Consider the following 57,671-nt stretch of genomic DNA (forward strand, 5'->3'; position numbering starts at 1 on the left):
GTGTCGACGTGCAGCAGGGAGAAGGGCAGCGGGGCGGGGGCGAAGGCCTTCAGCGCCAGATGGAGCATGACGATGGAGTCCTTGCCGCCGGAGAACAGGATCACCGGCCGCTCGAACTCGCCCGCGACCTCACGGAAGATGTGCACCGCCTCGGACTCGACGGCGTCGAGGTGGGAGAGCCCGTAGGCGTCCCCGGTGTGGACGGCGGGCAGCGACGGGGCTGCGAACGGGGTGACCGTCGTGGCGGTCATGCCGCGCTCCTTTCGTTTGCGGTGGCCGGGGCTGTCTCGCTCACAGCAGCCCCCGGGCGGACAGCAGGGCGAGCAGCTCCTGCGCGGAATCGGTGACGGACTGGGTCTGGGAGTGGATCCTCAGGTCGGGTGCGGCGGGCTCCTCGTACGGGTCGTCGACGCCGGTCAGGCCGCTGATCTCGCCGGCCGCCTGGCGGGCGTACAGGCCCTTGACGTCGCGGCGGGAGCACACCGACAGCGGGGTGGCGACGTGCACCTCCAGGAAGTCGGTGCCGCTGTCGCGGTGCCAGGAGCGCACCAGGTCGCGGGACTCGGCGTACGGGGCGATGACCGGTACGAGGACCGTGATGCCGTTGCGGGCGAGGACCTGGGCGACGCGGCCGATGCGTTCGACGTTGCTGTGCCGGTCGGCGCGGGTGTAGCCGAGGCCGGCCGAGAAGGTCTGGCGCAGCTCGTCGCCGTCGAGGACCTCGACGCGCCGGCCGCGGGCGCGCAGCAGGTCGGCGGCGGCGTTCGCGATCGTGGTCTTGCCGGCGCTGGGCAGGCCGGTGAGCCAGAGCGTCGATCCGGGGTAGCAGGTGCAGTGGACGGCGGGGGCCGCGAGGTCGTGCCCGGGGGCGGCCGTCAGGACGGTCACATCAAGCTCCATTCTCGGACCGCGGCGGTCAGCAGGCGCTGGGCGCGCCGGAACTCGTCCGCGTGGAGGTGTTCGTCGGGGGTGTGGTCGAGCTTGGCGTCACCGGGGCCGTAGGCGACCATGGGGACGCCGCGCCAGGTGGTGGCCAGCGTGTTCATGTCGCTGCTGCCCTTCTTCATGAGGTAACGAGGCGTCACCTCGGCTGCGGCGAAGGCACGTTGGAACGCCTTGACGAGCGGGCTGGTGCGTCGCGTGGTCACTCCGGGGGTGGCCCGCAGGACGTCGAAACGGACGGGCTCGACGGCCAGCGCCCGCAGGGCGGCCACCGTCTCGTCCACGTCCAGACCCGGCGGGACGCGGACGTCGACCACGGCCTCGCCGGCCTGCGCGTCGCCCTGGTTGAGGGCCCGTACGCCGAGGACGGCGGTCAGCGCGTCGGGGTGGAGGGCGGCGACGGCCGCGGGGACGCCGGCCAGCACCTCGACCATGCGGTCGCCCGCGGTGCGGACGCCCTCGCCGGCCGTGTGCCCGGTGGGTTCCCGCACGCTGAAGCGGACCTTGACCAGGCCGTAGTAGCCGAGGGTGAGCGCCTCCGCGCCGCTGGGCTCGCCCACGATCACCGCGTCGGCGGGATAGGCGTCCCGGACGTGGAAGGCTCCGGCGCCGGTGATCTCCTCCTCCACCGCGCCGACCACGCGCAGTTCCACCCCCTCGGGCGGGTCGAAGTCGGCGAGCGTCTGGAGGTAGGTCACCAGGCTGCCCTTGGCGTCGACCGAGCCGCGCCCGGAGAGGATCTCGCCGTCCCACCGGACCGGCCAGCGGTGCGGGACGGTGTCGAGGTGGCCGAGCATCAGCAGTCGGCGGGGGCCCGCGCCCTTGGTGGCGACCAGGTTGTTCGCGGCGTCGATCTCGGCCTTGATCCCGTGCTCGGCGCACCATTCGGCGAGGAACTCGGCGATCTCCCGCTCGTCGCGGGAGACGGAGGACAGCTCCACGGTGCGGGCGAGCAGGTCGAGGTCGGCGGCGGGCGCCGGGGCCCGCCAGAACCAGGTGGCGCCCGCGGCGGACAGCGTGTGGGGGCCGGTGATCGCCGTGTCGGAGGTCCCCTTGAGGGCGATCTCGGCCGCGCGGACCTTCTGGCGCATGCGGCCCTTGGCGTAGCGCCGGCCCTCCCCCTCGGTGAGGTGGCGCAGGCTGCTGGCGGGGTCGGCCGGGTCGGTGAGCAGTCCGGCGGTGCCGGTGACCAGCCGCAGGTGGTCGGCGTCCAGGGCGAGGGCGGCCTCGGCGGCGAGCACGTCGGCGTCCACGTTGAGCGCGGTGCCGCCCTCGGCGTCGGCGACCGGCGGGGAGAGACAGACGACGTCGAAGGTGGACAGCAGACCGGTGAGCCGGGGGACGTCCACGGAGCTGACGGTGCCGGCCCGGTGGTCCCGGACCAGCCGGGTCCGGCCGTCCTCCTGGACCCGCATCGGGCCGTTGACGGTCGCCTTGACGAGGGCGCCGGTGCGGGCGACCGCGGCGAAGACGGACAGTCCGCGGCGGGTGAGCTCCTCCTCCACCAGGGGCAGGGTGACCTCTTCGTACGCGGCGACGATGTGCCGCATCTCCTCCGGGGGGCAGTAGCGGATCTCGTCGCCGTTGCGGGAGACCAGGGTGCGGATGTCGCGGCCGATGCGCCGGTAGTGCTCGGCGATTCCGGCCGCTCCCCCGGCGATGACGAGCAGCCGCGCGCCGCGCCGGCTGAGTTCGAGCAGTTCGTCGAAGACCTGGCTGTGCAGCAGTGTGGCGCTGCCCAGCTTGACCACGTAGAGCGCGGCCTCGCGTGAGCTGGCGACTTCCCCGAGGGCTGGCATGGACGGGACTCCTTCGGCTGGTGACGGTGGGCGGGACCCAGGGCGGGGTGGGAGCGGGGGCGGACCGGGTGGGGTACGGCGGGGATGGGCGGGCGGAGGTGGTGCCCGGCGAAGGGCAGGGGGCGTACGGGCGGAGGCGGGTGGTGTCCGGCCGGTGGCCGGCCGGCCCCGCGGGTCACCGGGGCGGCTCCCGGTGCCCGCGGACGGGGTTCAGCCGATGCCGCGGGTGTTGCCGCCGTCCGCGACCAGCACGCCGCCGGTGACGAAGGCGGCCTGCTCGCTGGCGAGGAACGCCACCAGGGCACCCAGGTCCTCGGCCCGGCCGATCCGGCCCAGCGGGATCCCGGCGGCGACCTCCGCGAGGCGTTCCTCGACCTCGTCCCCGTACTGCACGTCGAGGATCGGGGTGCGGTGGAAGCCGGGCGCCAGGACGTTCACGGTGACGCCGGCCGGCCCGAAGGCGTTCACGAGGCCCTTGGCGAAGCCGAGGACCCCCAGCCGGGCCACCGAGGACAGTCCGCTGCCCGGATGGGGCTGCCGTACGGACTCGGAGGTGATCATGACGATCCGGCCCCAGCCGGCCGCCCGCAGGTACGGCGCGGCGGCCAGCGAGAGCGACACGTGCGGCAGCAGGTTGCCGTTCACCGCCTGGCGGTACTCGGCGACCTCGAAGCTCTCCACGGGGCCGAAGGGCACCCCGCCGGAGTTGGTGACCACCACGTGCAGGGCGCCGAACTCCTCGGCGGTGCGCCGTACCCAGCCCGCCGCGGCGTCCTCGTCGCACAGGTCCACGACGGTGCTCAGCACCCGGCCGGGCCCGCAGGCGTCGACCTCCTCGTGGGCGCGCGCCAGTCGCTCGGGGTCGCGGCCGCAGAGGGACACGTCGGCGCCCTCCCCGGCCAGCACCCGGGCCACCGCGAGGCCGATGCCGCTGCTGGAGGCGGCGACCAGTGCCGCCCGGCCCGCCAGGCCCAGGTTCACGCGGCCTCACCCCGCGAGGGCGATCCGGTGCCGTGCGCGGCCGGCCGGGCGGCCGGTCCGGAGTCCCGGGCGGACCCCGCCGTCCGGTCGGTCCGGGCGGACCGGAGCGGGCGGACCGGGGTGAGCGGGTAGCCGTAGCGGCTCAGCAGGGGCGCCGCCGCGGCCGTGGCCGCCGCGATGTCCGTGCCGGGCAGCTCGGTCCGCCAGCGCTCGTCGGGCCGGATCTGGGTGACACCGCGGCGCAGCCGGTCCGGGTTGCCCGTGACGGTGTGGTTGGCACCGAGCGGGATCCGGCCGGCGGCGTCCACCGGGGACTCGTCGTCCAGGCCCGCGAAGCGCAGGACGCGGGTCGTCACTCCCCGCGGGTCGCGGGCCAGGTCCTCGTGACGGACCCTCAGGTAGCGTCCGCCGGCCGTGCGGCCGACCAGTTCCGAGGCGAGGTTGAAGGCGGTCCAGTACCCGCTGCTGCGCGCGGGGGACATCGGGTCGATGTAGTCCTTGGCGCTGCGGTAGGACAGGGCGGTGGCCCGCGGGTCCCGCACGATGTGCAGCACCCGGACGTCCAGGTCCCTGCGGCCCAGGAGGGCGGCGGCCTCCGCGGGGTACTTGGAGCCGTCCACGATCAGCCGGTCGCCGCCGAGGGCGGCCACCTGCCGGTAGACGGACGCCGAGTGGTCGAGGAGTTCGGTCACGCCGGGGGCGGTGGGCCTTTCACCGCGGGCCTCGGCCAGCCGCGCCGGGGTGTGCCGGGTGCGGAGCAGTGCCTGCTGCAGGGTGGCCATCCGGTGCGCGAGGGCCTCCTCCGACCCCTCCGGGAGTTCCGCGAGGACCCCGGACCAGAGCGGGCACTCGCGGACCGGCAGGCCGCACCCGCAGCTGGAGTTGGTGCCGGCGCCGAGGACGCCGTTGCGCCAGAGGTAGTAGAGCTCGCCGACGTGCCGGACGCCGGGAAGCTCGTTGAGGACGTTGCCGAGCAGGGTGCTGCCGCTGCGCATCCATCCGGTGATGTAGAGGACGCGCGGGGAGGGGCCTGTCATGGTGGTGGGGGTCCCTTCTGGGTGCGGCCGTCGCGGTCGCCCGCGAGGGCGCGTCAGGCGCGGTCAGTCGCGGGTCAGCAGCAGGAAGTGCTGCGGCAGGTGGACGGCGAGGCCGATGCGGCTGCTCGCCTCGATGACGTCGGTGCCGTCCGGGCCGGCGCCGCGGAGCAGCGACAGCGAGGCGACGCCCGGGACGAGGAGGGTGACGGCGGCCCGGAAGTCGCCGAGCAGGACCTGGCCGCGCGGGATCATGCGGGTGCGCGAGACGGTGATGCCTGCCGCGCCCAGCTGCCCGAGCACGCCGGTCCGGACGAGCTCCCAGTAGGTGAAGGGGTGGACGACGATCCCGTCGCACGAGCCGCCGGTCTCCTCGACCTCGGCCGCGGCCTCGGTGATGGCGGCGTACACGTCGTCGCCGAGGGTGCCCCGGCGGATCTCCGGGAGGTTCAGCAGCCCGCCGATCGTCTTGTCGGCGCTCCCGTGCAGCAGCGTCTCGTTCTCCACGACGGAGAGCCGGACGAGCACCCGGTAGTCGACGAAGGAGGCCAGCAGGGCCGGCTCGTCGAGGAGTCCGGCGGGCAGCGGCACGCGCACCTTCAGGTCGGTGAGCTCGGCCTGCTCCAGCCGGGGCGCGAACGCGCCCTCGGGGGTGGACTGGTACGAGGTGCCGGCGGCGGCCAGGCGGGCGGCCGGCGGCTCGTGCACGAAGGTCACCGGCGCGTCGGCGACGGAGGCGGTCTTCAGCAGGTGGCGGACGGCGTAGCGCGGCCGGGTCGCGAACAGCGGGAAGACGGCCGGGAGATGGGCGCGGAAGGGGACCGTGTGGTCCTGCTGCGCGCCGGCGGTGCGGACCGACCAGGCGAACTCCTCGCCCGGGCTGCGGGTGGCCAGGGCCGGGTCGGCGAGCTGTATCTGGACTCCCTGCTGCACTGCGGAATCGGCGGTGGCTGCCAGCATGATGTCTCCCCAGGATTTCGGTGAAATGTTCGGTGGCCATTCACATTAGGCAGCCGCGGCAAATCGGGGGGAGTAAACCGATGGCGGGTGTTTATGGCTCGAATAAGACGGGGTGATTCCCCTTCTTGAGCGCCGCACATCAGCGGCATGACGATGTCACATCGGGTCCGTGACCACATCCATGGCGCGGCCGAAAGCCGCGGTCCTAGGCTGAGCCGCAGACTTCACGGAACGTCCTTCGACGATGTGGGTGGGAGAATGCATCACGACTTGCAGATAAACAGACTGAGGACTCTGGTGGCCGTGGTCGAGCTCGGCGGCTTCCGGAGGGCGGCGGAGTCACTGCACATCACCCAGCCCGCCGTCAGCCAGCAGATACGACAGCTGAGCGGCCTCATACGGAGCCCGGTGTTCGCCTCGACCGGGCGCAACCTGCGGCTCAGCCCGCGTGGCGAGGAACTCCTGCGCTACGCCCGCCGCATGGTGGCGCTCAACGACGAGGCGGTCGACCGGTTCATCCCGCAGTCCGGCCAGATCATGCTGTCGATCGGCGTGACGAGCCAGCTCGGCGAGGTGCTGCCGGAGTTCCTCCGACTGCTGAACCGGGGCATGCCGCACGCCCAGCTGAGCGTACGGACCGGGTCGAGCGAGGAGCTCGCGGTCCAGCTGACCAGTGGCCAGCTGGACGCGGCGCTGCTGCTCCAGGCCGATCCGCCGGCGGCCGGCACCGACAACCGGGAGCTGGGCCGGATGCGGATGGCCTGGTTCGGCCGGCCGGCCCACGGCGAACGCGACGCCCTGCCGCTGGCGCTCTTCCCCGAGCCCTGCACCCTGCGCGGCCGGGTCCGCGAGGCGCTCGACGCCTCGGACGTCGAGTGGCGGGTCGCGTACGAGAGCAGCGAGCTGATCGGGCTGCGCTCGGCCGCCAAGGCGGGTCTCGGCATGACCTGCCTGATCGCGAACGGGGACGAGCTGTGGGGGCTGACCCCGACGGTGCGTCCCGGGCTGCCGGCGCCGCCGGAGCCGCTGCCGGTGACGATGGCGCTGGCGTCCGGCGCCGTGCCGGACGAGTTCACCGGGATCGCCGAGAAGGCGTTCCGGCAGGCCCTGCGGGGCTACCCCCTGGTCTCGGCGGACGCCGGGACCGAGCACGGCACCGAGGCCGGGTCCCGCACCCCGCCGCGGGCCGACGGTCCGGCCGACGACCACTCCCCCGCCCTGGCGACGGCCGCCGCCTGACGGCCCACTCCCGTCCTTCCCCGCTTCCACCCCCTGGCCGCTTCCGTCCCATAAGCATCGGCCTCGGTTCCGATCCAGATCCTTCATTGGAGCCCGCCGAAACACCGGAATTGCGCGACTACAGTAATTCCCGATTCACCAACCCGCCGGAAGAATTGAGGAAATCGCCATGCAGGAAACTCTTGTCGCTCCCGAGTGCCCCGAGTGCGACGCCGAGGTGTCGCTGGGTGCGGATGCCCGGGTCAGCGAAATCGTCGAGTGCCCGGAATGCCGGCTGGAACTCGAAATCGAGTCCGTCGAGCCGCCGCGGCTGACCCTGGCCCCCGAGGTCGAGGAGGACTGGGGCGAGTAAGGGCCGGCCATCCCGACCAGTAGACGACAAGGAGATGTCCCTGATGAGCTCTGCGGCAGCGCGCTTCGGTGTCCTCGCCTCCCGGGTGCGGTTCGAGGAGAAGAACATCCTGACCGCGCTGGAGAGGCGCGGCGTCGCATGTGAACAGATCGACCCCCGCACTCTGTCGGTCCGGGCCGGAACGCCCTGGGACGGCCCGCAGATCGTGCTCAACCGCGAGGTGGGCCACTACCGGGCCCTGTACGCGGCGTCCGCGCTGGAGTCGGCGGGCGTGACCGTGCTCAACTCCGCGGCGGCCACGGCCGTCTGCGGGGACAAGTGGCAGACCTCGGCGGCCCTGGTCGCCGGGGGCCTGCCGACCCCGGACACCACGCTCGCCCTGACTCCGGAGGCGGCGCTCAAGGCGCTCGAGGAACTGGGCTACCCCGCGGTGATCAAGCCCCTGGTGGGCTCGTGGGGGCGGCTGGTGACCCGGGTCACCGACCGCGCGATGGCCGAGGCCGTCCTGGAACACCTCGCCGCCCTGCCCTCCCCGCAGTCGCACATCGTCTACGTCCAGCGCGAGATCGCCAAGGCGGACCGGGACATCCGGGTCCTCGTCGTGGGCGACCGGGCGGTCGGGGCGACGTACCGCAGGAGCGAGGACTGGCGGACCAACGTGGCCCGCGGCGCGGTCAGCGAACGCTGCCCGCTGGAGCCCGATCTCAGCGCCCTCGCGGTGGCGGCGGCACGCACCGTCGGCGCCTCGATCGCCGGGGTCGACCTCCTGGAGGAGCCGGGCGGCCGGCTCACCGTCCTGGAGGTCAACGACCGGGTCGAGTTCAAGGGCCTGCAGTCGACGTACGGAACGGACCTCGATGTGGCGGAGACCGTCGCCGCCCTCCTGACAGCGAAGGCAGAGGCAGAGTCATGATCCGCGCAGCAGTGCTGGGAGCGGCCGGCTACATCGGCGGGGAGCTGCTCCGGCTGCTCGTCAACCACCCGCAGGTCGACCTGGTCGCCGCCACCTCCCGCACTCTCCAGGGACGCCAGATCGACGGCGTCCACCCCAATCTGCGTCACCGCACCAAGCTGACGTTCTCCTCGGAGGAGCAACTCCCGCGCTGCGACGTGCTGTTCCTGGCGACCCCGCACCGCGAGACGATGCGCCGGATGCCGGAGTTCCTGGAGAAGGCCGGGGTCGTCATCGACCTGTCGGGCGACTTCCGGCTGCGGGACACCGACGCCTACGAGGACTACTACGGCACCCCGCACGAGGCACCGGGACTCATCCCCTCCTTCGTGCAGGGGCTGCCGGAGCACCACCGCGCGGCGCTGCGCACCGCGGACCGGATATCCGTACCCGGCTGCATGGCCGCCGCCGGCATCCTCTCGCTGGTCCCGCTGGCCGACGCCGGGCTCATCACGGGCGACATCACGGTGGACGCCCGGACCGGCTCCAGCGGCTCGGGGGCGAAGGCGGGCGCGGAGAACCTGCACGCCGAACGCAGCGGCGCCCTGCGGGTGTTCGCCCCGACCCGGCACCGGCACGAGGCGGAGATCGCCCAGGCAACCGGGCACACGGTGCGGATGTCCGCGACCGGTGTGGAGGCCGTCCGCGGCGTCCAGCTGCTCAGCCGGGCGACCCTCGCCGACGGGGTCGACGAGCGGGCCATCCGCTCCGCCTACCGGTCGCGCTACGCCGACGAGCCGTTCATGCGGATCGTCGCCGCCCGCCGCGGTCTCCACCGCTTCCCGGACGCCAAGATCCTCTCCGGCTCCAACTTCTGCGACATCGGCTTCGCCCTGGACCGCGGCGCCTCCACGGTCACGGTGATCGCGGCGCTGGACAACCTCGTCAAGGGCGGCGCGGGCAACGCGGTGCAGTGCATGAACGTGCGCTTCGGGGAGCCCGAGGAGCGCGGTCTCGAATTCACCGGCCTGCACCCCAACTGACCCTCTCCGACGACCGAGACGGCCGCCTCCCGACGAGGCCGCCCCGCACCACGGACCGCCTCCGTGGCGCCCCGCACCACCGGCCGCCTCCGAACGAGGCCGCCCGCACGTCCCACGGCCCCGCACCTGCAGCCGCCCACGTACCAGCCGAAAGGACCCAGCCATGAGCAGCCCGCCTCTGCTGCGGGGCGCCCCCGCCCGCACCGACATCACCGGCTCCGACGTCACCGGCCTCGACGCGCACGGCCCCGACGCGGCGGAGCTGGCCGGGATCACCGGCCGGATCAGGGAGCACATCGTCGCCATGTGCGCCGGCCCCGAGGGCGGCCACCTGGGCGGATCGATGTCGCTCGTCGAGATCCTCTCCGTCCTCTACTTCCGGGTGATGCGGCACGACCCGCAGTTCCCCGGCCTGCCCGAGCGCGACGTCCTGCTGCTCAGCAAGGGCCACGGCGGTATCGCCCTGTTCGCGACGCTGTGCGAGGCCGGCTACTTCCCGGCCGAGGCCCTCGACGACTACGCCCGGCCCGGCAGCCACCTCATGGCCCACCCGCACCCCGAGATCCCCGGGGTCGAGATCGCCTCCGGCTCGCTCGGCCACGGCCTCGCCCTCGGCGTCGGCTACGCGCTGGCCAACCGGCTCGACGGCTCCGACCGGCGCGGCTTCGTGGTGATGGGCGACGGCGAGCTCCAGGAGGGCTCCGTCTGGGAGGCCGCCTCGGTCGCCTCCGCGCACCGGCTGAACAGCCTCACCGCGATCATCGACCGCAACGGGCTCCAGATCACCGGCGGCACCGAGACCGTCAACTCGCTGGAGCCGCTGGCCGACCGCTGGAAGGCCTTCGGCTGGCGGGTCCTGGAGGTCGACGGCCACGACGCCGAGGCCCTCACCCAGGCACTGACCCTGCCGGCCGACCCGCAGTCCCCCACCGTGATCATCGCCCACACCGTCAAGGGCAAGGGCGTCCCCTTCGTGGAGGGCCAGGCGCGCAGCCACTACGCGCGGCTCAGCGGCCGCCAGCACCTGCGGGCGCTCAACGCGGTCCGCGCCTCGACGGGCGGTGACCACCGATGAGCACGGCACTCGCCCCCGCACCGGCCCGCGCCGCCCGCGAGGTCTACCGCGACACCGTGGCCGAACTGCTGCCCGGCGAGCCGCGACTGGTCGTCCTGGACAGCGACACCGGCCTGTTCGGCGGGGTGGACTTCGGCACCGCCGCCGACCGCTACCTCAACCTCGGGATCGCCGAGCACACGCTCATGGGCACGGCCGCCGGCCTCGCCCGGGAGGGACGCATCCCGCTGGTCAACACCATGGCCGCGTTCGCCTCCTCCCGCGCGATCGAGGCCGTGAAGATCGACATCGCGATGGGCAACCTGCCGGTGCTGATCGCCGCCACCCACTCCGGGGTGTCGGCCGGGCACCTCGGGCCGACCCACCACGCCCTGGAGGACCTCGCGGTGATGCGGGCGCTGCCCCACATGACCGTGGTGGTCCCGGGCGACGCAGCCTCCACCGAGGAGCTGCTGCGCCAGGCGCTCACCCTGGGCGGCCCCGTCTACTTCCGGCTCGGCCGGGGTGCCACCCCCGACCTGCCCGCCGGCCCGTCGCTGCGGATCGGCAAGGCCCAGCAGCTGCGGCACGGCACCGACGTCACCCTGGCCGCGTGCGGGCCCTACCCGACGCTCGCCGCCCTGGAGGCCGCCGACCTGCTGGAGTGCGAGGGCATCACGGCGAACGTGCTGCAGCTGCACACCGTCAAGCCCCTGGACACCCCGGCCCTGCTCAGCTCGCTCGGGGTGCGCGACACGGTGATCACCGTGGAGGAGCACTGGAGCTCCGGCGGGTTCGGTTCGGCGGTCGCCGAGGCGCTCAGCGCCGTGCGTCCGGTGCGGGTGCACCGGATGGCGCTGCCGGACGAGTTCGTCCCCGTCGCCGGAAGCCAGCGCTACCTGCTCGAACGCGGCGGGGTGAGCGCGCGGGCGATCGCCGACCGCGCCCGGGCCTCGCTCGAATCCCGCTCGGGAGGAACCCGTTGACCACCGCCGACACCTACCGCGCCGAAGGCTGGTGGCGGGACGAGACGGTGCTGCACGACCTGCGCCGCTGGGCCCGTGAACGGCCGGACCGTACCGCCCTGGTCTGCTACCAGGGGGCCGCGTACTCGACCGTCGGCTACGCCGAACTGGCCCGCCGTGTCGACCGGCTCGCGGTCGGCCTGCTGCGCCTGGGGGTGCGCCGCGGCGACGTGGTGACCCTGCAGCTGCCCAACTCGTGGGAGCTGGTGGCGCTCTGTCTGGCCGCCGCCCGGGTCGGCGCGACCGCCGGCCCGGTGGTCCCGGTCATGCGCCGCCGCGAGGTGGAGTTCATGACCCGGCTCACCGAGAGCCCCGTCTACATCGGCGCCTCCGAGGTGCGCGGCTTCTCCTACGGGGAGATGAGCGCGGAGGTCGCCGGCGCCGTACCGACGCTGCGCCACCGGGTGCTGCTCGGCGCGAGCGCCGACGACCTGGCGGCCGGCGCCCTGGACTTCGCGACCGACCTGTACGGGCCGGAGCCGGAGCCGGAGCTGCTCGCCTCGCTGGACGCGATCGAGGCCGGTCCCGACGACGCCGCCCAGATCATGTTCACCTCCGGCACCACCGGCGAGCCCAAGGGGGTCGTGCACAGCCACAACACCCTGTACTCGATGAACCGCGCACAGGCCGACGTGCTCGGGCTGACCTCGGACGAGGTCACCGCGATGGGCTCGCCCACCACCCACCAGGCCGGCTTCACCTGGAACTTCGTGATGCCGCTGCTGCTCGGCGCGACCGCCGTGCAGGTGGACCGGTGGGACCCGCGGCAGATGCTGCGCGTCCTGCAGGAGCAGCGGGTGAGCTTCTTCATGGGCGCCCCGACGTTCCTCTCCGACCTGATCGACGCCCAGCGCGAGGACCCGCACGACCTGTCGGCCCTGCACAGCTTCGCCACCGGCAGCGCGCCGATAGCGCCGCTGCTCGTGGAGGACGCGCGCGAGGTGCTCGGCTGCCGGGTGTACGCGCTGTGGGGCATGACGGAGAACGGCTGCGTCACCGTCACCCGGCCCGAGCAGCCGGCGCTGCGGGCGGCCGAGAGCGACGGCACCACCGTGCCCGGCATGGAGGTGCGGGTCGTCGGCAGGAACGGCGAGCCGGTGGAGCCGGGCACGGCCGGGCTGCTCCAGGTGCGCGGCTCCGCCCAGTGCCTGGGCTACTTCCGTCGCCAGGAGGTCTACGACGCCTGTGTGACCGCGGACGGCTGGTTCGACACGGGCGACCTGGCCCGGGACGACGGCCACGGCGGGATACGGATCACGGGCCGGGTCAAGGACGTGATCATGCGGGGCGCCGAGAACATCCCCGTGGTGGAGGTCGAGGGCGCCCTGCTGCGCCACCGCTCGGTCAAGGACGTCGCGGTGGTCGGCTACCCGGACGCCCGGCTCGGCGAGCGTGCCTGCGCCTTCCTGGTCACCCAGGGCGTCGCCCCCGACCTGGAGGACGTCCGCACCCACCTGGCCGGCCTCGGCATGGCCCGTACGTACTGGCCCGAGCGGCTGGAACTGGTGCCGGCGCTGCCGCGCACCCCCTCCGGAAAGATCCAGAAATTCGCGCTGCGGGACCGGCTTCGGGCCCAGGAAGGACGCACGGCCTCATGAACCACGCCTTCACCGCCCAGCAGGAGGAACTGGCCAAGCGGACCGAGGAGTTCGCCGCCGAGAGGATCGCTCCGCACCGTCAGGAGAACGACCGGCGCGGAGAGTACCGCCCGGGTCTGATCGAGGACATGGCGGCGGCCGGCCTCTTCGCGCTGCGGGTGCCGCGGGAGTACGGCGGTCTCGGTCTGGACGCCGTGAGCGCCGGCATCGCCCTGGAGAAGCTCGCGGCGGCCGACCTGTCGGTCTGCTTCCCGGTGCTCAACGCCGCGCTGATCGGCGGGGTGCTCGCCTCGAACGGGGACGCGGGGCAGCTGGAGCGCTGGCTGCCGCCGATCGCCCGCGGCGAGGCGGTGGTGGCGCTCGCGCTGACCGAGGCCGGCCACGGCACGGACGCGGCGGGTATCGAGATGCGTGCCGAGCCCGACGGCGACGGCTGGGTGCTCACCGGCGAGAAGACCTCGATCATGGTGACCGCCTACGCCACGCACGCACTGGTCTTCGCCCGCACCGGCGGCGAGGGCGCGCACGGCATCAGCGCCTTCTACACGCGGCTGGACGGCGACCGGGTGCGCAAGGAGCGGCTGTCCGACCTCGGCTGCCGCTCCGGCGGACGCGGCCGGCTGGTCTTCGACGGCCTGCGGGTCGGACCGGAGGACCTGGTCGGGGAGCCCGGCGGCGGCTTCACCGCCGTGATGCGCGGCTTCGCGGTCTCCCGCGCGTACATCGCGCTGATGGCGATCGCGGTCGGCGACGCGGCCCTGGCCGAGGCGTACGCCCACGCGTCCGGGCGCACCGCGTTCGGTCAGCCCATCAGCCGTTTCCAGTCGGTGGTGTTCCCCCTGGTCGAGCACACCACGCTGCTGCACGCCGCCCGGCTCGTCTCCTTCGAGGCGCTGGGCAACGCGGACCGCGGCGAGGATCCCCGGATCCCGTCGAACATGGCCAAGTGGTGGGCGCCGAAGGCGGCCGTGGAGGCCGTGCACCAGGCGCTGCTGACCATGGGCCACCTCGGGTGGAGCGAGGACGGTCCGGTCGCGCAGCGGCTGCGGGACGTCATCGGCCTCCAGCTCGCGGACGGCACCGCGGCGGCCACCAAGCTGACCGTGGCGCGGCTGCTCCTCGGCAAGGAGTACGCGCCGTGACGGCCCCGGTCGCCGAGAGTCCGGCGGGCGCCTTACGGTCGGCGGACGCCGTGCGGTCCGTGGCGGCGCTGCTGTCAGCGGGCAGCGGCCGGCGTGCGGAGCCCCTGGCGGTAGGTCTGCATCTTGGAACGGGTGCCGCAGACGGCCATGGAGCACCAGCGGCCGCTGCGGTTGCGGGCCCGGTCGTAGAAGGCCCACTCGCACCGGTGCTCGTGACAGGCCTTCAGCCGCTGCCAGGAACCGTCGCCGCCCGCCTCCACGACGACGGCGAGGACGTCGCCGATCATGCCGCGGGTCCCGGTGCCGGCCGGACGCAGTCCGGGGGTGCCGGTCTCGTCGAAGGCCAGGACCAACGGGCAGTCGGCGGCGAGCCGTTCGACGGCGGCCCGCGCCGCGGGGTCGGGCTCCGCGCCGTTGTTCTCCCGCATGAGGGCGCGCAGCGCCTCCCGTACCTCGACCGTCTCCCGGCGGTCGGGCTCGGTGACGGCCCGGGCGCCCGTGGGGAATCCGTGCCGCTCCATCCACCCCGTCAGCCCCTCGACGGAGGCGAACTCGTCCGGCCCGAACTCGACGTTGACGCTGTTGACGAAGGACTGCACCAGGGCGAGCCGGCCGGGGGCCACCTCGCGGTCGCCGGGCTGTCGCACGCGCTTGGGTTCCGTCATCCCGCAGACCCTACCGGCCAACCACTTTCGCCGGTATCCCCCGCTCATGTTTCTCTCCCCGTGAAAGGAAACTCATGACCAGCACCAACGGCACGGCCGCCGCACGGCCGCCGCTCCTCCTGCTGTGCTCCGCACAGTTCATGCTCGTCCTCGACTTCGCCATCGTGAACGTGGCGCTCGGCGCCATGCAGCGCGACCTCGGCTTCACGGCCAGTGGTCTGCAGTGGGTCGTCGGCGCCTACGCGCTCTTCTACGGCGGCTTCCTGCTCCTGGGCGGCCGCGCCGGTGACGTCTTCGGCCGCAAGCGGATGTTCGTCGCGGGGCTCGGCATCTTCACCCTCGCGTCCCTGGTCGGCGGTATCGCCACCGAGCCGTGGCTGCTCATCCTGGCGCGCGCGGTCCAGGGCCTGTCGGCCGCGGCCGTCTCCCCCGCCGTCCTCGCGATGATCGCCGGCGGCTTCCCCGAGGGACCCGAGCGCGTGAAGGCGATGGGCATCTTCGGCGCGGTCTCGTCGGCCGGCTTCACCGGCGGTGTCGTGGCCGGCGGTCTGCTCACCGAGTACCTGACCTGGCGTGCGGTCATGCTGGTCAACGTCCCCGTCGGCATCGTGCTCGTCGCCCTGGCCGCCCGCCGGCTCACCGCCGACCACCGCGCCACCCGCTCCTCGAAGCTGGACCTGCCCGGCGCGATCCTGGTCACCTCGGCGATGTGCGCCCTGACCTACGGCCTGACGATGGCCTCCGACCGCGGCTGGGACTCCACGCCGGTGCTCTCCTCGCTGATCGGCGGCGCGGTCCTGCTGCTCGCCTTCCTGGTCGTCCAGACCAAGGTCTCCGAGCCGCTCGTGCCGCTGTCGATCTTCCGTAACCGCGCGCTGTCCTCGGGCAACGGGATCGCGTTCCTGTCCGGTGGCGTGATGTCGGTGTCCACCTTCTTCATCACCATGTACATGCAGCAGGTGCTCGGCTACTCCGCACTCAAGGCGAGCATGGGCTTCTTCCCGCAGGCGTTCGTGGTCTTCATGGCGAGCCTCCCGGTCGTCAAGCTCACCCACAAGCTCGGCGCCCGCACCGTGCTGATCATCGGCGGTGTGCTGCTGGCCCTGGGCTCGGGCCTCCTCGCCCAGGTCACGGCGGACAGCTCCTACGCGCTCGGCGTGCTGCCGGGCGGCGTCCTGATCGGTCTCGGCGTCACGGTCATGATGATCTCCACCGCCATCGCCGGCACCAGCGGTGTCAGCGGCCCGCAGATGGGTCTGGCCTCCGGCCTCTTCAACTCCAGCCGCCAGCTGGGCGTCGGCCTCTGCCTCGCCCTCGGCGTGGCCGTCGCGGGTGTCGTCCACGGCACCGTCGCCAAGATCCCGGTGAGCGGGTTCCAGAACGCCTTCTGGTTCACCACCGCCATCTCCGCGGCCATCGTCGTGGTCTCGGTCCTCGGCCTGCGGCGCACGGCCGTCGCCTCGGCCGCGCACGCCGCTCCCGCCGCCGGCGGGGAGAAGAAGGCCCCGGTCGCCGCGACCGGCGCCACGGCCGCGGCCAAGTAGGTCCCCGCTGCCGATGCCGGCGGCCGGCCCCGGACGACGGGGCCGGCCGCCGCATCGCGATCGGGGCGTTCAGCGTTCACGAGCATGCGAGCATCACGAGAGGAGCAGGCGATGACACACGTACTCGTCGCGGGCGGGGGCATCGGCGGGCTCGCCGCCGCTCTCGCGCAGGCCCGGGCCGGCCACCGGGTGACGGTCCTGGAGGGCCGGCAGGAGTTCTCCGAGATCGGCGCGGGCATCCAGCTGGCGCCCAACGCCTTCCACGCCCTCGGCGCGCTGGGAGTGCGGGACCGGGTGGCCGAGCGGGCCGACTTCATCGACGAACTGCGGTTCCTGGACGGCACGTCGGGGGAGAACGTCGCCGCCATGGAGCTGACCGGGTCCTACCGGGCGCGGTTCGGCGGCCCGTACGCCGTGGTCCACCGCGGCGATCTGCACCGGGCCCTGCTCGACGGCTGCCGCGAGGCCGGTGTGCGGCTGCTGAGCGGCCACCGGGTGGCCGGCTACCGGCAGGCGCGGGACCGGGTGACGGCGCTGACCGCCGGCGGACGGCGCTTCGCCGCGGACGTGCTGCTCGGCGCCGACGGACTGCGGTCGGCCGTACGGGCGCAACTGGTCGGGGACGGCGGTCCGCGCATCTCGGGGCACACCATCTACCGGTCCGTGATCCCGATGGCCGAGGTCCCCGAGGAGCTGCGGTCGAAGTCCGTGACGCTCTGGGCCGGGCCGGGCTGGCACTTCGTGCACTACCCGATCGGCGGCGGCGCGTACCTCAACCTGGCCGCCACCCGCGACGACGGGGCCGCCGAGGAGATCACCGGCGCCCCGGCCGAACGCGCGCGGGTCCTGGACGAGTTCCCCGGACTGTGCGGGGAGGCCCGCCGGCTGCTGGAGCTGGGCCGGGACTGGCGGATCTGGGTGCTCTGCGACCGCGACCCGGTGGACGGCTGGACCGACGGCCGGGTGGCCCTGCTCGGCGACGCCGCGCACCCGATGCTCCAGTACGCGGCCCAGGGCGCCTGCATGGCCCTGGAGGACGCGGTGGTGCTGGGCGGGCTGCTGCGCTGCGAGCCGTGGGAGCTGCCGGCGCGGCTGACCGAGTACAACGTCCTGCGGCGCGGCCGGACCTCCCGGACGACCCTGACCGCGCGCCTGATGGGCGAGCGGCTCTACCACGCCGCGGGCGCCGGGCGGGAGGCGCGCAACGCCCTGCTCGCGGACCTCACCCCCGACGGGCTGCGCGACGCCGTGGACTGGCTGCACGGCTCGACCTCGTTCACCGACGCCCCGGAGGCGGCGCTCGCGGTGACCGAGGGGGTATGACCGTCGGCACGCCCGGACGGTGCCCCGCACCCCACGACGACCGCCGCTCCCCGAACGCCGGGGGGCGGCGGTCCTTGCCTTCAGCGGGTCACCGTGGCGTACCGTCCGGCCAACTCGGCTCCTATCCTCGCCAGTTCGCTCTGGACGGCGATGGGTTCGAGCACCTCGACGAGGGCTCCCCAGCCGGCCAGGTGCCGGGCCACGTCCAACGGCGTGGGCGCGGCGAGCCGGACCCGGGCCCGCCCGTCGGCGTGCGTGCCGTCCGGGTGGCAGTGGCGGCCGAAGCGGTCCCGCAGGACGGCCAGGTACCGCTCCTCGACCAGGACGGTCGCCCAGGTGCGCGAGCGCCGCTCCTCCACGTCGCCGACGACCTCCTGCCAGGCCGCGGAGAGCGTGAAGTCGTCCGGCCGCTCGGCCTGTTCGCCCGTCGGCTCGGCGGCGCCTATCCGGTCGACCCGGAAGGTGCGCCGGCCCCGCTCGGTGCCGGCGACGAGGTACCAGGTGTCGTCCTTGTCGACCAGACCCCACGGATCGACGGTCCGATCGGTCGTCTCGCGTACTCCGTTCGTGTACGTCAGTCTGACCCGGCGCCGGTGGATCACGGCGGCCTGCAGCCGGTCGACCATCTCGGGGCGGCGGCGGTCCCGCTCGCCCCACGGGGTGGGGTCGACCATGGTCGCGTCCGCGGCGGCCTCGGCGTCGGCGCGGAAGGTCTGCGGCAGGGCCCGCAGCAGCTTGCGCAGGGCCGCCTTGGCGTCACCGGAGACGGCCGCGGCAGGGCCCACGAGCAGGAACAACGCCTCGGCCTCGGTGGCCGAGAGTCCGCTGAGATCGGTGCGCGCCCCGCCGACGAGCGCCCACCCTCCCCCGCGGCCGGGCTGGGGGTAGACCGGGATGCCGGCGGCCGACATCGCCTCCAGATCGCGGCGGGCGGTGGCCACGGACACCTCGAGCTCAGTCGCCAGCTCGGCGGCGGTCACCCGGCCCCGTCGCTGCAGCAGCAGGAGGGCGGCGACGAGTCGGTCAGCGCGCATGTCCCCAGCTTCTCTCGTAAAGTGCTCACTTGGTGAGCGCTTTAGGGCGGAGGATGGTCACGGTTACGGAACGAAGGAAGGAACCACCCCATGCTGCGAGGACTTGCCACCGTCAACTTCTATGCGGACGATGTGGAAGCAGCCAAGACGTGGTACGCGGAACTGCTGGGCGTCGAGCCGTACTTCGAGCGCCCGGGCGACGGGAAGCCCGCCGCCTACTACGAGTTCAGGGTCGGTGACCACCAGACCGAACTCGGCCTGATCGACCGGCGTTACGCTCCCCCGGGGCTGCCGGAGACACCCGGCGGCGCGATCAGCCACTGGCACGTCGACGACGTGGAGGGCACCCTCGAACGTCTGCTGTCGATGGGCGCCACCCCGTACACGCCGCTGACCTTGTACGGCCCCGGCTTCGTGACCGCGTCCGTGACCGACCCCTTCGGCAACGTCCTGGGCATCATGTACAACGAGCACTACCTGGAGATGCTGGGCGCATGACCCCTCTCCTCTGACCCTCGTCGCGCCACCACGTGCCGCCCGGCGGCGCGTACGGCGGTGGCCCCCACGGGCGACGTGGGGGCCACTGTCCTGCGGGCGCGGCGGACCGGCCGGGGCGGCGGTCCGGCTCAGGCGGCCGCGGTCGTCCGGCCGACGAGGGCGGCCATCTTCTCCACGGTCGGCTCGTCGAAGAGGTCGACCAGCTCCAGTTCCACCCCGTGCTCCTCGCGGACCAGTTCGGTCAGCCGGGCGGCCCGCAGCGAGTCGCCGCCCAGGTCGAAGAAGTTGTCGAGCACGCCGACCCCGTCCAGCTCCAGCACCTTGGTCCACAGCGCGTGCAGCGACTCCTCCAGCGGGCCGGCCGGGGCCTGGTAGGCGGTGTCGACGTCCGGGCGCGAGCGCGGCGGCTCGGGCAGCGCGGCGCGGTCGATCTTGCCGTTGGTGCTGGTGGGCAGCCCGCCGACGACGTAGGCCGCGGGGACCATGAAGGACGGCAGCCGCCGGCCGAGGCCGCGGCGGATGTCGCGCACCGACGGCGTGGCGCCGGCGTCGGGCTCGATGTAGGCGGTCAGCTGCACGTCGCCCTGTCCGTCCTGGCGGGCCAGGACCGCGGCCTGCTGGACGCCGGGGAGCGTGGTCAGGACGACCTCGATCTCCCCGAGGTGGACGCGGTTGCCGCGCACCTTGACCTGGTTGTCGGTGCGGCCGACGATCTCGATGCTGCCGTCCGGCCAGTACCGGGCGAGGTCGCCGGTGCGGTACATGATCGGGTGCCGGGCCGGGTCGATGGGGTTGGTGATCCACTTCTCGGCGGTGGCCTCCGGGCGGCCGAGGTAGCCCGCGGACAGGCTGACGCCGGCGATGCAGAGCTCGCCGACCAGGCCGGGCGGGAGCGGGCGGAGGTCCTCGTCGAGCACGTAGATGGTGACGTTCGTGGTGGGGCGGCCGATCGGCGGCAGCCGGCGGGCGCGGCCCTCCTCGCCGAGCCGCTCGCCCAGCTCGCTGATGTCGCAGCTGGCGACGACGGTCGCCTCGGCGGAGCCGTAGAGGTTGATCAGCCGGAACGGCAGCCCGGCCGGCGGCCAGGACTGGATGCGCTCGCCGCAGACGCGGATGTTCTCCAGCGGGGTGTCCTCGGGCCACTCCAGGCGCCAGAGCCGCTCGGCCATCGGCTTCATCAGCAGGGTGGTGGTGATGCCCTCGCGCAGGAACCACTCCTGGAGGCGGTACTCGGAGGCGACCACGGAGACGTCGGGGATGTGCACGGTGCCGCCGACGGCGAGCACCGGGAAGCACTCGACCTCGATCATGCCGTAGCCGGGGGCGGCCAGCCAGGTGCCCTGGGAGGCGCTGCTCATGCCGCACAGCTCGCTCATGCTGTGGATCAGGTTGCGGGCGGCGCCGAAGCGGACCATGACGGCCTTGGGGGCGCCGGTGGAGCCGGAGGTGTAGCAGATGTGGATCAGGTCGTCCGCACCGACGGGCTCGCTGACCTCGGTGACCGGCTCGGTGCGCCAGTCGTCGGTGTCCAGCGCGAGGACCGGGGCGAGGCCCTCGACCTTCGACTCGTGGGCGGCCAGGGTCAGCACGGCGGCGGCCGAGGCGTCCTCGATCATGTAGCGGATGCGGTCGGCCGGGAAGTCGCTGTCCAGCAGGATCGCCGCACAGGCGAGTTTGAAGCAGGCGAGCTGGGCGATCAGGCTCTCGGCGCTGCGCGGGAAGCAGACGCCGATCCGGTCGCCGGGCCGCACGCCGCGGGCGGTCAGCCGGTGGGCGAGCTGGTTGGCCTGCTCGTCGAGCTCGCGGTAGGTCAGCCGGGCACCGGGCAGGATCACGGCGAGCGCGTCGGGGGTGCGCCGGGCGTGCTCGGCGACCCGCTCGTGGAAGAAGGGCTCGGGGACCGGGCCCGCGGTGTCGTTCCACTCGACCAGGGTGCGGTGGGTCTCCTCCTCGGTGAGCAGGGCGATGTCGCGGACGGTCCCCTCGGGGGCGGCGGCCAGCGCGGTGAGGACCCGCTCCAGGTGGCGGGCGTACTGGAGGGCGGCCTGGTCGTCGAACTCGGCGCTGTCCAGGTGGAGTTCGACGGTGTCGCCGGCCGGGTCCACGGTCAGCGTCAGGGCGGCGGGGGCCGGTCCCGCGGGCGTCCCGGCGAGGACGACGGCGGCGTGCGCCGGGCGTCCGGAGGGGGCCTGCGAGCCGTCGGCCGCGGCGGCGGCCGCGGCCTCGACGAGTCCGGCGGCCGTGGTGTCGGCGGCCACCCGTATCGCGACGGACTCGTAGGCGTCCGGCTGTCGTTGCCGGCCGACCAGGAGTTCCGTCTCCCCCGTGTAGCGGTGCACGAGCGCGGCCAGCGCGGCCGTCGCGTACGCCTCGGGGCGGGCCGCGGCGGGCGCGGGCAGGGTGAGCGTGTGCCGGTGCGGCGCGGCGGTCCGCGCACCGTCGAGCACGCGGGCCAGGGGCAGGGTCGAGCTCGTGTTGACTGCCACGGTGGTGGTTCCTCTCGGGATGGTCACGACGTCGGATGGCGGGCGCGGGGGCGCGGGCCGGAGGCGGTGCGGGCCGGGGGCGCCGGGGCGGTGCGGGTGCTGCGAAGGGTGGGGGTGGCGCGAAGGACGGGGCCGGGGACACCGGGCGGGGGGCGCCGCGCACGGAGGGGGTGCGCACGGCGGTGGGGGGCCCGGTGGTGGGGGGTCCCCGGGAGACCGGGGCGGGGCGGACGGGTCGCCGTCAGGCGGCGGCCCGGTCCTGCGCGGTGCGGCGGACGGCGACCGCGTCGGCGAGTTCCTCCAGCATCCGTGCGGTCTGCGCCCAGTCCACACAGGCGTCGGTGACGCTCTGCCCGTAGGTGAGCAGGTCCGTGCGGCCGATCTGGAGGTCCTGCCGCCCGGCGGCGAGGAAGCTCTCGATCATGACGCCGGCGACCCCCTGCTCGCCGGCGGCGATCCGGGCGGCGATGTCGGAGACGACCAGCGGCTGACGCTCGTGGTCCTTGTTGCTGTTGCCGTGGCTCGCGTCGACGACCAGCCGCTCGGACAGCCCGGCGCCGGCGAGCTGGGCCAGCACCGCGGCGACCGGCTCGGCCCCGTAGTTGGGGCCCTGGCTGCCGCCGCGGAGCACCACGTGCCCGTCGGGGTTGCCGTCGGTGCTGACCACCGTCGCGCGGCCGTCGTCGCCGATGCCCGGGTAGACGTGCGGGTGGGAGGCGGAGACGATCGCGTCGACGGCGTCCTCGACGCTGCCGCCGGTGGCGTTCTTGAAGCCGATCGGCATGCCGAGGCCGCTGGTGACCTGGCGGTGCACCTGGCTCTGGACGGTACGGGCGCCGATGCAGCCCCAGGAGACCGCGTCGGACAGGTAGTGCGGAACCAGCGGGTCGAGGAACTCACAGGCGACCGGCAGTCCGGTGCCGGCGATCTGGGCCATCAGGCCGCGCGCGAGGCGCAGCCCGCTGGGCAGGTCCTGCGAACCGTCGAGGCGGGGGTCGCTGAGCAGGCCCTTCCAGCCGATCCGGGTACGGGGCTTCTCGACGTACACCCGCATCACCACGAGCAGGCGGTCCTGGAACTCGGCGGCGAGCGCGGACAGCCGCTCGGCGTAGGTGAGGGCCGCGTCCGGGTCGTGCACGGAGCACGGGCCCGAGATGACCAGCAGGCGGTCGTCCTGGCCGGAGAGGATCTTCGCGATCTCCCGACGTGATCTCTGGACGGTCTTGCGGGCGAGCGGCGGGAGCGGGATCTCCTCGCGGAGCTCGGCAGGGGTGGGCAGCCGGGCGGCGGGCGCGCCGGTGAACGTCGCGGCGGGCGCGGTGGCCGGGGTGCGGACGAAGCTCATCTGGATGGTCCCTTCGTGGGCGGAGGTGGCGTACGGGTGGTGCGGGCGGGTCAGATCCCGTCCGCGGTGAGCACCGCGGCGGAGAAGGTGAAGCCCATGCCGGTGCCGATCACGAGGATCCGGTCGCCGGGGCTCAGCAGGTCGTTGCGCAACAGGTGGTCGAGGCCGTACAGCTGGTCGCAGGGGCCGAGGTGACCGATGGTCAGGCCCAGTTCGTGCAGCGAGTTCCGCGGCGCGATGTCGAGGTGCCGTACGAAGCTCTCGCGGTGGAGGGTCCGGCCGACGAAGGGCGTCACCAGCCAGTCGACGCCGTCCGGGGCGACGTCCGCCTCGTCGAGGGCGCGGGCCACGACGCTGCGGGTGCGCTCCACCGACCGGGTCTGCACGTCGCGCAGCGACACCTCGCCGGTGGCGAGGAACTCGCGGGTCCGGCGGCGCATGTCCGGCTGCTCGCCGGGCGCGGTGCGGAAGGGCTCGGCGCCGCGGGACAGGCCCTCCAGCACGGTGTCGGTCTCGCTGACCAGGGAGCGCAGGCGCAGCCGGCCGGTGTCGCGGGCGACCACGGCGGCGGCGGCGCCGTCGCCGAAGACCATGCCGGGCGAGGTGTACCAGCGGTTGGCGGGCTCCGCGAAGCGGTCCGCGAGGGTGATCAGGGCGGAGGGCACGTCGGGGCGGGCGATCAGGGTGGAGGCGGCGAGGTCGAGGGAGGCGAGGGAGCCGTTGGACCAGGCGGCGACGGTCATCGGCATGCTGTTGAGGGTGGGGCCGAGCAGTTCGCGGGCGATCCAGCAGGCGGCGGGCCACATGTCGATGCCCTGGAAGTGGCCGTGGCTGTGCAGGACGAGGGAGTCGGGGTCGACCCGCGCGCCTCGCTCGCCGGCTTCCTTGACGGCCTGGCGGCCGGCGGTGACCGCCATCTCCGGGGGTGCCTCGGTGGAGCGGGAGTAGCTGATCATGCCGGTGCTGGCGGCGGCGTCGGCCGAGTAGGAGCCGTCGGCCACCGCCTCGTCCACCGGCACGGTTGCACCGAGGGTGCCTCCGGTGCCGGCGATCCAGATGTTGTCGAAGCGCATCGGGCAGGTCCTTTCCTGGGTGGGGGCGGGAGGGGCGGAGGCGGTGCGGGCTCGTACTGCCGTTACCAGTAATGACGTTATGCAGGTATCGCAGTGGGGACAACGGCGTCCCGATAAAGCTCCGTTACCTCTCCGAGCAGCGCGGCGATGAGGCCGGCGAGCAGCTCACCGCCGTTCCGGGTCAGCACCGAGGCGGGGTGGAACTGCACCGAGGCGAAGCCCGGGCCGCGCAGCGCGTGCACCTCACCGCTCTCCTCCCGGAAGACCCGGACCTGCCCCGGGCGGGCCGGGCAGTCGATCAGATCGCGGGCGGAGTGGGCGGCGAACGTGTTGTAGAAGCCGACCGGTTCGGTGCGGCCGAAGCAGTCGACGTGGCGCTGGAGTCCCTGGGTCGGCATCGGGTGGCGCACGAGCGGAAGCCCGAGCAGCGTGCTCAGCACCTGGTGGCCGAGGCAGACGGAGAGGAACGGGATGCCCCGGTCGAGGAGTTCGGCGGTCACCTCACGCATCCGGGCGATCTTCGGGTCGTTCGCGTCCCGCGGGTCGCCGGGCCCGGGCCCGACGATGACGAGGTCGTGCGCGTCGAGCCGGAAGTCCTCGTCGTGACGCTTCACGACGATCCGCAGCCCCTGGGCCTCCAGCAGGTGACGGGCCATCGCGGTGAAGGTGTCCTCCGCGTCGATCACCAGCACCCGCCGGCCGGCGAGCGCCGGCACCGCGCGGCTGCGGTCCGCCGGCGGCCGGAACCAGAACTCGGCCAGCGGCTCGTTCCGCGCGGCGAGCGCCCGCAGCACCTCCGGGTGCGCCGCGATCCCGGCCGCCTCGCCGGCCCCCGACGGGGCACCCTCAGGGGAGCGCAGCGCCTCGACGAGTCCGGCCGCCTTGGCCCGCGTCTCCGCCGCCTCGCCCGCCGGGTCGGAGTCCCGGACGAGGGTGGCGCCGACCGGGATACGGACCCGGCCGGCCGCGTCGACCTCCGCCGTGCGGATGAGGATCGCCGAGTCCATGCTGCGCTCGCCGTGCTCGTCACGGCCGATCAGCGCCGCCACCCCGGCGTAGTAGCCGCGTCCCTCGGGCTCGTGCCGGCTGATCACCTCGCAGGCGCTCTCCAGCGGGCCCCCCGTCACGGTGGGCGCGAACAGGGTCTCGCGGAGGATGTCCCGTACGTCCAGGGAGCTCTGCCCCTCGATGTGGTACTCGGTGTGGGCGAGCCGGGACATCTGCTTCAGCGCGGGGCCGGTGACCCGGCCGCCCAGGTCGCAGACCCGGCCCATCATCTTCAGCTCCTCGTCGAGCACCATGTAGAGCTCGTTGGCCTCCTTCGGGTCGGCGAGGAAGTCCAGCACGCCCGCCAGCTCGGGGCCGTCCGCCGGATAGCGGTAGGTGCCGCTGATCGGGTTCATCACGACCCGGCCCGCGTCCAGGCTGATGTGGCGCTCCGGGGAGGCACCCACGAAGGTGCGGTCCCCGGTGTGGATGACGAAGGTCCAGTAGCCGCCGGGGTCCCGTCCGGCCAGCCGGCGGAAGAAGGACAGCGCGGTCGCCGCCGACCAGTCGGCGACCTGCGCGGTGAAGGACCGCTTGATGACGAAGTTCGCCCCGGCGCCCCGCCCGATCTCCTCGGTGAGCACCCGGCGCACCCGCGCCGCGTACTCCTCGTCGTCGGCGTCGAACCGGGCGTCCTCCAGGGAGATCGGCACGTCCGGCAGGGCCGCGAGCACCTCGTCGAACGGCAGCACCGCCTGGTCGTCGACGCTCATCGTCAGCAGCGGCGCCCCGTCGTCCGGGCAGGCGTAGCCGCGCTCGCGGATCTGCCGGTACGGCAGCAGCGCCAGGACCTCGTGGCGCGGGCCGCTGCCGGCCGCCGGCGCGGCCGGCAGCGGGATGTCCGCGATCAGCTCGCGCGCGGTGGTCCGGCCGACGACCAGGTCGATCCGGTCGGCCCCGGTGGCGCCCGGCCGGTGCAGCAGGGCGAAGGGCGGCGGCTCGGCGCCGAGCACCCGGTCGAGCAGCGGGTGGACGCTCATCGCGCACCTCCGTCCAAGGCGGCGAGGACCGCACGGGTGGAGACGGTCACGGAGCAGCGGGAGGAGACGTACTCCAGCGTCTCGCGGTGCCGGGCGGCGGAGAAGTCGGCGATCGCGTCGCCGACCACGAAGGTCTGGATGTCGTGGGAGAACCCCTCGTGGGCCGTCATCAGGATCCCCACGTGGGCGTAGACGCCGCAGATGACCAGCTGGTCGCGGCCCGTGCGGCGGAGCAGGGCGAGCAGGTCCGTACGGCAGAAGGCACTCGGCCGCCACTTGGTGAACACCTGGTCGCCGGGGGCCGGCGCGATCCGCTCGGGAATGGCCCGGTGGTCGGGGTCGGCGGTCATCCCCGCACCCCAGAAGTCCTTGAGCAGGCCGCGCTGTTCGTCCGTCATGCCGCCGGGCTGGGCCGTGTAGACGACCGGCGCCCCGGCCTCCGCGAACGCGCCGCGCAGGGCCTCGGTGTGGTCCATCAGGTCCGTCAGGGGCTGGCGGCCCTCGTCCGGACCGCCGTGGCCGAAGGGGCTGAGGAAGTAGTTCTGCAGGTCGTGGACGAGCAGCACCGCGCGGTCGGGGTCGACCGTCCAGGGTGCGGTGTTGCTCGGCAGCTCGTCCTCGGCCGGCATGGGATAGGAGTCGATCAGAGGGATCGCCATCGTGGCTCCAGGGATAAGGGAAGAAGGAGGGCAAGGGAGCGGGGGTGGGAAAGGGACGCGGTCAGACGCCGAGCGCGGCGCCGCCGTCGACCGTCAGCCCGTGCAGGGTGATGTGCGCGGCCCGGTCGGAGAGCAGGAAGAGCACCGCGTGCGCGATGTCCTCGGGCTGGGCGAGCTTCCCGAGCGGGATGCCCACCCGGTACGTGGCGGGCGAGCCCTCGACGGAGGGGCCGGCCGCGTCGCCGTCCGCGTACATGGCGGTGAGCATCGGCGTCTCGGTGGAGCCGGGCGCGACCACGTTGCAGCGGATGCCGTACCGGGCCAGTTCGAGGCCCAGCGTCTTGGTGAAGCTGGTGGCGGCGGCCTTCGAGGCCGCGTAGGCCGCCATGTTCCAGCGCGGGATGCCCGCGGCGTTCGAGGCGACCGTGACGATCGCACCCGAGCGGCGCGGCACCATCCGGTTGGCGACCGCCCGGCTGACGTGGAAGACCCCGGTCGCGTTGACCGCGAAGGTGGTGTCCCAGTCCTCGTCGCTGAAGCCGGCGACCTCACCGGTGCGCAGCACCCCGGCGGCGTTCACCAGGTGGTCCAGCGGGCCGAGTTCGCGCTCGGCCCGGTCGACGGCGGCGTCCACCTCCCCGCTGGAGCGCACGTCCACGCCCAGGGCGAGCACGGCCGCGCCGTCCGTCCGCAGTTCCTTCTCCAGCGGCTCCAGGGCGGCCGGGTCGGCGTCCAGCAGGGCCACCCGCACACCGTCCGCGGCCAGGGCGCGGGCGACCGCCGCGCCGATCCCGCCCGCCGCCCCGGTGACCAGGGCCGTCTTCGCGTTCATCGCCTTTCCTTCCGGTCGGTGGGGAGGGGTGCCAGGCCCGCCCGGGCGAGCCGTCGCGTCGCGAGGAACTCGGTGCGTTGCCTCAGCCGGGCCGCGACGGCGTCGGCGTCGACCCCGAGGCAGCGCACGGTGAAGGAGCTGAGCGCCTCCAGGTAGTCGGCCTCCAGGACCTCCTCGTCCAGGCCGGTGGACCGGCCGTCCTCGATCAGCACCCGGCCGGCGACGACCACGGTGTCGACGTCCATGGAGCCGCCGAGGGCCAGGAAGCCCTCCAGCGGGCGGGGGTTGAGCAGATAGCGCCAGTCGTCGGCCTTCACCAGCAGCAGATCGGCCTGCTTGCCCGGTTCGAGGCTGCCGATCCGGTCGCCCTGGTCGAGCCCGCGGGCGGGCAGCCGGGTCGCCATCGCCAGCGCGTCGGTGGGCAGCACCTCGGTCGGGTCGGCGTACATCTCGTTGTAGATCTGCCAGGCCACCCGCATCGACTCGGCCATGCCGCCGATCGGCATCGCGGCGCCGTCGGTGGAGAGCGAGACGTCGAGGCCGGCCCGCCGGAACTCGGGGAACAGCCGGGTCTCGGTGAGGGACGCCTCCCCCGCGGGTCCGTACTTCGCGGGCGAGTGGCTGATGTGGGCGCCCGCGCCGATCAGCAGCGCCCGCTCTCCGGCGTCGGCGAACGCGCAGTGCACCGCCATGAAGCGCTCGGAGAGCAGACCGAGGTCGGCGAAGCGGCGGACCGGGGTCGAGCCGTGGTACGCGAGCATCACTTCCGCCTCGTTGCGCAGCGCGCCGACGTGTGCGGCGAACGGCACGTCGAAGCGGGCCACCAGCTCGGCGAACCCGGCACCGAGTTCGTCGGTCATGTTGGTGCCGTAGACGGCGGTGGGCCAGGCCCGCACGAGCCCGTCGGGATCGCCCGAGCAGTCGATCAGGAGCTTCTCGATCCGCTGGAGCTCGTCGTCGGCGTCGCGGGTGCGGCGGAATCGGGTGTCGCCGGGTGCGCACACCGCGTCCGAGGCCCAGGTGCTCACGGTGAGGCGCATGCCCAGGTCGCGGGCGGCGCGGGCGAGCGCCTCCGGTTTGTTGAGGGAGCCGACGTCGCCCAGGGCGGTGACCCCGGAGCGCAGCTGGGTCCACATCGAGTACCGGGCGATGGCCAGCGCCTCGTCGGGCGTGAGCCGGTCCACCTGGCCGTGGAAGGAGTCGAAGATGACGGAGATCTGCGGGACGTCGCCGCCCAGCGCCATGAACACCGGCTTGTCGTCCCGGTCGGAGGCGTCGCGCAGCGCGCCCTTGAAGGGGAAGCGCATCGCGAACATCTCGTGCCAGTGCGGGTTGACGAAGCCGGGCAGGATCATCCGGCCTCGGGCGTCCAGCGTGCGCAGTCCGGCGCGCTGTTCGGGCCGGATGGCGGCCTCGACCTCCGCGACGGTGCCGACGGCGGTCACCACGCCGTTCTCGGCGAGGACGGCGCCGTCGGGGACGACCCGGTCGCCGGCGTCCGCCGGGTACAGGCAGCCGCCCTTGATCAGCAGGGTGCTCATCACGCCACCTCCGCCTCTCGGGCCTGCCAGGCGTCGGTGAGGTGGCGGTGCCAGGCGTCGAGGGTGGGTGCGGCGGCGAGTTCGGCGAACTCGGCCGGCAGGCCCTGGCGGCGCCAGCGGGTGACGAGGCGCATCATCTCCAGCGAGCCGAGGCCGAGGTGGACGAGATGGGCGTCAGCGGGGACGGTGTCGGGCTGGACACCGAGCACGGCGGCGACTTCCCCACGGAGCTCGTCGGCGGAGAGAGGTGAGGTGCGGGGTGCGGTTCGTGCGGCACGTATGCCGGCCATGGCGGTTCACCCTTTCTGGGCGGAGGGGAGGGACGGGACGGGTGCGGTCGGGGCGGGTGCGGCCTCCTGGAGGGTCGGTACGGCGGGGGAAGCGGGCTCCGTCGCGGCCTCGGCCTCTGCGGCGAGCGTCCAGTGGCGGGAGACGGCGGGTTCGGCGGCGGCGGCCGCGAGCACCTTCTTGTCGATCTTTCCGAGCGGTGTCAGCGGCAGGTCCGCCACGAACTCGGCGCGGTCCGGGAGCTTGTAGTCGGCGAGTCCGCGCGCGTGCAGCGCGGCCTTGAGCTCGGCCAGCGTCGGCCTGGTGCCGTCGCGGCCGACGAGGAAGGCGTAGATCCGTTCGCCGAGGAACTCGTCCGGCACCGGCACCACGGCCGCCGCGGCGATCCCCGGGCAGGTGAGGAGATGGGCCTCCACCTCGCCCGCGGCGATCTTGTCGCCGCCGCGGATGACGACGTCCTTCAGCCGTCCCCGGACGATCAGCCGGCCCTCGGGCGTGAGGGAGGCGAGGTCACCGGTGCGGTAGAAGCCGTCCTCGGTGAACGCCCTGCCGTTGTGCTCGGGCGCCCGGTAGTAGCCCCGCAGGGTGTACGGGCCCCGGGTGACCAGCTCGCCGGTGACGCCGGCCGGGACGTCCGCCCCGCGTTCGTCGACGATCCGGACCTCGTCGGCCGGGGACACCGGCCGGCCCTGGGTGTGCAGGACCGCGTCCACGTCGTCGTCGGCGCGGGACATCGTCAGCAGCCCCTCGGCCATGCCGAAGACCTGCTGGAGGCGGCAGCCGAGCTCGGGGGTGATCCGGGCGGCCAGCTCCGGCTCCAGCCGGGCCCCGCCGATCTGGAGGACCTTCAGGCTGGACAGGTCCGCGTCCGACCACTCCCGCTCGTCCAGCCAGAGCCGGGCGACGGTGGGCACCACCGAGGTGAGCGTGACGCCCTCCCGCTCGATCAGCCGGAAGCAGTCGTCCGCGGTGGGGTCCGGGGCGAGGACGACCGTTCCGCCCGCCGAGAGGGTGCCGACCACTCCGGGGCAGCCCCAGGTGAAGTTGAACTCCACCGGCAGGGCGGCCAGATAGACGTCCTCGGTCGTCAGGCCGGCCAGGGAGGCCACCGTACGGGTCTGGTACGCGTAGTCGTCGTGGGTGCGCGGGATCAGCTTGGGCAGCGCGGTCGTGCCGCCCGACAGCAGGAAGAAGGCCACGTCCGAGGGGTCGTTGGCGGGCAGCTCCACCGGGTCGGCGTCGACCGACTCCAGCGGGACCACCGCGGGCGAGGTGGTCTCGCCCTGGGCGTAGATCCGGCGCAGGGCGGGCAGTTCGGCGGCCATCTCCAGGGCCAGCGCGGTGTGGTCGAAGCCGCGGAAGACGCCGGGGACGACGTAGCCGGAGGCGCCGGACAGCTCGCACAGGTGCCGGATCTCGTTGGAGCGGTGCGAGGTGAGCGAGAACACCGGCTTCGCGCCGGCCCGGAACAGGGCGAACGCCACCTCGACGAACTCGGGCACGTTGGGCAGCTGGAGCACGATCCGGTCACCGGGCTCCACGCCCTGGCGGACGAAGCCGGCGGCCGTGCGGTCCACCCGGTCGGCCAGTTCGGTGTAGCCGATCCGGCGGTCGCCGGCGACGATCGCGGTGGCGTCTCCGTACCGTTCGGCCCAGAGCCGCGGCAGCGCGCCCAGGTCGGTGCCGTTCCACAGCCCCTCACGCCGGTAGCGCTCGGCCGTCTCGGCCGGCCAGGGGGTGCATCCTTCGAGCATCACAGGTCTTCCTCCTGTCGTGCGGTGCCGGGCAGATAGGGCGCGGTGATCTCCACGACCGCGCAGGCGACCTCCATGCCGGGGCCGGCCGCGAGCAGCAGGACGCGGTCCCCGGGGGCGACCTCGCCCCGTGTCCAGAGGCGTTCGAGGCCGATGAAGGGGTCGGCGGCTCCGACGTGCCCGATGTGACGGGTGAAGTCCCAGGTGCCGTCGGCGGCCTCGATCTCCAGCGGATCGAGGTAGATGGTGTGCAGGGCGCCGTCGGCGTAGTTGGTGTGACAGATCCGGGCCACCTTCTCCAGGCCGGTGTCCGCCTCCTCGAGGACGCGGTCGACCGCCTCGGCGACCACGTCGCCGAGGTGGGTCCTCGGCGGCGCCGCGCCCGCGGCCCACTGCCGGCGCCAGTGGTCGCTGCGTTCCTCGAAGTTGAGCGAGCGGCCCACGGTGATGCCGGGCGGGAACAGCTCCTCCCCGCCGCGGTGCAGCTCCTCCATCGACGGCGCGGAGACCGAGCCGACCGACAGCAATCGGGCGAATCCCTCCCGCCGGGACAGCACGGCGGCGGCACCGCCGTCCGCGAGCAGGAACAGCCGGGAGGAGTTCCAGCGGTCCACCACGGGAGCGGAGAAGTTGTCGGCCGCGGTGAGCAGGACGGCGTCCTTGCCGTCGTCGGCGGCGAGCCGGTGGGCGGCCATCTCCAGAGCCGTCAGCATGCCGAGGCAGCCGGGGCCCACCTGTGCCGCGCCGATCGGGCGGTCCAGGGTGCGGTGCAGGACGTAGTGCGGGGCGGACCAGCCGTCGGGGCCCTGGTGGTAGGTGGCGCAGTGCAGCAGCGCGCCGTAGTCGTCGGGGGTGAGGCCGGTGCGGCCGGCCCGCCGCAGGGCGGTGCGGGCGGCCCGTACCGCGATCTCGGGTGCCGGCAGGTCCCCGGCCACCCGGACGGCGAGCATCCCCGAGGCCGCGCGGTCGGCCTCCGCGTACCAGCCCTTCGCCACGGCGTCGGCGGTGGTGACCTCCTCGGGCAGCCAGCTCCCGACGCCGGCGAGGTGCAGCTCGGTGGCCACCCTCATCGCGTACCGCCCGCCGGCACGAGGAACCGGGCGACGCTGTCGAGCTTCTCGCAGGTCTCCTCGAACTCGCGCTCCGGGGTGGAGTGCCCGACGATGCCGGCACCGGCCCGCAGCCAGGTGCGCCCGTCCTTGCGGTAGGCGCTGCGCAGCACGAGGGCCGCGTCCATCGCGCCGGTGTGGTCGACCGTCAGGACGGCGCCGCTGTAGAGGCCGCGGGACTCGGGCTCGTGGCGGCGGATCGAGTCGTACGCGGCCGACTTCGGCACTCCGGACGCGGTGACGGCGGGGAAGACCGCGCCGAAGGCGTCCCAGGCCGCGCGCCCGGGGGCGAGCTGTCCGGCGACGCGGGAGGCGAGGTGCTGGACGCTGCCGCGCTCGCGGATCGCCATGAACTCGGGGACCTCGACGGAGCCCTCGACGCACACGTCGACCAGCTCGTCGGCGCCGACCTTGACGGAGATGGCGTGCTCGTAGACCTCCTTGGGGGATCCGAACAGGTCGGCGCGCAGGTTCTCGTCGGTGAGCAGGTCGCCGGTCAGGGCGCGGGTGCCGGCCAGCGGCTGGCTGACGACCCGGCCGTCCTCGGAGACCTGGACGACGATCTCCGGGCTGAAGCCGATGGCCTCGGTGCCGCCCAGGTTGAGCATGAAGGAGCGGGCCGGGTTGTTGCCGCGGCGGCCGGCCACGTAGGTGCCGGTCAGGTCGACCTCGTCGTCGACCTCGACGACGCGGGACAGGATCACCTTGTGCAGTTCGCCGGCGTTGATCTCGTCCACCGCGAGGCGCACCGCCTCGCGGTACTGCGGGCCGCCGGTGGCGTGCACGTCCAGCGGGCGGGGCTGTCCGGCGGAGGCCGGGGAGGCGCTGGCGACGGTGGTGAGCAGGGCGTCCAGAGTGGCCTGGTCGGCGGCGCGCAGCAGCGCGTGGCCGGCCTCGAAGCGGACCTCGGCGCGCGGCACGACGAGGTGCATGAGCCGCCCGTCGCCGATGCCGTCGAGGTTGCCGTCCTTGGCGTACGACAGCTCGAAGGTGGCCCAGCCGTAGGCCCGCCAGTACGGGACGGTGACGGTGTCGAGCAGCTCGGAGACCAGGTTCAGCGGCTGGTCGTTCCACGGGCGGAAGGCGTCCGGGACGTCCTCCTGGGTCAGCCGGGCTCCGGTGCGGTCCAGCGTCAGCTCGGCGCGCACGCCGCCGGCGTAGGCCCAGCTGCCGCCGTTCTCGTAGACGACGTACGACTCGTGGAGTCCGGAGTCCGCGAGACGGGCCGCGACGAGCAGCGGGTCCTCGGTGAGCTGGAGCTGGGTCTCGAAGTAGTGGCGCGGGGCGATGGGGCTCATCGGAAGGTTCCTCCTTCATAGCGGTTACCTTCAAAAACGATACGGAGGTAACAGCCTTCGCCCCAGGGTCCCTTGATTAGCCCTCCTGATCGAAGTGCGTACCCGGGCACGGCCGGATTCCGGATACGCGGAAGGGCCGCGCGGCGGGATGCCGCGCGGCCCTGGGAGGGTGCGCCGGGTGGGCCGGGTCCGTGGACCCGGCGGGGTCGGCTACTTCACGTTGACCGCGGCCCAGGCGGCGCCGACCGCCGCGTACTCGGGGCCGGTCGTGCCGTAGAGGTCACCGGCCGCCTTGAGGGTGGCCGTGCGGGCGCCCGCGTAGTCCGTCGAGGAGGTCATGTAGGTGGAGAGCGCCTTGTACCAGATCTTGTAGGCCTTGGTCCGGCCGATGCCGGTGACCGTGGAGCCGTTCGCCGTCGGGGAGTCGTACGCGACCCCGTTGACCGTCTTGGCGCCGCTGCCCTCGGAGAGCAGGTAGAAGAAGTGGTTCGCCGGGCCCGAGGAGTAGTGGACGTCCAGCCGGCCGACGTTCTTCGACCAGGAGTCGGCGGAGTTGCCGTCGCGGCTCGGCCGGTCCATGTAGCGCAGCGGGGTGCCGTTGCCGCGGATGTCGATCTTCTCGCCGATGAGGTAGTCGCCGACGTCCGAGGAGTTGGCGGCGTAGAACTCGACCGCGGTGCCCAGGATGTCGGAGGTGGCCTCGTTCAGGCCGCCCGACTCGCGGCTGTAGCGCAGCCCGGCGGTGGAGGCGGTCAGGCCGTGGCTCATCTCGTGGCCGGCCACGTCCAGGGAGGTGAGCGGCTTGAGGTTGCCGGTGCCGTCCCCGTAGGTCATGCAGAAGCACTGGTCGGACCAGAACGCGTTGACGTACGCGTCGCCGTAGTGGACGCGGGAGTAGGCGGCGACGCCGTCGCCCCGGATGCCGTTGCGGCCGAGCTCGTTCTTGTAGAAGTCCCAGGTGACCGCGGCGCCGTAGTGGGCGTCGGCGGCGGCGGTCTCGCGGTTCGTCGCCTGGCCGTTGCCCCAGACGTCGGTGCTGTTGGTGAAGAGGCTGCCGGTGCCGTTGGTGCCGCCGTTCAGGTCGTACGTCTTGTGACCACCGCGCGCGGTGTCGGTCAGCGTGAACGACGGGGCGGTGCCGAGGGTGACCTGGCCGCTGTACTGGGTGTTGCCGGTGCCGGTGTCGATGGCCTCGTAGGCGTACAGCTCCTTGCCGCTGATGGCGTCGGCGATCACGTGCCGCTCGCTGGGCGTGCCGTCGGCCCGGACACCGGTGACGACCGTCTCCCAGGCCAGCACGGGCTTGCCGGTCGCCGCCCAGACGACCTTGCGGGCGGCGGCCGCGGCCGGGGCCTTCGTCCCGGCAGAGGCGGCGGCGGAGGCGGCGGCCGACCGGCGGGCCGTGTCCGCGGGGACGGCGGCGCTCGTGGCGGGCACGGCTATCCGGGCGTCCGTCGCCTTCGTGGTGGAGCGGGCGCCGTCCTTCTTCTTGTGCACGACGAGGTCGCCGCCGAGGACGGGGAGACCCTCGTAGGTGCGCTCGTAGCGCGTGTGGACGGTGCCGTCCGCGTCCTTGACGACGTCGCGGACGACGAGCCCCTCCCGGTCGGACAGGCCGATCGCCCGGGCGGTGGTGGCGGCCTCGGCCTGGGCGCCCTGGAGGGCGGCGGTGCGCTGCGCGGCGGAGAGGACGAGCGCGGTGGCGCCGTCCTCGCGGTCGGTGGCGGCACCGGCCGATCCGCTCTGCACGCCGACGACGACCATGGCGGCCGAGGCGAGCAGGGCGGCGGCGCGTGCGGTGGCACGGGAGGAGGGGCGGTGGTGCGAGGACTGCAGGCGGGTCACGCGGGCTCCTTCGCTGAAGCAGTGGGGGGTGGCGCGGCTGGGAGCGTGCCAGCGAAAGATCCTCATTGACAGGTCTGCAACAAGAATTTGACCATCCCTTGTCCGGAGGGCGAAGCAGGGTGTCCGATATGCGATCGAATCCGCCTGCTTAGATACGCCAATGGGAAACCTTCTTTACGTCACCGACCTCGGCTACCAGGCGCGGGGGCGCCGCTACTTCACCCGTTCCGGCCGCAGAGGCCCCGGTGGTACTCGACGTGCTGCTCGTCGATGACGTGCTCCGGATGGAAGCGGAGCCTGCCGACGAACTCGGCGTCCCGAGTGCGCCGGACGGACCAGTCCTGGTCGATGTAGATGCCCAGCCGGTCGAACTGGGCATGATGGTTGGGGCAGAGACAGAGCAGGTTGGACAGCCTGTCCGGTCCGCCGTGCGGCTCCCCCACTCCCCGGATGTGTGCGGCCTCGCTGTAGTGACGGAACTGGGTCTCCAGCCGCAGACCGCACACCTGGCACTGGTGCCCGTGGAGCACCTTGACGTCCTCGGCCAGCCCACGGTCCCGATCGGGGCGGGACGAGGTCACGCTGCGCCGGCCGACCGGGCCGCCGGGGGCGCCCTCCTGGTCGTCCGCGCTCCGGCCGCTGGCCGTCGCGTACCCCGCGAGACCGACCCTCCCGAGGAGCGCCTCACGGTCGACGTCGGCCAGATACCGGGAGGACAGCAGGGCTATCGATTCGGCGCGGGTCAGAGCGCGCCGCAGATGCCGGGCCGCCTCCTGCGTAAAACCGGCCCTGGCTCCGGCGGCACGGAGCGCCGCAGGCGTCGGCCTGAGGTCGTGCGCACCGATGCCCCGCAGCTCCCACACCCCGCTGCTGCGCAGGTGCCAGAAGGGATACTCGGGCGTCGCCCCGGAGCCCGGGACGCCGAAGTCCTTCAAGAGGGAGCCCACTTCGCGCTGGAAGACGTCCCACGGTGCCAGTCGGTCCGCACCCGCCGCCACGCGGCCGATGGCCCACAGCAGACTCAGCGGCTCATGACGGTCGGGGCGCTGCTCCCGGATATGGGTGTTGAGGGTGCCGAGCGCGCGCATCAGCTGATCGCGTCCCAGCCTCGGCGATGCCGTCGAAGCGGGAGGGATCGCCTCGGCTCCGGCCGAGGGTACGAGCCCGGCACAGCGGAGTCGTTCGGTGGCCGGAACGAGGGTCAGGCTCCGCAGCGGCCGCGGGACACCCAGCTCGGTCAGCACGGGATAGGCGTCGACTTCGAACTCCTCGACGTCACCCAACGCGATGATGTGCTCCCAGGTGCTGCCCGTCTCCGCGTCCTCCCCCCACACGGCCGCCGCCAGCGCGCGGTTGTCGATGCACGCCAGGATCCGCGCGCGGGCGACGAACTTCTTGTCGGCGTAGAAGAGAACCTCGTCGCCAGACTGCCGGTCGCGCAGCGCGACAGCCTTGCGATTGCCCGTCTCGTTCGTCGGGGTGGATCCCCAGAGCCTCGCGACACCATCGGGAAAGATCCGCCTCAGCGTGGCGGCGTCGCGCCCCAGGACGTGCTCGTGCTCAGCCAACCGGATCCCGTCCCGGACCGAGTGCTGGAAATGCCGGGGACCACCCCGGTTGGCACCGCCGCGGGGTTGCAGAACCCACTGGACCGACGCGTCCCGCCCTCGCCCCTCCGGCCCCGCGTCATCGGTTCCCGCCTGCCCGTCCACCCTGCCGTTCGACTGCTCAACGTGATCGTTCCCCATGATGATCAGACTAGTGACGGCGTCTCTCGGGCCCTCGACGCCTGCCGGAACCGTTACGAAGAAGGGGCCGGAGGCACGAGCACGCGGCGCTTCCGGCGCATCACCGCCTCCCCGCCCGTGCTCTCTGAGGAGACGCTCGCGGCCGTGCGGCAGATGCCCAGGGGCCGGGGCTCCGCCGGCCTCACCTGCGAGGATGTCCGCATGGCATCGATCCTTTACGTCACCGACCTCGGCTACCAGGCGCGGGGGCGCCGCTACTGCGACGAGGACATCTGGCTGAGCGGGCGGCTGCGCGAGGAGTTCGGCGTCGCGCTCTGCCATCCGCTCGACGCCGCCGCGCTGATGGACCGCTTCGACGCCGTCGTCGTGCGCAACAGCGGGCCCGTCATCCACTACCAGGAGGCCTACGACGCCTTCCGCGCCGCCGCGCTGCGTGACGGCGTGCGGGTGTTCAACTCCCTCTCGGGCAAGGGCGACATGGCGGGGAAGGAGTACCTCCTCCAGCTGTCCAGGGAGGGATTTCCGGTCATTCCCACGGCGGGCCGGCGGGAGGAGTTCGGACGGCTGCCCGACGCCGAGACCTATGTCGTCAAGCCGATGCTCGGCGCGGACTCGGTCGGTCTCCGCTTCGTGGACCGGGCGGACCTCGCGGACGTGGACCCGGTCGGCATGCTGGTCCAGCCGCGCGTCCCGTTCGCGTACGAGGTGTCGTTCTACTTCGTCGGGCCCGACTTCCAGTACGCGCTGTACGCCCCCGACCCCGAGGCGCGCTGGCGGCTGGAGTCGTACGAACCGACCGCGGAGGACCTGGAGTTCGCGCAGCGGTTCGTCGACTGGAACGACCTGCCGTACGGCATCCAGCGCGTCGACGCCTGCCGCGCGCCGGGCGGGGAACTGCTGCTGGTGGAGCTGGAGGACCTGAACCCGTACCTCTCGCTCGACCTGGTCGGGCACGCGGAGCGGGAGGCGTTCGTCGCGGCGATGAAGGGCGCGTTGCGGAAGCTGGTGGGGTAGGGACGGCAGCGGGGTGGGGTCGCCGGGGGCCTCAGGGCGTCCCGGGCAGGGCCGGGCCCGGCGGCCGGCGCGGCCCGGGCCCGCGGTTCACCGTTCCGGCGCCCGCCCCGACGCCCGCCTCACCGCACCGCACCCCACCTCACCGCGCCCGCCCCACCCGGCCCGGCGGCTCACGCGCTGCGCTTGCGCGGGGTCGCCTTCTTCGTCGGCTGCTTCTTCGCGGTGGCCTTCGACGTGCTCTTCGCCGTCGACGTGCTCTTCGTGGCAGCCGTCTTCTTCGCCGCCGCCTTCTTGGCGGCCGTCTTCGCCGTCGACTTCCGTGCGGGCGCCGCCGTCTTCTTCGCCGCGGTCTTCGCCGTCGACTTCTTGGCGTCCGTCTCCTTCGGCGTCGACCGCGAGGACCGCGAGGCGGTCTTGCGCGCCTTCAGCTCCGTCACCGAGGCATCGGCCGGCGCCTCGCCCCGGGCCTCCTTCGCCGCCCGGACGCTGCTCTCCAGCGCCGCCATGAGGTCGATGACCTGGCCGCCGCCCTCCTTGTCGGGCTCCGGGGGCGCCACTCCCTCGCCGCCCTCCGCCTTGGCCGCGATCATCTGCTCGACCGCCTCGCGGTAGTCGTCGTGCAGGGAGCCGAGGTCGACCTCGCCCAGCGTGGCCATCAGCGCGTCGGCCAGGTCGAGTTCGGCCTCGCGCACCGCGACGGGCGCCTCCGGGGCGACCCCCTCGGGCGCGCGGATCTCGTCGGGCCAGAGCAGCCCGTGCATCGCGATGACGTCGTCCACCACCCGGAGCATCCCGAGCCGTTCCCGCCCGCGCAGGGCGTACTTCGCCACCGCCACCTTGTCGCTGCGCTTGAGCGCCTCGCGCAGCAGGGTGTACGGCTTGGCGGCCGGGACGCCGTTGGCCGAGAGGTAGTAGGCCGCGTCCATCTGGAGCGGGTCGATCTCCCCGGCCGGGACGAAGGACACGATCTCGATGGTCCGGGCCGTCGGCAGCGGCAGGGACGCCAGGTCCTCGTCGGTGATCGGGATCATCGTTCCGTCGGCGTCCTCGTAGGCCTTGCCGATCTCCGCCTGGGAGACCTCCTCGCCGTCCAGCTCGCACACCTTGCGGTAGCGGATCCGGCCGCCGTCCTCGGCGTGGATCTGGCGGAAGGACACGGACCGGCTCTCGGTGGCGTTGACCAGCTTGATCGGGATGCTGACCAGGCCGAAGGAAATGGCGCCGTTCCAGATGGATCGCACGTTTATTCCCTTTCTCCGTGGTTGAACGCGAGTGCCCGATTCGTGGGATTCTCATCGTATGACGCCGATCACGGAGGTGGAGGGGCGGCGGCTGTCGCTCAGCAACCTGCACAAGGTCCTCCACCCGGCCACCGGCACCACCAAGGGCGAGCTGCTGCACTACTACGCCACCGTGTCCGGCGCGATCCTTCCCCACCTGCGCGACCGGCCGGTGTCGTTCCTGCGCTACCCCGACGGACCGGACGGGCAGCTCTTCTTCACCAAGAACCCGCCGCCCGGCACGCCCGCCTGGGTGAAGACCACCCCGGTGCCGCGCTCCGAGGACCCCCGCGCCCGGCAGGTGATGATCCAGGACCTGCCCTCGCTGATGTGGGCGGCGAACCTCGTCGTGGAGTTCCACACGCCCCAGTGGCGGGCCGAGGCGCCCGCGGTCGCCGACCGGCTCGTCCTCGACCTCGATCCGGGACCGCCCGCGACCGTCGTGGAGTGCTGCCGCGTGGCGCTCTGGCTGCGTGAGCGGCTCGCGGCCGACGGGCTGGAGTCCTTCGCGAAGACCTCCGGGTCCAAGGGCCTGCACCTGCTGGTGCCACTGGAGCCCACGCCGTCCGAGCAGGTCTCGGCGTACGCGAAGCAGCTCGCCGTCCAGGCCGAGGCCGACCACCCCTCGCTCGTCCTGCACCGGATGAACCGCGCCCTGCGGACCGGCAAGGTCTTCGTCGACTTCAGCCAGAACGCCGCCGCCAAGACCACCGCGACGCCCTACACCCTGCGCGCCAGGGAGCGGCCGGCCGTCTCCGCGCCGGTGACCTGGGACGAGGTGTCGGCCTGCCGCGCCCCGGCCGAGCTGGTCCTGCTCATGGACGACATCGCGCCACGTCTGGAGCGGTACGGGGACCTCCTCGCGCCGCTCCTCGACCCCGACCGGGCCGGGGCCCTGCCGTGAACGCCGTCGTCCTGCGGCCTCCGGTCGGCGTCATGCGCCCCCGATCGGCGGACGAGATCCCGGCGCAGGGCAGCGTGGCGGGCGGGCTGCAGTACTCCCTCAAGCTCGACGGCTTCCGGGCCCTCGCCTTCGTACTGGAGGACGGGCGGGTCTTCCTGCAGTCCCGGTCGCAGCGGGACCTCTCGCGCGAGTTCCCCGGAATCGCCGCACAGCTGCGGGACCAGCTGCCGGAGGGCACCGTCCTCGACGGCGAGCTGTGCGCGTACCGCGAGGGCAGGCTCAGCTTCACCGACCTGCTGCGCTCGCCCGGCGACCGGGCCCGGCTGGGCGTCCCCGTCTCGTACGTCGCCTTCGACGTCCTCGCCCTGCCCGGCCGGGACGTCCGCGCCCTGCCGCTGCGGGAGCGCTGGGACCTGCTGGGGGCCGCGCTGGCGGACGCCGTGCCACCGCTCCAGCGCGTGCTGGCGACGCAGGACGAGGAGACCGCCCGCGACTGGTTCCGCGACCTGCGGGCGGTGGGGGTCGAGGGAATCGTGGCCAAGGCCCTGGACTCGGCCTACCGCCCCGGCGGCACCTGGTCCTGGCGCAAGATCCGGCACGCGGACACCCGGGACGGCGCGCTGCTCGGTGTCTACGGCCCGCCCGGGCACCCCCGCGCCCTGCTCGTGGCCCTGCCGGACGGCCGTACCGTGCAGACCTCGCCGCGGCTCACCGCGCCCCAGTCGCGCCAGGTCGCCGAGCTGGTCGGGGACCTCCTGGGGGAACCGGCCGTCCACCCGGACCACCCGGACGCGGGCCCGGTGCGGCTGCTGACCGAACCACTGCTCGTGGAACTCCGCCAGGTCGCCGGCCGCCACGAGACGGCCCGCTTCGTACGGGTCCGCGCGGAGGGCTGAGCAGCGGGGCGGGCGGGTGCCGCCGCAGCGCGGCGCGGGCGGCGCGGGCCTGCCATGCTCGCGAGCGCGGCGCGAGTACGGCTGCGGGTGCGGCGGGATCCCCCCGATCCCCCGGAGAACGCACACCCCCTTACGGCGCGGTCGCGGGCACCCCGGGGGGCGGGGTCCGGCCGGATTCGAACGTGGACCTCAGGTAGAGGCGCGTGGTGCCGGGTGCGACCTCATGGGCGTACACCTCGGCACACCTCCCGGGATCGATGTCCGCCGGATCGGCGTCGTCCGGCACGGCGGCCGCCCCCGGACAGGCGTCACCGTGGAGCAGACCCTCGACGAGGGTCTCGGGCTCGGGGAGCCCGAGGTGCGCGAAGCCGTCGGCGCGGCTGAAGTCCGCGCCCTGGGGTTCGGTGTTGCGGATCAGCCGGGTGCCTTTGGGGGTGAGGGGCGCGAGGTACGCCGTCGCCTCCCGCGTCGGCAGGGTGAAGCTGAGCAGCCCGGTGTCGTACCGCTCCCCGGACTTGTAGCCGGCCCGCCGGTCCGCGGCCCCGGCGGGGATCGGCAGCCCCAGCCGCTCGCTCGTCCACGCGGGCGTCGCCCCGGTCGCCCAGCAGCACTCCTTCTCCGTCGCCGCCGAGCCGGACAGCCACCTGTCCGCGAGCAGCGCGAAGGACACCACGACCGCCCCCGCGACCGCGAGGAGCACCGCCACGACGACCGCGGCCCGGCGACCGGCAGGCGACGTGCCGGCGGCCTTGTCTTCCACGCTGCTCACCTGTGGGTACCTCCTCGCCCCTCGCGCGTTTCCCGCCCGTTGTCCATGCGCCCGCCCTCACGCCCCGGATCGTCGGGCTCCGGCAGCGGTGCGGGGTTCGACTCGCCGGCACCGAGGTCGTAGTGCTTCACCGAGCTGCTGCCGGACATGTCGAACTCCTGCGCCAGACCGGTCGTATGCAGCCGTGCCATCTGTCCGTCGGGAATGCCCACCCCGAAGATGTCGACGCCCTTGTTCTCGTCCCAGTTGTAGCGATCCCATGCGTTCGCCTGGTAGTCGAGTGCGACCTGGGGCCGGCCCTGGGCATCGGGTACGACGGTGACGACACCGGTGACGTTGGCCCGGGTGGAGCCGACGGCGTAGAACCAGTTCTGGTCGTTCTCCTTGGTGAAGGAGTAGTCCCGCGTGTTCGACGTCTCCACGGGAATGGCCACGGGCCTGCCCCCGTTCGCGTGGAACTCAGCGAGTGCCGTCTCCCGCCACGCGTCCTGGTGTGTCCTGATGTGGTCGTCGATGTGCCGCCTGAAGCCTTCGTCGTCAGCCATCATCTTGTCGACCGGCAGATTCATGTGCTCGCCGTTGTCGTCCAGGTAGTGGTCCATGTTGCGGGCCGCGTCGACCAGGCCGCCGGCGTCGGCGCCCTCCGCTATCCCCCGCATCTTGGCCCGGGTGGACCACTCCTCGAAGCCCGGTTCTTCCACGTCATAAGGGCCGGAGCCCTTGTCCGGCGCGATGTGCCGAACTGTCGGGTCCAGGAGTCCGGCGGCCAACAGTCCGCCCTGCTGTTCCCGCCACAACTCTGCCCGCGCCTCCGGACTCAGCGAGCGCCAGAGCCTGCGGAGCTCGTCACGCTGCTTCTCGTTCGCTTCCTTGCCGAGCGAGGCGAGTCGGGTGGCGCGCGGCAGCTGGTCCTCGTCGAGCGACGTGTACGTGGCGTGACCTGCGTTGCGCGGATCGCCCCCGTGGCTGCCCTTCAGGGCACGGGTGGCTGCGGCGTCGACCTCGGCCGCGTGCGCGACCAACCCGGTGACGGTGTCCGCGTACCAGCGCATCAGGTCCTTGGTCCGCTGCGTCGTGCCCTCGGGGGTGCACATCGCCTCCATGACCCGGACGGTGCCGTCGCCGGCGTCCGTGATGAGCAGTGCCGGATCCTTGTCGGTGCCCGCAGCCGCGTCCTCCGCGAGGGCCTTGGCCCGCTTCTGGATACTCGCCAGTTCACTGTGCGCGTCCTGGAGCACCGCGTGGATGCTCGTCGCCTCTGCCCGCAGGTCCGAGAACTCTTTGGCCGCGCTACGTACGAAATCCCTCGTGACGTCGGCGTTGACGCCCTTCCACCGCGCACTCTCGGACTTCCTCAGCAGACCGTCCCGGGCGTTGGTCTCCAGCTTGGCCAGCTCGCCGGCCATGGTCCGCCAGTCGCCGACGGCGGTGCCGAGCCCGCCGAGATCCATGTCCAGGAGATCGGTGTAAGTGAATGCCACGACCCGCCCCTCCCTCAACGAACGTGCTTGGTGATCTCGGAAACCGAGACCGGGGTGCCGTTGCGATGACGCAGCGAGTCCTCGATGCGCTTGTCATTCGCGGCGTACGACTTCTTCGAGTAGTCCAGGTGGTTCGAGATGTGGGCGCACATCTGCAGGACCGTCTTCACCTGCGCGTCCCAGACGGTCAGCGTGGTGAACAGCTCACCCCCCATGGCCAGGTGGCGGGACGACAGCTCCTGCGCGGCGCGCGCTGTCGAGCCCGCACCCTTCGCATCCTGTCCGGCACCGGCGATGTCGGCCTCCTTGCGCAGCAGATCGTGCAGCAGGTAGGCCTCGTGGCCCACGGCACCCAGGTCGTCCTGGGTCACGATCAGGTCCTTGCCACCGGCTCCGGAACCCCCCTCCGGTCCAGCCGTGTTGAGCCGCATACCGGCCAACTGCCGCTCCCGGGAAGCGGACACCGCCGCCGCCCATTCCTGGTTGAACACCATGGTCTCCCCCGTCCGACGCCGATCGCGTCAACCGACCCATCGTAATCATTTTCGATCGCGAAGTGTCCGTTCGTTTTCTGGGCGCGTCGTTCCTTCGCCCGCCTCGGGCACCCCGCTCCGGAACCTCCGGCGCCACCCCCACCTCCGTACAGGCCACGGAGACTTGGCCGGGCCGTACGCGGGGACGCGGCACCGCCCCCCGGCCCTCCGCCCGCCGGGTCCGCACCGGGGCGGGCCGGGCCGGGCGGCGGTGCTCGGGCAAAGGTTCGCGTGGTGGAGCCGGGTGGACGGGGGTGGCTCCGGGACCCCTGTGCGGCACGTGGCGCAAAGAGAGCGCCCCGGGGCGCCGTTCGGGGAACGCGTCCGGTCAGCGGGTCCTCGTCCCCGTTGCCGTGGTGCACACTTGCTGCCTGGTACAGCGCTCACGGGGAAGGCGGCGGCCGCATGCTGACGGGGATCGAGGAGGTCGACTGGGCGTCGTTGGGCCATGCGTACGGACCCGCGGACGACGTACCGGAGTTGCTGCGCGGACTCGCCTCCGCCGACCCGGCGGAACGGGAGCTCGCCCTCGACGGCATGTACGGCTCCGTGCACCACCAGGGCGACGTGTACGACTCGACCCTCGCCTGCATCCCCTTCCTCCTCGAACTCGTCGCTGACCCGGGGATCCAGGACCGGGGCGCCATCGTGGAGTTGCTGACCAGCATCGGCGGGATCGATCTCGGCAGCGACGACGAGGTCGACGAACTCGACCCGGAGGACGAGGACTTCCCTCCGGCGGCGAACTACGCGATGGCGGCCGCCGCCGTCGCCGCCGGGGCCGACGTGTTCCTCGGCCTGGCCGGCGACCCGGATCCGGAGGTGCGGCTGGCCGCACCGTGCGCGCTCGCCTCGCTGCACCCCGAGCCGGGGCGCGTGCTGAACCTGCTGCGGGAGCGGCTCACCGTCGAACGCGACACCGAGGTGCGGCTGGCCCTGGTGGAGGGGGTCGGCCGGCTCGCGCGACGGCACGAGTCGCTGCGCGCCGAGACCGTCGACTGGCTCGGCTGGCTCGCCCGCGCCGCCCAGGCCCCCGGCCTGCGGCTGGCCGCCCTCGCGCAGCTGGCCCGGTGCGCGCCGGCCGAGGTTCCCGCCGACGTCGTGGAGCGCGTGACGGAGCTGCTCGAAGAGGTGCGGACCGCGTCGTACGAGCCGCCCGTCCGCCCCGACGACTCCTGGCCGCCGGTCCCCTCGCTGGCAGGCCAGATCAGCGACTTCCTCGGCGAGCAGGCGGCCGACCGCTCGACCCCGTGGGCCGACGAGCTGCTCCGCACGCTGCACACCGCCCTCGACGACCGGGTCGAGGACCGGATCGCGCTGGTCGTGGCCCAGCTGCGCAGCCCGGATGCCGGCCGGCGGGCGGACGCGGTCTGGCAGTGCGGCGGACTGATACGGATGTGGCGCGGGCGGTACGAGGAGGTCGTGCGGCTCGTCGGGCTGCAGCTCGCCGACCCCGACCCGCGGCTGCGCGAGGCGGCCGCCGCCTTCCTGGAACGGCTCTTCGAACTGACCGCTCCGGCCACCGACGCGCTGGCGACCCGGCTCGCCGCCGCTCCCCCGCGCCCGCCGGCCGGGGCGCCCGCGGCACGCACGGACCGCTGCGGTGCGCTGCTCGCCCTCGCCCGCTCCGGCGACGCCCGCGCGGTCCCGCTGCTCGCCCGCGCCCTCCAAGGACCCGGGATCCGGCACGAGCTGCTGTACGCGATCGACGCGCTCGGGCCCGCGGCGGTGCCGCTGGCCCCCGCGCTGCGGCGGCGGCTGGCCGCCGTCGAGCTCGACGACCGGCTCCACGACCACGCGGCGCCGCTGCTCCACGCGCTGACCGCGATCCGCGCCGTCCAGGCCCTGCCCGAGGTGCTGCGGGTGCTGCGCGGGGCGCCGCCGAACCGGCGGGACTGGGTGCAGGCGGCGGCGCTCAGGGCCGTCGCGGCCTTCGGCCCCGCGGCGCGGGAGGCCGCCCCGGACCTGGTCCACGACCTGCGGTATCTGATGGCGGGCGGCTCGGCCGCTGTCGCCACGAAGGCGGCGCTCGCGCTCTGGTCGGTGGAGGGCGACGCGGGGACCGTACTGCCGGCCCTGGAGGAATGGCTGCGGCCGAACGTGTCCGATCCGGACCGGTGCGCCGCCGCCGGTGCGCTGGGCACGATCGGCCCGGCGGCGGCCGGCGGGGCACCCGCACTGCGCCCGGGCCTCACGGCGCGGGACCTGTGGGTGCGGGTGGCCTGCGCGACGGCCCTGTGGCGGGTGGCCGGGGACGCGGATGCGTCGCTTCCGGTGCTGCTCGCGGCCTGGGAGGAGAACCGCCACGCGCGCGTGGAGATCGCCGAGTGCCTGGCGGAGATGGGCCCCGCGGCGGCGGAGGCGGAGACCGTGATCCGTGCGGAACTGGCCCGGGTCCGCCGCCACAACGCCCGCGAGACCGGCTCCGGCAGCCACGACATCCACGAGGACGAGAAACTCCTCGCCTTCTGCCGGGCGGCGCTCGCCCGCATCGAACGGGACCAGTGGCGCCCGAGCCGGTGACGTGACGCGCGTGGATCCGGCCCCACCGGGGCCGCACGAGGACCACCGCCCCCCTCGGCCACGAGTAGACAAAAAGGACTTCCTTACGAATAAGGTCTACGGGAGCACCGCCCGCCCGGTGCTCGTACGCCCGGCACGCACCCGCCCGGCGCCCGTACGACCCGACCCGGAGGAGCCCGTGAGACCGCTCGGTCCGCCCCTCGCCGCCGCGGCCCTGCTGGCCGTGGCGCTGCCCACCCTCACCGGGTGCGGCGACGAGGGCGGCCTGAGCAGCGCGGGACCCACCCCGACCGCCGTCGGCCCGGTCAGGCTCTGGCCCGGCCTGCCGCCCGCGACCGCCCCGCCCTTCGACTACGGCGAGACCGAGACCCAGCGCGTCCCCGGCGTCGAGGCCCCGGACAACGACGTCCACCGCGTCGACGCGGTGGCCGTGGTCCAGGCCGAGGTGAAGGCGCACCCCCGTACGTACAGCGGCCCGGACGGGCTGTACGCCGAGACCGCCGCGAAGATCGGCCGGTGCGCGGCGGAGCCCACGGCCTGCCCCGTGATGCGTCCGTACTACCGGGACCTGACCGGCAACGGCCGCGACGAGCTGATCGTCGGGATCCGGATGCCCGAGCAGCAGGTCGGCGTGCGGGTCTACCTCGCCGAGAACGGCGGCCTCACCCGGATCATGTCGACCGTCGACCAGGTGGTCAGCGTGGATCTGGCGGGCCGGGACCTCATCATGCGGGTCAGCTCGGCGGGCATCCCGGGGTACGAGTACCGCACCGCCTGGACCTGGGACGAGCAGCAGGGGGCGATGCTGGCGACCCGCGACGAGATCGTCCGGGTGAAGCCGCGCGGCCCGTCCGCCTCGCCCGCGCCCGAGCCGAACTTCGTCGAACCCACGCCCACGCCCGGGCCCGCCGCCACCTCGTCCGGCCCGCCGGCACCCACCGGGTCCGGACCCCTCGACCCCGAGGTCCTCCCCCCGTTCGGGGACCACCCGTGAGGTCCCGGCCGCGGCTGCCCGCGTGGACGGCGACCCTCACCTGGAAGTCCGCCGTCTTCATCACCGTGATGTGCTGCGCCCTCGCGGCGATCCTGGGCACCCTCGTGCACGTCTCGGTGACCCGCCGGACGGTCGACGACGCGCGCGAGCGGGCCCTGACACGGCTCACCACGGCCACCCGGGCGTACGAGGCGGGCGAACCGCTCCCCCGGTCCGCCGGCGTCGACCCGGCGGGCCTGCCCGCCGCGCTGCGCGCGCTCGCCGTGGGGGGCGAGCGGGGGACGGTGGTCGCCGACGACGACGGACGGCCGACCATGTGGGCGGCCGGCCCCGCCGACGGCCGGGCCCTGGCCGTGCGGGTGGACCACACCACCGGCGCGGAGACGATCGCCGCACTCGACCGCTCGATCCTCGGGTCCTCGGTGCTGGCCATCGGGTTGACGCTGCTCGTCGGCGCGTTCGCGGTCACGCGGGTCACCCGGCGGCTGCACCTCACGGCGCAGGTGGCCAGGCGGATCAGCGCCGGCGACCTCGACGCGCGCGTCGACGACCCCCGCACGCGCGATCCCTCGCGCACCGAGGACGAGGTGGCGACCGTCTCCGGGGCGCTCGACACCATGGCGTCCACGCTCCAGCGCAAGCTCCAGAGCGAGCAGCGCTTCACCGCCGACGTCGCCCACGAGCTGCGCACCCCGCTGACGGGGCTCTCGGCCGCCGCCGAGCTGCTGCCGGAGGGCCGCCCCTCGGAGCTCGTACGGGACCGGGTGCGCGCGATGCGGGCGCTGACCGAGGACCTGCTGGAGATCTCGCGCCTCGACGCGGGCAACGAGACGGTGGATCTCGCCGTGCACGCGCTCGGGCCACTGGCCGAGCGGGTGGTGCGCGCCTCCGGCACGCCGACCGAGGTGCTGGTCGTGCGGGACGCGACGGTGGAGACGGACCGCCGGCGTCTGGAGCGGGTGCTCGGCAACCTCGTGGCGAACGCCCACCGGCACGGCGCGCCCCCGGTCGTGCTGACCGTGGACGGACCGGTCGTCTCGGTGCGGGACCACGGCGCGGGGTACCCGGCGTACCTGATCCAGGACGGGCCCCAGCGCTTCCGCACGGAGAGCGGCGGCAAGGGCCACGGCCTCGGTCTGACGATCGCGGCCGGGCAGGCGGAGGTGATCGGCGCCGCACTGGTCTTCACGAACGCGCCGCGCACGACGGACGATCCGGGCGCCCCGGGCGGCGGCGGGGCGGTCGCGCGCCTGACGCTGCCGGAGTACGTACGCCTCGACGACCCTCTCGACGACCGGGACGATCCCGACGACCGTTCCGGCGGCCCTCCCGACGCCCGTCCCGGCGCCCGTCCCGGCGACTCCGACGGCCGGGACGATCCCGAGGGCTGACGGCACACCGTCACACAAAAGGGACATAAGGCTTACTGCTTGCTACGTTGCGGACCATGACCGCAACGCGAGCGGACGCTCCCCCGCCCGGGCTACGCAACCCGAAGCGCCGCGGCGTGGAACTCTCCCTCCTCGTCTGCGCCGTCCTCGTCTCCGTCCTCGGCTACGCCGAGGTCGGCCTCGCCCGGTACGGAGCCGTCCCCCCGGACGCCGCCCGCTACGGCGCCGGACTCGGCCTGCTCGCGCTCCTCGCCCATCTCGCGGTCCGCTTCCGCGCCCCGTACGCCGACCCGCTGCTGCTGCCCATCGCGGTGCTGCTCAACGGTCTGGGTCTGGTGCTGATCTACCGCCTCGACCTGGAGACGCCCGGCGACGTGGCCGCCCCGACCCAGCTCGACTGGTCGACGCTGGGGGTGGGCCTGTTCATCGCCGTGGTCGTCCTGCTGCGCGACCACAGGATGCTCCAGCGGTACGCGTACCTCTCGGTGGCCACCGCCCTGGCCCTGATGCTCGTGCCGATCTTCTTCCCCGCGGTGAACGGCGCCCGTATCTGGATCCGCGTCGCCGGACTGTCCTTCCAGCCGGGCGAGTTCGCCAAGATCCTGCTCGCGGTGTTCTTCGCCGCGTACCTCGCCGCCAACCGCAACGCGCTGGCGTACACGGGCCGCAGGATCTGGCGGCTGCAACTGCCCACCGGCCGGGTGCTCGGCCCGATCGTGGCGATCTGGGTGATCAGCGTCGGGGTCCTGGTGCTGGAGCGCGACCTGGGTACCTCCCTGCTCTTCTTCGGCCTCTTCGTGATCATGCTGTACGTGGCGACGGGCCGGACCGGCTGGATCGCGGTCGGCCTGCTGCTCGCCGGCCTGGGCGCGTTCGCGGTCGGATCCCTCGAACCGCACGTGCACATCCGGGTCGAGGACTGGCTGCACCCCTATGCCTCCATCGAGGCCGGCGACGGACCGAGCCAGCTCGCGCAGTCGCTCTTCTCCTTCGCCGCCGGCGGAATGCTCGGCACCGGCCTCGGGCTCGGGCACTCGGTCCTCATCGGCTTCGCCGCCAAGTCCGACTTCATCCTCGCCACGGCGGGCGAGGAACTCGGACTGGTCGGTCTGACCGCCCTCTTCCTGCTGTACGCGCTGCTCGTCGCCCGCGGCTTCCGCGCCGGGCTCGCGCTGCGCGACCCCTTCGGCCGGCTCCTCGCGATCGGCCTCGCCTCGATCCTGGCGCTCCAGGTGTTCGTGATCGCGGGCGGGGTGATGGGCCTGATCCCGCTGACCGGCATGGCGATGCCGTTCCTGGCGCAGGGCGGCTCGTCCGTCGTCACCAACTGGGTCATCGTGGCCCTGCTGATCCGGGTCAGCGACTCGGCCCGCGCGCCGCACCCCGAGACCGTGGAGACCGGGATCGTCGCGCCGGTCGTGGAGGACGCCCGGTGATCCCGTACATCCGGCGCGCCGCCGGGCTCTGCCTCGTCCTCCTGGTGGCCCTGCTGGTCAACGCCGCTCGGGTGATGATCATCGAGGCCGGCGAGCTGGACGAGAGCCCGGCCAACCGGCGCATCGCCATCGCCCGCTACGGCCAGCCCCGCGGCACCATCGAGGTCGACGGCCGACCGGTGACCGGCTCCCGGGACAGCGGACAGCAGCTGCGCTACGAACGGACCTACACCCAGGGCCCGTTGTACGCGCCCGTGACCGGCTACGCCTCCCAGACCTACGGCACCACGCTGCTGGAGAACGCCCAGGACTCCGTCCTGGCGGGCACGGACCCGATGCTGGCGCCGCTGCCGTTCTGGAACGACGTCAGCCGGGCCCGGAACCCGGGCGGCACCGTACTGACCACGATCCGGGCCTCGATGCAGGAGGCCGCCTACCGGGGCCTGGAGGGCAAGCGGGGCGCGGTCGCGGCGATCGAGCCGTCGACCGGGAAGATCCTCACCCTGGTCAGCTCGCCCTCGTACGACCCCGGTGTCCTCTCCGGGACGGGCCGGGAGGTCAAGGACGCCTGGGCGCGGCTGAACACCTCGCCGCACCAGCCGATGCTGAACCGGGCACTGCGCCAGACCTACCCGCCCGGCTCCACCTTCAAGATCGTGACGGCGGCGGCGGCCCTGGACGCGGGCGTGGTACGGGACGTCGACGCGCCTACGGACACCCCGGACCCCTTCGTCCTGCCGGGCACCCGCCAGGTGCTGCCGAACGAGGCGAAGGGCTGCGCGGACGCCTCGCTCGCGTACGCGATCCAGTGGTCGTGCAACACGGTGATGGCCGGACTCGGGGTGAAGGTGGGCCTCTCCGGGATGCTGGACACGGTGGGCGGCTTCGGCTTCAACGACGCGGGTCTGCGGGTGCCGTCGTGGGTGGCGAAGTCGAACTTCGACCGCGAGATGAGCGACGACCAGCTGGCACTGTCGTCGATCGGCCAGTTCGACACGACGGCGACGCCGCTCCAGATGGCGCTGGTGGCGGCGGCGGTCGCGAACAACGGCGAGATCGCGGCCCCGCATCTGGTCGACCGCACCACGACCTCGGGCGGCCGCACCGTCGACACGACGGGTCGCAGCAGCTACCGCCAGGCGATGCGCCCCTCGACGGCCACGCAGCTCCAGCGCCTGATGGTCAAGGCGGTGGAGGAGGGCACGGGCACGAACGCGGCGATCCCGGACGCGATCGTCGGCGGCAAGACGGGCACGGCCCAGCACGGCTTCGGCAACACGGGCACCCCGTACGCCTGGTTCATCGCCTGGGCCCAGGCGAGGGACTCGGCACAGCCGGCGGTGGCCGTGGCGGTGGTGATCGAGGACGCGGAGGCGAGCCGCACGGACATCAGCGGCGGCGGCAGCGCGGCCCCGATCGCCCGCGCGGTGATGGCCGAGGCACTGCGGCTCGAGGCGGCGGGCCGGGGGCGTCCGTAGACACGGCACGGCTCCCGCCTGAGGCGCTGCACGGCCGATGCCCGGCCCGGGGCAGCACTTCGCCCCGCCGCGGAGCGACGGGGCGAAGTGTTCGTGCGGGCGAGGGGTGCGCCTCGGGAGTCGGTCAGTGACGGACCGGTGGATCCGGCCCGGCGTCGGCCGGCTCCCGGTGCGCACCCACGATCAGGCGTTGCCCCTGTTCAGCGGCTCCGCCGCGTCGAGCAGGTACTGCGGCAGGCTTTCTCGTGCATCAAGCACCTCGATACCGAGGAGGCGCATGTCCTCGTCGAAGTCGAGGTTGATCATTCCGTCGACCTTGTCAGGGTCACACGGATACATGTGCGCCACTTTCCTGAACCGCACCTGTGGATCGGTGAAGTAGACATACGCGGCGTTCGCCTCGGCGTCATAGGTCACTCTCAGATCCGTCATGGTCTCTTCTTCTTGATCCGCTCGATGTAGTCGTTCTCGACCTCAACCATGATGGTGTTGATTGCGCCATCGATCGTCTTACCGACGAACACCTTCGACTTCGGGTCGTAGAAGCCACTCTTCCACTGGCCCTTGTGCCAGTAGGAGAACGGGGTGCGCTCGAGCACCGCCCGGGCGTCCGCTTCTGAGACTCCTCGCTCCCGCAGACGCTGGATGGCGTGACCCGTCAGGTCCTCGGCGTGGTCGGCAACCTCCTCGACGACGTCGTCGACCTCCTCGGCGGCACTGCTGGCTTCGTCCCACGCATCATCCGCGCTACCGCCGCCGCCGCGGGGAACGGCCGGCTGGCCCCAGTTGCAGTAGCACTCATCGGCGTGAGTGGCGTCGCCGCAGGAGTTGTGGACCAGGACCGGAGTGTTCTCCGCCATCACGTAGTACGTGTGGACGTTGCCGACGGTCAGGTTGTGGACCGTGGCTTCCTGGGTGGTCCAGCGCTCGATCGCGGCGATCTGGACGCGGGCGCCGGTGGTGGGCTGCAGCCACTGGCCGGACTTCAGGTCACCGGCGTCGATCCACTTGCCGAGCTCGGGGACCCAGAAGGGGTGGCCGTCGGTCGCGGTGACCTGGGCCGTCTTCGAGCCTGCCTTGCCGTCGGTGTCGATCGTGACCTTGACCAGGTGCTTGAGACCCTGGCCCTTGATCGTGGCGGTGACCGTCTCGGTCCGGGTCTCACCGGTCTTCGCGTCGGTCACCTTGACCTTGTCGCCCGGCTTGACCTTCTCGATCGGCTTGGTGGTGCCGTCGGCCATCAGGACCTTGGTGCCCGGGGTGAAGCTGTTGCTGCTCGTCGAGCAGGAACCCCCGGCCTTTCCACTGTCACCGCTGCCGCTGCTGCCGCCGTTGTTGCGGGACGAGCCGCCGGAGCTGCCCCCGGACTTGCTCGTGTTGACCTTGTTGCCGCCGCGCTTGCCGGCGCCACCACCCATGGAAGAGGACTTCGGAGCGGCCTTGGACTGGGCCCGCTTCTGGACCGGGTTACCGGTCTTCTTCTTCTGGGCGAGCGCTCTGTCGGCCGTTCTCTTGGCTTGCTCGGCTGCCTTCTTCTTCGCTCGTTGTGCGGCTTCCTTCTTGGCCTTCTCGATGGCGAGTTTCTTGGCCTTCAAGGCTGCCGCTTCGGCGGCCTTGGCTGCCTTGAGGACGATCTCGGCGGCCTTCTTGGCTGCCTTGAACGCCTGGATGGCGTTGATCGTGCGGTTGATCGCCTTCAGGACGGACGGGATCTTGCCGAGCTTCGTCCACGGAATGGCGTCGAGGATGATGCTGCCGCAGGACCACATGTCGCCGCCGAAGCAGGCCATGGCGTCGTTGATGCCGATGAAGTCCTTCAGCGTCTCCCACGCGATGGCGAGGATGACGGAGCTGAGGGACTTGCCTTGCATCGCCTGCGCCTGAGCGACCTGCGCCGCGGACAGGCCCGCGCCCGCGAGGGCCGCGGCCCGCTCGGAAGCGGTCAGCGAGATCGCCAGACCGGTCGGGTCCGCATGGGTGACCGGGTTGTTGTGGGCGTAGGCGTACCCGTTGGACTGGAGCGGGTCGTTCATGTCCACGATCGGGTCGGCGGACAGGAAGCGTCCGACCACCGGGTCGTACAGACGGGCACCCAGCATCGTGTAGCCGGAGGCGTCATCCTCGGTCTTGCCGAGGAAGCCCTTGTGGCTCTGCAGGTTGGCGACAGCCGTGCCGCGCTCGTTGCCGAACGCGTCCTGCTTGCGAATACGGACCGACATGCCGCCGTAGAGCGCGACTTCAGCATAGGTGCTGCCCTGGTGGTCGCCGGTCTGGGCGACCAGGGTCTCCGAGCCGGTGCCGTAGGCGTAGCGCATGACCGCTCCGCCGGGGGCGGAGTAGGTGCGCTGGGTGTTGACCAGGACGCCGCCCTGCTGGACGGTCACCTCGGCCTCGCCCAGATGCAGGGTGGCCTGCTTGCCCTTGATCGTCAGCAGGCGGCTGCCGTCGGGGCCGTAGATGTGGCGGGTGTCGTTCTGCGGCGCCCACAGCTGGGCGGCGGAGGCGCCGTCGCAGGTGGCCAGCACGATCGCGGTGCCGCTGACGTTCGCCGCACCCTGCACCGCCACACACAGCCCGGAGGCCACGTGGGTCAGCTGGCCGGCGGTGTTCCGCTTCAGCTGCTGGGCGGCAGTGCCGTTGCACTTCTGGACCTGGACCGCGGAGCCGGCCGTGTTGGCCGCCGGCTGGAAGCACCAGTTCTCCGCCACGGCCAGGGTGCCCAGGTTCGGGTCCGCCTGGGCCGGAGTCGGGGTGAACCGGAAGTTCTGCGCCGCGGTCGCGTTGCAGCCGTAGAGCTGGATCGGCTGACCCGCCACCGGCAGACCCGACTTCAGGTCCAGGCACTTCTGGCCCAGACCCACGTACGGGGTCTTACCGGCACTGCCCTGGCCCGTGATCCGGTCGACCTGACCGTCAAACGTCCAGGTCAGATCCTGCTTGTCACCACTCTGGAGCGAGGTGATCGACTTCGTCTCACCCGTCAGCTCGTAGAGACGCTGCGCCTCGGCGGTCACCTGCGCACCGGCCGGGGTGGTGAACTTCTTCGTCACCTTGGTGAGGGTGTGCGGCTGGTCCTTCGCCGCGTTCTTGCCGTACGCGTAGTCCGTCGTGGCGTCCTTGGCGGTGGCGCCGGTCAGGTCCTTCTCGGTCAGCTTGGTGCGGTTGCCGAGCAGGTCGTACTCGTACTCCTGCCAGTAGCCGGAGCTGTCCTTGCCGGCGGCCACGTTCAGGGTGCCGTCGGCGTTCTTCGGGGTGGTGCAGCCGGTCTGGTCCTTCGAGGTCCAGGCCGTCTTCAGCTGACCCAGCGGGTCGTAGCTGAAGCACTGACGCTCCTCGATACCCACCGACTGCTCGCGGATCGAGGTGACGTTACCGGCCGGGTCGTAGGTGTACGACCGGTTCGAGACCAGGTTCCCACCGACGACCGACGTGTCCGCACCGGCACCGGACTTCTCACGGAAGACCAGCTGGTCCTTCAGCTCACCACTGGACTCGTCGAACGAGTTCTGCGTCCACACCCGGTACGGCTGCGCACCCAGAGTGGAACGGATCATCTGGCCGTACGGGGAGTAAACGGTCTCCGCGCCGTACCAGTCCTTGCCCGAGATCGAAAGCGGCAGACCCTCCTTGTTGTAACGGACCACCATCTTCTCCGCGGCGAACTTGCCGACCGCCGGAAGCTGCGCTTCTTCGAGAAGACCGGTGTCCGTGTAGGAGTAGCCGTAGGTGTAGTCCTTGGCCAGGCCCCAGGTGTCCGCGATGGTCTGCGGCAGGCTCAGGGTCGTGGACGTCGGCTGGTAGTCCTTGGTGTAGCCGTTGATCTTCTGGGTGTACGCCTGGCCGTCGGTGTAGCGGGTGGCGGTGGCGGGCAGGCCCTTGCCGCCGGCGACGGTGTCGTACGTGTAGTCCGCCACCACCGTGCCGTTGGCGTCGTTCATACGCTGCTGCTTCGGCCGCGAAAGGTCGTCGTAGCCGGTCCAGAGCGTGACACCACGCCCGTTGGTGGCCGACTGGACGCGGTCCCGGTGGTCGTACGTGGTCCGGGTGGTGCCTGAGTCCGGGTCGGTGGAGGTCTCCATCCGGCCGCGGTGGTCGTAGGTCCACGTCCACGGGTGGGTCGGGTCTGCCGACTTGGTGGCCTTCACCATCTGGCCGCGGGTGTCGTACTGGTAGCTCGTGGAGGTGATGCCGCCGGGAGCCGCCGGGTTGAACGTGTCGGTGCGGGAGGTGCGGCCGAGCGCGTCGGTGTAGACCCGGTAGGACGAGGCGCCCTGCGGGTTGATGACCTTCGACCAGTCCTGGCCGTACTCGTACTTGGTGGCGCGGTCCTCGTAGGCCTTGGAGGAGGACTCCTTGGTGACGGGGTCCACGTACTTCATGTACGGGGTTTCCTGCAGCACGCGGCCGAGGCCGTCGTAGGTGTAGCGGGTGATGTTGGGGATGGCCGTGTCGGAGAGCGGGACGAACAGCTCGCCGGGCTTGGCCTCCTGGGTCAGGTAGGCGTTGTTGGTCTGGAAGACCTCGCCGGAGGTGTTGTACAGCGTGTCCGTGACGAGATAGCCGGAGCCGCTTTCGGGCTCCTCCTGCGTCTGGCGCTCGCGGCCGAGGCCGTCGTAGAGCGTGACGGAGGTCTCGATCCGGTCCTCGTGACCCCGTGCGTACGTGGTGACGTACGGAGGCTTGCGGATCTTGAGGTTGGCGTCGGTCGGGTCGGTCTCCTCGGCCGGGATCGTGTAGACGGCGCGGAAGTCCGGCACCGAGGACGACGACGGCGTGCGGCCCGGGGCCCAGGCCTCGGCGAGACGACCCAGCGGGTCGAACTTCGCCTCGCTGACCTGACCGTTGAGGTCCGTGGTCTTCAGCGTGACCGCGCGGCCCGGCTCCAGCTCCTGGACCTGGCTGTGGCCGAGCGGGTTGGTCTGGGTGACCTTGAAGACCTGCCCCGTGGGCGGGTCGAAGGTGATCGTCGAGGACTTCTGGTCCGGGTCGGTCTGCCGCGTGACACGGCCGATGGCGTCGAAACCGGTCGTACCGTTCGTCTCGAAGCCGGTGCCGTCACCCTTCAGCGACCAGGACTCGGTGGCCAGGCCGCGGGTCGAGGCGCCGAGCGCGGTGCCGTAGGCGGTGCCGTCGAAGGCGGTACGAGCCGCCGAGTTCAGCGTGGTGAGGTCGGACCAATTGGCGTTGGCACAGGTCGTCGGCGACGTGAGTACCTGCTTGGACAAGCCGATGAGGTTCGCCGTGGTCTGGTGCAGGTACTCCAGCTTGGTGCAGGACTCGTCGCCGGTCTTGCCGGTGTCACCGAAGGACTCGACCTGCGTGGGCAGGCCGTAGGTCGATTCGTACGTCGTCAGGGTCCGCACGGACCGCAGCGTGCGGGTGTCGTCGCCGGTGCCCGAGGACTTCGTGTACGCGATCTCCTCCGGCTCCGTGACGCGCCAGGCCTTCAGCGGGTCGAGGCCGTCGTCGCGGTCGCGCTTCGCGAGCTCCGTGGCTTCGGGGACCGTGACGGACCGGGTCAGCCAGTTGGTGTCGGCGTCGGTCGCGTTGGTGTAGGTGAGCTCTTCGGCGACGCGGCCGGCGAAGGGCTCCTTGTCCTTGGCGATCTCGGTGCCGGTGATGTCCTTGACCGAGACGGTGTCGCCCAGGCCGCGGAAGTAGCGGGTGACGGCCTTGGTGCGGGGGCTGTCGAGGCCGGCGATGCCTTCGCCCTCGTTGCCGTTGTCCTCGGCGGCCTTGTCCGGGCCGGTCAGGACGGTGGTCTGCTCGAAGCCGGCGAACTGCGAGTACGTGCGGGTCGACTTCTTGGTGAACTCGCCGTCGGCGAACTTCCAGCCGGCGT

General features: G+C 72.8%; 46 protein-coding genes (1 of these 46 running past the window's edge). 19 read left to right on the plus strand and 27 right to left on the minus strand.

Translation table 11 applies throughout. From position 1 onward, the window contains the following. The 6 genes from ACGFZF_RS26130 to ACGFZF_RS26155 form a co-directional block, all read right to left on the minus strand. Positions 1–251: phosphoadenosine phosphosulfate reductase family protein (locus tag ACGFZF_RS26130; protein ID WP_393557897.1), on the minus strand; the 251-nt coding region annotated here is incomplete at its 3' end. A gap of 40 nt (positions 252–291) precedes the next feature. Then, positions 292–888 (minus strand): adenylyl-sulfate kinase, encoded by a 597-nt coding sequence (gene cysC, locus ACGFZF_RS26135; RefSeq protein WP_393557899.1) that lies wholly within the window; start codon positions 886–888, stop codon positions 292–294. After that, on the minus strand, positions 885–2,741 hold the full coding sequence (locus tag ACGFZF_RS26140) for a M20/M25/M40 family metallo-hydrolase (protein WP_393557901.1): 1,857 nt from the start codon (positions 2,739–2,741) through the stop codon (positions 885–887). The genes cysC and ACGFZF_RS26140 overlap by 4 nt, the downstream gene beginning before the upstream one ends. A gap of 210 nt (positions 2,742–2,951) precedes the next feature. Further along, positions 2,952–3,722, minus strand: coding sequence for an SDR family NAD(P)-dependent oxidoreductase (locus ACGFZF_RS26145; RefSeq protein WP_147981578.1), 771 nt, complete (start codon positions 3,720–3,722; stop codon positions 2,952–2,954). Then, positions 3,719–4,759 (minus strand): sulfotransferase, encoded by a 1,041-nt coding sequence (locus ACGFZF_RS26150; protein ID WP_393557904.1) that lies wholly within the window; start codon positions 4,757–4,759, stop codon positions 3,719–3,721. Before ACGFZF_RS26150 ends, ACGFZF_RS26145 begins: the two co-directional genes overlap by 4 nt. 63 nt (positions 4,760–4,822) lie before the next feature. Beyond that, complete coding sequence (locus ACGFZF_RS26155; protein ID WP_393557906.1) at positions 4,823–5,716, minus strand: family 3 encapsulin nanocompartment shell protein; 894 nt, start codon at positions 5,714–5,716, stop codon at positions 4,823–4,825. A 270-nt stretch (positions 5,717–5,986) separates the two neighbouring features. Here ACGFZF_RS26155 and ACGFZF_RS26160 point away from each other — a divergent pair, with 270 nt between their 5' ends. The 8 genes from ACGFZF_RS26160 to ACGFZF_RS26195 all read left to right on the plus strand — a co-directional run bounded on the left by ACGFZF_RS26160 (position 5,987) and on the right by ACGFZF_RS26195 (position 14,061). Beyond that, positions 5,987–6,955: a LysR family transcriptional regulator gene (locus ACGFZF_RS26160; protein WP_393557908.1), complete on the plus strand. Its 969-nt coding sequence runs from the start codon at positions 5,987–5,989 to the stop codon at positions 6,953–6,955. A 169-nt stretch (positions 6,956–7,124) separates the two neighbouring features. Beyond that, the gene (lysW, locus tag ACGFZF_RS26165; RefSeq protein WP_147981582.1) at positions 7,125–7,307 is read left to right on the plus strand and encodes a lysine biosynthesis protein LysW; all 183 of its coding nucleotides are present in this window, start codon (positions 7,125–7,127) and stop codon (positions 7,305–7,307) included. A 43-nt stretch (positions 7,308–7,350) separates the two neighbouring features. Next, a complete protein-coding gene (locus ACGFZF_RS26170; protein WP_147981583.1) occupies positions 7,351–8,220 on the plus strand; it encodes a RimK family alpha-L-glutamate ligase in 870 nt (289 codons plus the stop codon). After that, positions 8,217–9,242 carry an N-acetyl-gamma-glutamyl-phosphate reductase gene (gene argC / locus ACGFZF_RS26175; protein WP_393557912.1) on the plus strand — a complete coding sequence of 342 codons (1,026 nt, stop codon included), beginning with the start codon at positions 8,217–8,219 and terminating at the stop codon, positions 9,240–9,242. Before ACGFZF_RS26170 ends, argC begins: the two co-directional genes overlap by 4 nt. Before the next feature lie 304 nt (positions 9,243–9,546). Further along, on the plus strand, positions 9,547–10,317 hold the full coding sequence (locus ACGFZF_RS26180) for a transketolase (protein WP_393558375.1): 771 nt from the start codon (positions 9,547–9,549) through the stop codon (positions 10,315–10,317). Next, positions 10,314–11,282: a transketolase family protein gene (locus ACGFZF_RS26185; protein WP_393557914.1), complete on the plus strand. Its 969-nt coding sequence runs from the start codon at positions 10,314–10,316 to the stop codon at positions 11,280–11,282. Before ACGFZF_RS26180 ends, ACGFZF_RS26185 begins: the two co-directional genes overlap by 4 nt. Continuing rightward, positions 11,279–12,919: an AMP-binding protein gene (locus tag ACGFZF_RS26190; protein WP_393557916.1), complete on the plus strand. Its 1,641-nt coding sequence runs from the start codon at positions 11,279–11,281 to the stop codon at positions 12,917–12,919. Before ACGFZF_RS26185 ends, ACGFZF_RS26190 begins: the two co-directional genes overlap by 4 nt. Beyond that, complete coding sequence (locus ACGFZF_RS26195) at positions 12,916–14,061, plus strand: acyl-CoA dehydrogenase family protein (RefSeq protein WP_393557918.1); 1,146 nt, start codon at positions 12,916–12,918, stop codon at positions 14,059–14,061. Before ACGFZF_RS26190 ends, ACGFZF_RS26195 begins: the two co-directional genes overlap by 4 nt. Before the next feature lie 74 nt (positions 14,062–14,135). Here ACGFZF_RS26195 and ACGFZF_RS26200 read toward each other — a convergent pair whose 3' ends face one another. Then, the gene (locus tag ACGFZF_RS26200; protein ID WP_393557920.1) at positions 14,136–14,726 is read right to left on the minus strand and encodes a CGNR zinc finger domain-containing protein; all 591 of its coding nucleotides are present in this window, start codon (positions 14,724–14,726) and stop codon (positions 14,136–14,138) included. Between the two features lie 74 nt (positions 14,727–14,800). Between ACGFZF_RS26200 and ACGFZF_RS26205 the strand changes: the two genes are divergently transcribed. Then, positions 14,801–16,270 (plus strand): MFS transporter, encoded by a 1,470-nt coding sequence (locus ACGFZF_RS26205; RefSeq protein WP_393557922.1) that lies wholly within the window; start codon positions 14,801–14,803, stop codon positions 16,268–16,270. Between the two features lie 111 nt (positions 16,271–16,381). Then, positions 16,382–17,593, plus strand: a complete 1,212-nt coding sequence (locus ACGFZF_RS26210) for an FAD-dependent monooxygenase (protein ID WP_393557924.1) — start codon at positions 16,382–16,384, stop codon at positions 17,591–17,593. An 80-nt stretch (positions 17,594–17,673) separates the two neighbouring features. Here ACGFZF_RS26210 and ACGFZF_RS26215 read toward each other — a convergent pair whose 3' ends face one another. Next, a complete protein-coding gene (locus tag ACGFZF_RS26215; protein WP_393557926.1) occupies positions 17,674–18,627 on the minus strand; it encodes a helix-turn-helix transcriptional regulator in 954 nt (317 codons plus the stop codon). 90 nt (positions 18,628–18,717) lie between these two features. Between ACGFZF_RS26215 and ACGFZF_RS26220 the strand changes: the two genes are divergently transcribed. Then, positions 18,718–19,125 (plus strand): VOC family protein, encoded by a 408-nt coding sequence (locus ACGFZF_RS26220; protein ID WP_393557928.1) that lies wholly within the window; start codon positions 18,718–18,720, stop codon positions 19,123–19,125. Between the two features lie 128 nt (positions 19,126–19,253). On the opposite strand, the gene ACGFZF_RS26225 is transcribed toward ACGFZF_RS26220, so the two are convergent. From ACGFZF_RS26225 to ACGFZF_RS26285, 13 genes are all read right to left on the minus strand, one after another. Then, a complete protein-coding gene (locus tag ACGFZF_RS26225; RefSeq protein ID WP_393557930.1) occupies positions 19,254–21,611 on the minus strand; it encodes an amino acid adenylation domain-containing protein in 2,358 nt (785 codons plus the stop codon). A gap of 241 nt (positions 21,612–21,852) precedes the next feature. Next, the gene (locus ACGFZF_RS26230; protein WP_393557932.1) at positions 21,853–22,956 is read right to left on the minus strand and encodes a 3-deoxy-7-phosphoheptulonate synthase; all 1,104 of its coding nucleotides are present in this window, start codon (positions 22,954–22,956) and stop codon (positions 21,853–21,855) included. 50 nt (positions 22,957–23,006) lie between these two features. Further along, positions 23,007–24,029 (minus strand): 3-oxoacyl-[acyl-carrier-protein] synthase III C-terminal domain-containing protein, encoded by a 1,023-nt coding sequence (locus ACGFZF_RS26235; RefSeq protein ID WP_393557934.1) that lies wholly within the window; start codon positions 24,027–24,029, stop codon positions 23,007–23,009. 77 nt (positions 24,030–24,106) lie between these two features. After that, the gene (locus ACGFZF_RS26240) at positions 24,107–26,056 is read right to left on the minus strand and encodes a chorismate-binding protein (protein ID WP_393557936.1); all 1,950 of its coding nucleotides are present in this window, start codon (positions 26,054–26,056) and stop codon (positions 24,107–24,109) included. After that, on the minus strand, positions 26,053–26,715 hold the full coding sequence (locus ACGFZF_RS26245) for an isochorismatase family protein (RefSeq protein WP_356608713.1): 663 nt from the start codon (positions 26,713–26,715) through the stop codon (positions 26,053–26,055). Before ACGFZF_RS26245 ends, ACGFZF_RS26240 begins: the two co-directional genes overlap by 4 nt. Positions 26,716–26,776: 61 nt before the next feature. Continuing rightward, positions 26,777–27,547, minus strand: a complete 771-nt coding sequence (locus ACGFZF_RS26250) for a 2,3-dihydro-2,3-dihydroxybenzoate dehydrogenase (protein ID WP_393557939.1) — start codon at positions 27,545–27,547, stop codon at positions 26,777–26,779. Then, the gene (locus ACGFZF_RS26255; protein ID WP_356608717.1) at positions 27,544–29,088 is read right to left on the minus strand and encodes an amidohydrolase family protein; all 1,545 of its coding nucleotides are present in this window, start codon (positions 29,086–29,088) and stop codon (positions 27,544–27,546) included. The genes ACGFZF_RS26250 and ACGFZF_RS26255 overlap by 4 nt, the downstream gene beginning before the upstream one ends. Then, positions 29,088–29,378, minus strand: a complete 291-nt coding sequence (locus ACGFZF_RS26260; protein ID WP_356608719.1) for a phosphopantetheine-binding protein — start codon at positions 29,376–29,378, stop codon at positions 29,088–29,090. The genes ACGFZF_RS26255 and ACGFZF_RS26260 overlap by 1 nt, the downstream gene beginning before the upstream one ends. 6 nt (positions 29,379–29,384) lie before the next feature. After that, entirely contained in the window at positions 29,385–31,130 is a 1,746-nt protein-coding gene (locus tag ACGFZF_RS26265; protein ID WP_393557942.1) for a (2,3-dihydroxybenzoyl)adenylate synthase, read from the minus strand. After that, positions 31,130–32,194: a ketoacyl-ACP synthase III family protein gene (locus ACGFZF_RS26270; RefSeq protein ID WP_393557944.1), complete on the minus strand. Its 1,065-nt coding sequence runs from the start codon at positions 32,192–32,194 to the stop codon at positions 31,130–31,132. Before ACGFZF_RS26270 ends, ACGFZF_RS26265 begins: the two co-directional genes overlap by 1 nt. Before the next feature lie 2 nt (positions 32,195–32,196). Further along, the gene (locus ACGFZF_RS26275) at positions 32,197–33,537 is read right to left on the minus strand and encodes a salicylate synthase (RefSeq protein ID WP_393557946.1); all 1,341 of its coding nucleotides are present in this window, start codon (positions 33,535–33,537) and stop codon (positions 32,197–32,199) included. 210 nt (positions 33,538–33,747) lie between these two features. Beyond that, positions 33,748–35,448, minus strand: coding sequence for a M4 family metallopeptidase (locus ACGFZF_RS26280; RefSeq protein WP_393557948.1), 1,701 nt, complete (start codon positions 35,446–35,448; stop codon positions 33,748–33,750). A gap of 152 nt (positions 35,449–35,600) precedes the next feature. Next, complete coding sequence (locus ACGFZF_RS26285; protein ID WP_393557950.1) at positions 35,601–36,950, minus strand: HNH endonuclease; 1,350 nt, start codon at positions 36,948–36,950, stop codon at positions 35,601–35,603. A gap of 381 nt (positions 36,951–37,331) precedes the next feature. Here ACGFZF_RS26285 and ACGFZF_RS26290 point away from each other — a divergent pair, with 381 nt between their 5' ends. After that, entirely contained in the window at positions 37,332–38,144 is an 813-nt protein-coding gene (locus ACGFZF_RS26290; RefSeq protein WP_393557952.1) for a hypothetical protein, read from the plus strand. Between the two features lie 170 nt (positions 38,145–38,314). On the opposite strand, the gene ACGFZF_RS26295 is transcribed toward ACGFZF_RS26290, so the two are convergent. Beyond that, positions 38,315–39,385, minus strand: a complete 1,071-nt coding sequence (locus ACGFZF_RS26295) for a Ku protein (RefSeq protein WP_393557954.1) — start codon at positions 39,383–39,385, stop codon at positions 38,315–38,317. 58 nt (positions 39,386–39,443) lie between these two features. Here ACGFZF_RS26295 and ligD point away from each other — a divergent pair, with 58 nt between their 5' ends. Both ligD and ACGFZF_RS26305 read left to right on the plus strand, forming a co-directional pair. Next, positions 39,444–40,328, plus strand: a complete 885-nt coding sequence (gene ligD / locus ACGFZF_RS26300) for a non-homologous end-joining DNA ligase (RefSeq protein WP_393557956.1) — start codon at positions 39,444–39,446, stop codon at positions 40,326–40,328. A 32-nt stretch (positions 40,329–40,360) separates the two neighbouring features. Continuing rightward, the gene (locus ACGFZF_RS26305; RefSeq protein ID WP_393557958.1) at positions 40,361–41,224 is read left to right on the plus strand and encodes a DNA ligase; all 864 of its coding nucleotides are present in this window, start codon (positions 40,361–40,363) and stop codon (positions 41,222–41,224) included. 130 nt (positions 41,225–41,354) lie between these two features. Here ACGFZF_RS26305 and ACGFZF_RS26310 read toward each other — a convergent pair whose 3' ends face one another. The 3 genes from ACGFZF_RS26310 to ACGFZF_RS26320 are packed head-to-tail and all read right to left on the minus strand — an operon-like array spanning position 41,355 to position 43,968. Further along, positions 41,355–41,993, minus strand: coding sequence for a hypothetical protein (locus ACGFZF_RS26310; protein WP_393557960.1), 639 nt, complete (start codon positions 41,991–41,993; stop codon positions 41,355–41,357). Further along, positions 41,990–43,474, minus strand: coding sequence for a hypothetical protein (locus ACGFZF_RS26315; RefSeq protein ID WP_393557962.1), 1,485 nt, complete (start codon positions 43,472–43,474; stop codon positions 41,990–41,992). Before ACGFZF_RS26315 ends, ACGFZF_RS26310 begins: the two co-directional genes overlap by 4 nt. Before the next feature lie 14 nt (positions 43,475–43,488). Then, positions 43,489–43,968 carry a hypothetical protein gene (locus ACGFZF_RS26320; RefSeq protein ID WP_393557964.1) on the minus strand — a complete coding sequence of 160 codons (480 nt, stop codon included), beginning with the start codon at positions 43,966–43,968 and terminating at the stop codon, positions 43,489–43,491. Positions 43,969–44,412: 444 nt separating this feature from the next. Between ACGFZF_RS26320 and ACGFZF_RS26325 the strand changes: the two genes are divergently transcribed. The 5 genes from ACGFZF_RS26325 (at position 44,413) to ACGFZF_RS26345 (ending at position 51,829) form a co-directional block, all read left to right on the plus strand. Further along, on the plus strand, positions 44,413–46,530 hold the full coding sequence (locus tag ACGFZF_RS26325; protein ID WP_393557966.1) for a PBS lyase: 2,118 nt from the start codon (positions 44,413–44,415) through the stop codon (positions 46,528–46,530). Between the two features lie 178 nt (positions 46,531–46,708). Beyond that, positions 46,709–47,524 (plus strand): hypothetical protein, encoded by an 816-nt coding sequence (locus ACGFZF_RS26330; RefSeq protein WP_393557968.1) that lies wholly within the window; start codon positions 46,709–46,711, stop codon positions 47,522–47,524. A 68-nt stretch (positions 47,525–47,592) separates the two neighbouring features. After that, positions 47,593–48,915, plus strand: a complete 1,323-nt coding sequence (locus ACGFZF_RS26335; protein ID WP_393558377.1) for a histidine kinase dimerization/phospho-acceptor domain-containing protein — start codon at positions 47,593–47,595, stop codon at positions 48,913–48,915. 56 nt (positions 48,916–48,971) lie between these two features. After that, positions 48,972–50,351, plus strand: a complete 1,380-nt coding sequence (locus tag ACGFZF_RS26340; RefSeq protein WP_393557970.1) for an FtsW/RodA/SpoVE family cell cycle protein — start codon at positions 48,972–48,974, stop codon at positions 50,349–50,351. After that, positions 50,348–51,829, plus strand: a complete 1,482-nt coding sequence (locus tag ACGFZF_RS26345; RefSeq protein ID WP_393557972.1) for a penicillin-binding transpeptidase domain-containing protein — start codon at positions 50,348–50,350, stop codon at positions 51,827–51,829. The genes ACGFZF_RS26340 and ACGFZF_RS26345 overlap by 4 nt, the downstream gene beginning before the upstream one ends. A 183-nt stretch (positions 51,830–52,012) precedes the next feature. Here ACGFZF_RS26345 and ACGFZF_RS26350 read toward each other — a convergent pair whose 3' ends face one another. Then, the gene (locus ACGFZF_RS26350) at positions 52,013–52,261 is read right to left on the minus strand and encodes a DUF2283 domain-containing protein (RefSeq protein ID WP_393557974.1); all 249 of its coding nucleotides are present in this window, start codon (positions 52,259–52,261) and stop codon (positions 52,013–52,015) included. After that, positions 52,258–57,671 carry the 3' portion of a ricin-type beta-trefoil lectin domain protein gene (locus tag ACGFZF_RS26355; protein WP_393557976.1) on the minus strand. It continues 2,416 nt past the right edge of the window, so the window shows 5,414 of its 7,830 coding nt (coding positions 2,417–7,830); its start codon lies beyond the right edge, outside the window; it ends in the stop codon at positions 52,258–52,260. Before ACGFZF_RS26355 ends, ACGFZF_RS26350 begins: the two co-directional genes overlap by 4 nt.

Source organism: Streptomyces sp. NPDC048338, assembly GCF_043201055.1.
Lineage (GTDB): Bacteria > Actinomycetota > Actinomycetes > Streptomycetales > Streptomycetaceae > Streptomyces.

Coding starts and splice junctions, on each gene's coding strand:
- ACGFZF_RS26340 (WP_393557970.1), top strand. CDS start 48,972: ATGACCGCAACGCGAGCGGACGCTCCCCCGCCCGGGCTACGCAACCCG.
- ACGFZF_RS26220 (WP_393557928.1), top strand. CDS start 18,718: ATGCTGCGAGGACTTGCCACCGTCAACTTCTATGCGGACGATGTGGAA.
- ACGFZF_RS26230 (WP_393557932.1), bottom strand. CDS start 22,956: ATGAGCTTCGTCCGCACCCCGGCCACCGCGCCCGCCGCGACGTTCACC.
- ACGFZF_RS26205 (WP_393557922.1), top strand. CDS start 14,801: ATGACCAGCACCAACGGCACGGCCGCCGCACGGCCGCCGCTCCTCCTG.
- ACGFZF_RS26250 (WP_393557939.1), bottom strand. CDS start 27,547: ATGAACGCGAAGACGGCCCTGGTCACCGGGGCGGCGGGCGGGATCGGC.
- ACGFZF_RS26210 (WP_393557924.1), top strand. CDS start 16,382: ATGACACACGTACTCGTCGCGGGCGGGGGCATCGGCGGGCTCGCCGCC.
- ACGFZF_RS26265 (WP_393557942.1), bottom strand. CDS start 31,130: ATGCTCGAAGGATGCACCCCCTGGCCGGCCGAGACGGCCGAGCGCTAC.
- ACGFZF_RS26185 (WP_393557914.1), top strand. CDS start 10,314: ATGAGCACGGCACTCGCCCCCGCACCGGCCCGCGCCGCCCGCGAGGTC.
- ACGFZF_RS26255 (WP_356608717.1), bottom strand. CDS start 29,088: ATGAGCACCCTGCTGATCAAGGGCGGCTGCCTGTACCCGGCGGACGCC.
- ACGFZF_RS26350 (WP_393557974.1), bottom strand. CDS start 52,261: ATGACGGATCTGAGAGTGACCTATGACGCCGAGGCGAACGCCGCGTAT.
- ACGFZF_RS26200 (WP_393557920.1), bottom strand. CDS start 14,726: ATGACGGAACCCAAGCGCGTGCGACAGCCCGGCGACCGCGAGGTGGCC.
- ligD (WP_393557956.1), top strand. CDS start 39,444: ATGACGCCGATCACGGAGGTGGAGGGGCGGCGGCTGTCGCTCAGCAAC.
- ACGFZF_RS26275 (WP_393557946.1), bottom strand. CDS start 33,537: ATGAGCCCCATCGCCCCGCGCCACTACTTCGAGACCCAGCTCCAGCTC.
- ACGFZF_RS26235 (WP_393557934.1), bottom strand. CDS start 24,029: ATGCGCTTCGACAACATCTGGATCGCCGGCACCGGAGGCACCCTCGGT.
- argC (WP_393557912.1), top strand. CDS start 8,217: ATGATCCGCGCAGCAGTGCTGGGAGCGGCCGGCTACATCGGCGGGGAG.
- lysW (WP_147981582.1), top strand. CDS start 7,125: ATGCAGGAAACTCTTGTCGCTCCCGAGTGCCCCGAGTGCGACGCCGAG.
- ACGFZF_RS26180 (WP_393558375.1), top strand. CDS start 9,547: ATGTGCGCCGGCCCCGAGGGCGGCCACCTGGGCGGATCGATGTCGCTC.
- ACGFZF_RS26240 (WP_393557936.1), bottom strand. CDS start 26,056: ATGAGCGTCCACCCGCTGCTCGACCGGGTGCTCGGCGCCGAGCCGCCG.
- ACGFZF_RS26150 (WP_393557904.1), bottom strand. CDS start 4,759: ATGACAGGCCCCTCCCCGCGCGTCCTCTACATCACCGGATGGATGCGC.
- ACGFZF_RS26320 (WP_393557964.1), bottom strand. CDS start 43,968: ATGGTGTTCAACCAGGAATGGGCGGCGGCGGTGTCCGCTTCCCGGGAG.
- ACGFZF_RS26290 (WP_393557952.1), top strand. CDS start 37,332: ATGGCATCGATCCTTTACGTCACCGACCTCGGCTACCAGGCGCGGGGG.
- ACGFZF_RS26155 (WP_393557906.1), bottom strand. CDS start 5,716: ATGCTGGCAGCCACCGCCGATTCCGCAGTGCAGCAGGGAGTCCAGATA.
- ACGFZF_RS26280 (WP_393557948.1), bottom strand. CDS start 35,448: ATGAGGATCTTTCGCTGGCACGCTCCCAGCCGCGCCACCCCCCACTGC.
- ACGFZF_RS26325 (WP_393557966.1), top strand. CDS start 44,413: ATGCTGACGGGGATCGAGGAGGTCGACTGGGCGTCGTTGGGCCATGCG.
- ACGFZF_RS26245 (WP_356608713.1), bottom strand. CDS start 26,715: ATGGCGATCCCTCTGATCGACTCCTATCCCATGCCGGCCGAGGACGAG.
- ACGFZF_RS26170 (WP_147981583.1), top strand. CDS start 7,351: ATGAGCTCTGCGGCAGCGCGCTTCGGTGTCCTCGCCTCCCGGGTGCGG.
- ACGFZF_RS26305 (WP_393557958.1), top strand. CDS start 40,361: ATGCGCCCCCGATCGGCGGACGAGATCCCGGCGCAGGGCAGCGTGGCG.
- ACGFZF_RS26260 (WP_356608719.1), bottom strand. CDS start 29,378: ATGGCCGGCATACGTGCCGCACGAACCGCACCCCGCACCTCACCTCTC.
- ACGFZF_RS26195 (WP_393557918.1), top strand. CDS start 12,916: ATGAACCACGCCTTCACCGCCCAGCAGGAGGAACTGGCCAAGCGGACC.
- ACGFZF_RS26335 (WP_393558377.1), top strand. CDS start 47,593: ATGTGCTGCGCCCTCGCGGCGATCCTGGGCACCCTCGTGCACGTCTCG.
- ACGFZF_RS26215 (WP_393557926.1), bottom strand. CDS start 18,627: ATGCGCGCTGACCGACTCGTCGCCGCCCTCCTGCTGCTGCAGCGACGG.
- ACGFZF_RS26140 (WP_393557901.1), bottom strand. CDS start 2,741: ATGCCAGCCCTCGGGGAAGTCGCCAGCTCACGCGAGGCCGCGCTCTAC.